The following is a 41,586-nucleotide window of genomic DNA, read 5'->3' as shown; positions in this document are numbered from 1 at the left end:
GATTCCAAAAATGACCGATCCCCGTTCGGGCCGTGCGCCGGCCACGCCACTCATCGTCCACGACCCCTTCATGAGCGTCTGGTCGCATACCGATGAGCTGACCCAATCCTGGCCGACGCACTGGACCGGCAAGAACCAATCGATGGCGGGCATGGCCCATATCGACGGCAAGAGCTATCGCTTCATGGGGCTGGTGACCCGCACCGGCATGGAGGGCCTGTCGCAAATTTTCTTGGTTAACGGCCTGTTGACCACCAGCGGAGAAATTGCCGCTCCCAATGTAGCGGAGCGTAGCCATGATTCTGAATGCCATTGCCGACAAGCTGAAGCGCCAATCAAAGGACGACTTCAAAGGTCGGCATTTCGAGGCATGGCTCATCATGCAGGCGGTGGCCTGGTATCTGCGCTATCCGCTCAGCTATCGAGACCTTGAGGAGATGTTTCGGGAACGTGGTTTCGAGGTCGATCACAGCACTGTCAACCGCTGGGTTTTGGCTTATGCGCCGATGATCGAGAAGCGGCTTCGCCAGTTCCGACGCCCGCATTGTGGTTCGATCCGGATCGACGAAACGTACGTGAAGATCCGCGGCAAGTGGCGCTATCTGTACCGGGCGATCGATAAGCATGGAAACCCGATGGATTTCCTGCTGGCGGCCAGGCGCGACCTGGATGCTGCAAAGAGGTTCTTCCGCAAAATGCTCAAAGACGAGCCCCTGTTATCGCCTAAGAAGATCGGCACGGATGGAGCGAATACCTTCCCATCCGCGATTAAAGCATCGGTAGATGATGGTCTGCTTCAGCCCAACCCCGTGCACTACGTCACAAAGCATCTCCAACAACGCATCGAGAGTGACCATTTTCGGGTTAAGAAGAACATGCCCAAGATCGGCGGCTTCCAATCCTTCAAAACGGCGCGTCGGACAATCGCAGGCTTCGAAGCCATGCTCTGGCTGAAGAAGGGCTTCGGCTTTTCCGGCGTGTGGACCGTAAATGATCAGAACGATCTGCTCGCGCACCTCTTCGGACTACAAAAGGTTAACAAAGCATGAAAACGAGGACGCTCAGTGGATAATTGCGCGCTCCGAAAATGTTTGCGACAAGCCCGGTAATACCCTAACTTCTGAACGGACCGATCAGTGGGGCACGCGCGATCCTCGACTGCGTGCCCCCGATTTTTGGTCGATGAACCAGCTGCTAGGCGCGGAATGCTGCCGGACTGTTCCCTCTTCGATGGTGACGCGGTGGTCGACGCGCTCATTCGGTCCACCCGCTTCAGGGCGAAGCAAGTTAAAAGAATCATTTTGGTTCGAAAGGCAAATGCAGTGAGTGGTAACCTTCTCGTTCTGTCGGGGCTGGTAATATTTATTGCTGCATTCGTCCAAGGCGCAACAGGGCTCGGGTTTGCATTGATTGCGGCTCCAGTTATCGGGTTGATTAACCCGCAATTACTCCCTGTTCTGATTCTCGTTTTGATGATTCCATTGAACCTATTTGTGGCATGGCGGGAGCGCCGCGCCGTCGATGTTAAGGGCGCGGCGTGGATCATGGCAGGACGTGTGGCAGGCACAGCAGGCGGGTTGTGGCTGCTTCTTGCCATCCCTCTTAACAGCCTCAACCTCCTTGTCGGGGTATCTACGATCCTCGCTGCATCAGCCTCTCTGATTGTCTCACCGTTCAAACCGGGCAGCCGAGCGTTGATCGCGGTTGGTGCCATCACGGGAGTGACCGAGACGGCCACAGGAATTGGCGGACCGCCACTGGCCCTGGCCTACCAACATCGACCTGCACCGGTACTACGCTCAACGATTGCGACATGTTTTCTGCTGGGGGAGATTCTCTCTCTCGTCGTGCTTGCGGCTTCAGGTCAAATCGATGGCGAGCAAATCCGAATCGCTTTGCTCCTTCTTCCTGTCCTGGGCCTTGGTGTGCTGCTGAGCAGCCTTGTTCACCACAGGATCGATGGTCCCCTCGTTCGAACTCTCGTTCTCGCCTTCGCATTGCTTTCGGGTATCGTCGTCACAATCCGAGGCTGGTAATGACACCGATTTCCTCCGGAATGTGACTAGATGGTCTGAACAGTCGCTGGAATGGTTCCATGGAGCGCCGACAACTGGAATACTTCGTTGCAGTCGCAGAGCACGGCGGATTTGGGCGTGCGTCGGCAGCACTGAACGTGACCCAGTCGGCAATTTCGCAAGCCATCGGGCAGTTAGAGAGAGAACTCCGTACCAAGCTGTTTCTGCGCACCGGCCGTCATGCGAATCTTACCGCAGCGGGCCACGCCGCCCTAACACCGGCGCGGCAAGCGCTAAGGGATCTCGGCACAATTCGTGCGGTTGTTGCAGATGTGATGGGCCTGGCAGGCGGGCGACTGGACATAGCGACTTTTCCCCCGCTCGCCGAATGGCCGGTCGGCGCGGTTGTTGGTGCATTCCGGAAGAAACATCCCGCCGTAACGATACACATCAAAGGTCCCACTTGGGCGCGCATACCGGAAGTCGCTGAAATGGTCCGGGATGGTCGGTGCGAGCTAGGGTTCACTGACGATAGCGAACTTGCGCATGGCCTGATCGCACATCCTCTTGCGCACCAAGATTATGTCGGGGTTCTGCCACCCGAAACGCCTATCGCAGACAATGGCGTGATTTCACTTGAGGACGTCGTGGCACATGGCCTGATCGTGGGGCCGTGGTGGGAAACATCGCCTCCATACTTGGAGCTTCGGGCGAACTATCCGGATCTGATGCAGAATGCAATCGCTGTTCGAATTGAATACCGGGAAGCATACGTTCCACTCGTCGTCTCCGGCGCGGGGGCTGCAATTCTACCGAGATTTGTCGGGGAGCTCGCTTCTGCAGCGGGCGCTACGGTAGCGGAATTGGCCCGCCCGATTTGGCTCAAAACTCTTCTGGTTCAGCGGCCCGGAGACATGGCGCCCGCAGCGCGAGAGTTCCGCGATGTTACCTTGCAGCTCTATGGCGGAGTAGAAGCGCCGGCCGATACTCCTGCAAGCCAATCACTTCCAACATGACGGGATAGCAAGATGACGTGTATCGACGAGATTACGACGAAGCCTGCACAGGTATTAGCCGGGTTGATTCGCGAGCGCGAGCTCTCATGCCTGGAAGTTACATCCGCTTTCTTGAAAAGGATCGATGATATCAATCCAAAGATAAATGCATTTTGCACCGTCCTACACGAAGCGGCGCTCGCTGCGGCGGCGCAAGCCGATCAAGCCTTCAGAAGCGGGTCTCCGATCGGACCGCTCCACGGCCTGCCGGTAGCGCTCAAGGATTTGACACCGACTAAGGGAGTTCGAACCACCCGCGGCTCACGTCTTTTCGAAAACGCCGTGCCAACTGAGGACGTTGAACTCGTCAGGAGGCTCAAGAAAGCCGGAGCCATTCTCATTGGCAAAACAAATACTCCGGAGTTTGGGCATAAAGGCGAGACCGATAATCTCATTTTCGGCCCGACTCGCAACCCGTGGCGTCTTGATCGGACTCCTGGCGGATCGAGTGGCGGCTCAGCAGCTGCTGTAGCTGCGGGATTGGTCCCGTTTGCAGAGGGTAGCGATGGCGCGGGATCGATCCGAATCCCGGCGAGTATGTGCGGAATCTTCGGCTTCAAACCAAGCTACGGGCGAGTGCCCGATGTCGCCGGTCCGTTCTCCAGCCACACTCCATTTTTCCACAATGGTCCCCTGGCGCGAAGCGTGGGCGATGCCGCGTTACTGTATCAGGCGATGGTCGGAGCCGACAGCTCCGATCCGTTTTCCGTCCCAGCCGACCAGGATGCGCTGATATCTCTTGACCACGGTGTTGCCGGCCTGCGAGTGGCATTCAGCATGAATTTGGGATATTTTGAGGTGTCCGATGAGGTGAAGCTAGCCTGTACGCGGGCCACAGAGGCGTTTTCGGCGCTAGGTTGCGTCGTTGACGAGGTGGAGGTGGGCTTCGACGGTGACTTAGAGGCGGCTTTCTTCACCCTGTGGTGCGCAAAGTTGGCGACGGTCTATTCCGGCATTACGGACCGCGAATTCTCGATGCTGGAGCCGGTGGTTCAGGGCCTGATCGAACGAGGCAGAGAATTGAGCGCCGTCGAGTTTGGCCGGGCAAATCTCGTCCGCGAAGTCGTTTGGGGCAGGCTGTGCTCTATTTTTGAGAAGTATGATGTGTTGATCTGCCCAACAACAGCGGTTCCCGCCTTTTCTATAGAGAATGGGCCACCCGGTACGATCAACGGCGCGTCGATTAATCGCCTTCTGGGCTGGTTCCTGACTTATCCCTTCAACTTCACAGGAAATCCCGCCGCATCCGTTCCGTGTGGATTTTCTCATGACGGCCTCCCGATCGGGATGCAGATTATCGGAAGGCGTCTCGATGACGGCTTGGTTTTGCGCGCTTCCCGCACGTTCGAGCGTCTATCTCCTTGGCCCAAACTAGCAAATCCAAGCTCTTAACGATCGTGCCCGTTAGGTGAGGTATAGCTCAGGCCAATGGCTGGCCGGCCATGCTTCTACTAAAATGATAGAGCGCGGCCGGCGTTCGCAGCGGCCCGGAATCCAAGCCTCGAAGTGTCGCAAAAGTCTGTCGCACAAATTTGACTTTTGCCCCTGACTTTTGCGACGGAATTTCCCCTGAGAAATCAGCGCCCGTGATTTTGTCGCGAATGCTAGGATTTTTGCGACGTTACGGCGCCGGCACTGAAACCTCACATGTCTGCGCCGTTCCTGTCTGCCGCGCCGCATCCCGGCAAGCCCGGATCGCCTCGGCGTTCTCCTGTAGTAGGGTGGATGTGTAAACCAGGTTGCGGGCGCCCTCGGGGTCGGCGGCATACATGAGGTCGCTGCCGGCCGTCCAGCGATCGGCGTTACCGGTGGCGAGCGCGGCGAGATAGCCGCCGCCTGGCGCGAGGGCGGCGACCAGCGGGAACAGCACCAGGCCGGCGACGAGCGACGCGACGGCTGTCCAGGCGAGCGCCCGGCGCTGCTGACGCCGATCGCGCACCGTGCCGATCATCCGGGCGAGTTGGTGACGCTCGCGCTCCGTCTCGCGCGCTTCACGGTCGAAGGCCTGAACGGCATTGCGCAGAAGTTCGGCCCCGGCCGACGCGACGGCGCGGCCGTGCTGTTCGGGCGTGAGTTTCAGGGCGGGGTGCTCTTCATAGGATGCAAGGCGTTCCTCGACCTCACCGATCCGCTCGGAGATGACGCCGAGGGTCGGCGCGTAATCGGGCGGGCGGGCGGATTCGAGCTGGTCGAACAGGGCTTCGATCGCCCGCCGCTGCACGTTGATTTCGGCGCGAAGATCATCGAAAGCGCGTGCCGCCTCGTCCTGCTCCTCGTCGCCGTGCCGGTCCTGCCCGTGCTGCGTTTCTTCCGCCATGCCTTCTCCTGACCGCCCTGCCCTATCGTTCCATTTCGATGCCGCGGCTGAGGCGAAGCCCCTGCGACAGCTTCTGCTCAAGCATCTGGGCCGCCTGCCGCTCCTGCAACGCCTGGCCAAGCGTGCTGTCCCGGCCGATGCCGAGTTTTTCGGCCTGCGATTTCATGGCGGCCTCGGCTTGCGGGTCGCGGCCGATCGTATGCGCCACCTTTTTCATCTGGCCTTCCACCTGCTTACGCTCGGCGTCGTGCTGCCAACCTGAAAGCGCCTTGTGCTGTGTTTCGAGCTCGGTCCAGCGCTGAACCAGGCGCTCGGCCCGCACGTTCGGATCGGCTCGCAAACCTTCCTCGCGCTCAATACCGGCGACGAGCTGCGCTGTGCGCTCCCGGCCCGAAAATTCCGCCATCGCGCGGCCCATCTCCGGATCGTGCCGGAAGGCCGAACGCATGGTGCTGACCGCGCCAAGCCGTTCCTGGTCGAGCGCGGCGCCGGCCTTCTGTAAATCGAGCTTCTGGTGTTCGAGGATGGGAAGGTCTTTCGCTGCCATGCGTTCGGCCGCGTGAAGCGCCTGGGCGTAGCGGTCGACCGCAACCGCAAACCCGTCCTGCATCCTCGATCGCAACGGTTCTGCCGTCTCCCTCCCCTTCCCGGCTGGCAATGACACGCCGGCAAAGCGGTCCGGCCCCTGGCGCTGCTGGTTCCCCTGCTCCGGGCCGCGCGAAAGCCGAAGGCCGGCGAACTTGGCCACCCGTTTCGGCGACTCCTGGCGGTCGCCGGGGAGATCCTCGGCCTTGTTTTCGACACCGGCCCATCCCACCTTCCCGCCGCTCGCGGTTTCGTGAGTTTGGTCCCGGCTCTGCTTCCCAAGCCCCCCGCCCAAGCGGGTCGGGACCGTTTCAATCACATGCGACGAAACCTCCCGTTGCCGTGCCTGCTGTCTGGCCTGCGGAATCTCGATCTCGCTGCGAATGCCAAGCTCTTCGGCGAGGCCGCGCCGTTCGGCGTAGGCTTTAGCGTAATCGAGCGTGGTTTCCTTGAGACCGGCCCGGCTGAACGTGGCCGACAACGCCTTTTCGTCCTTGAACTCGTCACGGCCGGCATGGAGCTGAACGCTGTCGCGGTGCCGCGTCATCGCCACATAAGTCAGATGCCGGTCCATCGTGCCGGACGCCAGCACAAACGCCCGATCGACGGTCGACCCTTGAGTTTTGTGGATCGTCGTCGCATAGCCATGATCGAAGGCGGCATAATCCCGCGTCGATATGGAAACGCTCCGGATTTCTCCTCCCCCTGGCCCTCCCCTCGATCCGTCCAGCTCGGCCGTGAGCCGACCCGTTTCCACATGACTGACGGTGCCGAGCATGCCGTTCTTAACGCCAAGCTCGCGATCGTTCTGCAAAAACACGATGCGGTCGCCGGCGGCGAATTCTCTCTTCCCGGCATTGGTCTGGAAACTGATCTCGCCGGCGGCTTCACCCTTGGCCAACTGCCCGCGTTCCTGGCGCGCGGATCGAATGTCGGCGTTGAGAGCCCGGACATCGACACGCCGGTGCGCCATCGCCACCCGGCTCGCTTGAGGCCGCTGCTCGAGATCGGCCATGTAATCGCGCACGATGTCGGCTCGAGCGTTTTCCCGGGTGTCGGCAAACCGGATAGCTCCCCGCTCCGCATAGGCGGCAAGCCCCTCGGCCGTGCGGTGCCTGGCGAACGAAACCGACGCCTCTCGGCTCCAGTCCTCGCGCTGCCGGCGCACATCTTGCAATTCGGCAAAGCCTATTTGCTCGGCGATCGCCCGGAACGGCGCGCCGGCGCCGATCGCCTGAAGCTGCTCATGATCGCCGACCAGGACCAGTTTCGCACCGGATCGCTCGGCCTCGCCGACGAAGCGGGCGAGCTGACGCGATCCGACCATGCCGGCCTCGTCGATGACGAACACGTCGCCGCGGCCGATCTCACCCTTGCCTGCCTGCCAGCCATATTCCCATGACGCCAGCGTTCGGGACGCAATGCCGCTCGATTCCTCCAACCCCTCGGCCGCCTTGCCGGCGAGCGCCGCACCATGGACGCGATACCCCTGGCGCTCCCATGCTTCCCGCGCGGCTGCGAGCATCGTGCTCTTGCCGGCCCCTGCAAGCCCGACAACGGCAGCGATGCGCTCCGGGCCGGTGATGTGCCCGATCGCCTCCCGCTGCTCGCTGCTGAGCCCCGCAGCGCCGATCTCACCGCGCTCGACCTGGCCGGCGGTGCTGGCGAACACACCCGCCCGGATCGCCGAATCCTGACGGTCGAGCGCCTGGCCGACATGCGCGCGGTCCACACCATAGCCGTAAGACTGCGACAGCCGCTCCGCCGCTCCCGCCATGCGGCCCTCGATCTCGACCATCTCGCGGGTCGAATAGCGCGCCAGTTCCGCTCCTTCCGGCCCGTCCATCTTTTCCGGCTGCAACTCGACCAGCGCCGGCGACGCCATGACGGATGCAAAGGCATTTCTGAAAGCGTCCGGATCGTCGATATAGCGATGCAGCGCCCGCGCCACGTCGTGCCGGTCGAACACGCTCTTCTCGTTCGTGATGAGCGAAAGAACCTGCTCCGGCTTTTTCCGGATCAGCTCGGCGTTGCGTGTCGCCGCCTCAGCATCCAACCTCGTTCTGGATACGGCCAGGCCCCGCCTGTCCATCTGCGAGGCATGAACGCCCATATGCTCGGTTGGCTCGATCTCAAGGCCCCGCTCGGCGTGAGAACGATGGTCGATACGCGCCTCGATGCCGGCCCGCGCCAGATGCTCGTTCGCATGATGCTCCCAGGACTGCCGGATTTCCCGAAGCTGCATCATTGAAGTCGGCTGACCGTCCGAAAGCAACCGCGCGTTCTTCAATTCGATCGCCGTCTTGTCGCCAAGCCCGTCGGCCTCGACCCGCCGCGTCGTCATCATCACATGCGCATGATGATTGCGAATGTCCCCTGCCCCGTGCGGCTCATGGATGGCGAAATCCACCGCCGTCCCGTAGCGATCGGCCAGGCCCTGGGCAAAGTCCCGCGTTAGCGCAACCCGCTGCTCGGCCGACAGTTCATGCGGCAAGGCAACCTCGAACTCGCGGGCGACACGGGCGTCTTTTCGAACCTCCGCCTTCTCCGCCGCGTTCCACAAAGCCGCCCGATCGCGCGCCCATTCGGCATCTGAGCCCGTAGGCAAAACAATCTCGGAATGCTCGACGCCCTCCTTGCGGGTGAAGTCATGCACCAGGCCGTCGCGCTCGTTCAATATCTTCGTCGCGGTTCTGTAAGCAGCCGCCGCGACCGCGCTTCTTCCCGAAGCCCGTGCGATCGGCTTCATGCTGCAATGATAGATCGCCAAATTGCGCGTTCCCGAAAACGAATCGCAGGCTATCAAGCACTGACTTGCGCAGCAAGTCGTAAGTGCGCCCTTAAAACTTCCTTCGCTTCGCTCTTTTCGTTATGGTGTAGCGCGCTGTAACAGCGCTGGCGGATCACATGTAGACTGTCGAATTCGACATTTGATATTGCGGAAATGGTGGATTGATGACCTGGAACGGTTGGCCTGCTGGACAGGTCTCGCTAGAACGTCGGCGACAAAAGCAGGAGACGAATGCCTATGGCCCGGAAATCAATCGAGGAACGGCTGGCGCAACTGGATGCGCAGCGAAAGACGCTACAGGCCAGGCTCTCCAAACAGGAACGCGTCAGGGACACGCGCCGCAAGATCCTGCTCGGCGCGCTCGTGCTGCACCGCCTCGAATCCGATCGTGACGAGGAATTCTCAAAGCGCCTCGGCGACTGGTTGCGCCGCGAGCTGCCAGGCTTTCTCACCCGCGATGCCGACAAGGAGTTGTTCGACGATCTGCTTGCCGCGCCTACCGGCACTCCGAGGACCGACGGAGCTGCATCGTGAACCAGGCAACCTTTGCATGGGCAGCATTCAAGAACATGATGCGCCAAACCGCCCGTGATCCCGTGTGGGCGATTGCCGCGCTGATCGCCGCTCCCTTTCGGGCCGGCCCCTACGTCCTGAAACTCGGCTTCTTCTTTCTGATCGTCGCCATCGCCCTGTTCTTAGGCGCGAGATACCTTCTGGACGCGATCGGCCTGCAGCCGGGCGACCTGCTTTGGATCGCCGCCGATGTGGTGATAACCGCCTTTCTCGTTGTCCTCGCCTTCCGGTTTCTGACCAATCCCATGATCGAGCATTTCGGCGGCATGGACGGCGACACGCATGGCACCGCCCGCTTCGCCACCAAGGCGGAAATCGCTCCCCTCACCCGCCAGGAATCCGGCCTGCTCGTCGGCCGCGACGGAAAGACCGGAAAGCTGCTGCGCTATGATGGTCCCGCGCACCTGATGACGATGGCGCCGACGCGCACCGGAAAAGGCGTCGGCACGATCATCCCGAATCTGCTCACCGCCGATCGCTCCATCATCTGCATCGATCCCAAGGGCGAGAACGCCAGGATCGCTGGCCGCGCGCGAGGAAACTTCGGGCCGGTCTATGTCCTCGATCCCTTTGGCGTAACCGGCAAACCATCGGCCGCCTACAATCCCCTCGATGCGCTCGATCCCGCCGGCCTCGATTTTGCAGAGGATGTAAATACCCTTGCCGACGCCCTGGTCCATGATGAGCCAGGCGCTGTCGGCGAGGCGCACTGGAATGAGGAAGCCAAGGCGCTGATCGCCGGGATGATCCTCCATATCGTCGCCCACGAGCCCAAGGACAGGCGAACGCTCGCCACCCTGCGCGAATGCCTCACCCTTGCCCCCGAAACCTTCACTGCGCTCCTGAAGGAAATGCAGCGGTCAGCCGCGGCCGGTGGCCTGATCGCCCGCGCCGCGAACCGTCATCTCGGCAAATCTGACCGGGAAGCCGCCGGCGTGCTGTCGGCCGCGCAGCGCCACACCCATTTCCTCGACAGTCCGCGCATGACCGCGGTTCTCGGCCGGTCGGATTTCGCCTTCGGATATCTCAAGCGCCATACCGCGACCGTCTTCCTGGTTCTGCCGCCCGATCGCCTCGGGAGCTATTCGAGATGGCTGCGCCTGCTCGTCACGCAAAGCCTCACCGACATGGCCAGGACCGCCGCAACCTCCCCCGCCCGGCCGGCCGACGCGTCGACCAGGCCGGTCCTCTATCTGCTCGATGAGTTCGCAGCCCTCGGTCATCTTGCGCCGGTCGAGCGCGCCATGGGCCTCATGGCCGGCTACGGCGTCCAGCTCTGGCCGATCCTGCAGGACGTCCACCAGCTTCGCGCCACCTACGGGCAGCGCGCCGGCACCTTCCTCTCCAACGCCGGCGTCCTCCAGGTCTTCGGCGTCAACGATCATGAAAGCGCCCGCCTCGTCTCCGATCTGCTCGGCCAGGAGACCGTCGTGTTCAAGCCCATGAGCCGCGCGCTCGATTCCGAAAAGTCCGGCCTCACCTTCGGCGAACAGCATGTCGGCCGGCCGCTGCTCACGCCCGATGAGGTCCGCAACCTCCCCCAGCATACCGAACTGCTCTTCATCGCCGGGCAACGCCCGATCGTCGCCGGCAAGCTGCAATATTACGCCGATCCTGAATTCCGCGGCATATTTGACCAGGGATGAGGGCAAACGGACCCGGCGCTAATAGCGCCGGGTCCTTCCTGAGAACGGCCCTCCGGCAACCTACGGCGCGATTCGAAAGCGCGGTCGCCTCCGGGCCGATCGCGGCTTCCGCCGGCGGCTGACCAACATGCAGAACCTTAAGCGATGGCTTGAAGTCCCTTTTTCTGCACCACCGTAAGCAACCGCAACGCCGGGCCTCCCGGCTTCTTCACGCCGCGCTCCCAATCCGACACCAGACCCTTACTCACATTGAGGTAGCGGGCAAAAACAGGTTGAGACAGACGCTCACGCTCCCGAATGGCGCGGATTTCCTCCGGCGCGAGCGTTTCAACAGCCGTAAGGCACGCCTCGTCAAACTCTCGCATTGTCTGTTTGTCGATAGCGCCGCTCTGATGGAAGCCTTCCATCATCTCGTGGATAGCCGCCATCGCCTCGCTTTTATAACCCTTGGCCATTGCAATTCACCTCTATCAGTCGGCCGGCTATTACTTCGGCGTGCATCTGCGCATCGGTAAAACTTAGCACCAGCTTCGCCGCCTTCTTGAAGGCCGCTTCTTCGTCATCTTCGAGATTCGCTATGTCACTCTTGGCAAACCCGAAGGCAAAAACGGCCCTTGTCTGCGTTCGGAAGAAAATCAACGTCCGAAAGCCGCCAGACTTTCCAGCGCCAGGCCGTGCGACCCGCTGCTTAATGAGACCGGCTCCTAAATCGGCATCTATAAGGCCACGTTCAGCGCGTTCTACTGCTTCACACAGCATGGCGTCGGAGATATTCTCCTTACGGGCAAACTTTTGAAACCTGCTGCCTTTGAAAACCCTCACGCGATTTCCTCATCCGCCTATATATGGCACTTAGCGTTACACTTCAAGGTATTCACCCCTCATCGTCTCTAAGAGCCGCCATTGCCCGCTCGATCGTCTCGGCAAGCGTGATCTCATGGCGGTCGGCATAGGCGTAGATCGCTTCGAGGGTATCGGCGCGCAGCCGTGTCGCAAACTGCTCTGTGCGGCCTGTCTTGCGCCGCGTGCGGCGCGCCGGCCGGCCGGGAGATGATGGAAACAGATCCGAGGCTTTCGGGGTTTCGCGAAATCCCGCCGCGCGTGTGGCGGCCTTGACCGCATTCGGATCGACGGGCGGGACCAGCGGCGTTTCCAGCTCATCGCCAAAGTCGAGCGTGGCGCGCTTCTTTTCGTCGCCGGTCATGCGTCCCCTCCCCTGGTGGCATTGATGACGGCTTGCGCGTATTCGCGCGCGTTTTCCTTGGCGGTTACCAGTCCAGACACATCGGACGTTTCTAGCTCGTGCAGCGTGCCTCCCAGGGAAAAAAGAGTTCGATAGGCCGCGCGGTCGATCAAAGTGGCCGGCAACACCGGAACCGCAGCGCCGGAAAACTGCCGTTCTATGTCGCGTGCCGTGCGCTCGCGGATCGCCGGCGGCACGCGCGTAAAGAACACGCGATAAGAGATTACCCGGTTCGCCACCTTCCACATTTGGCGGACCAACTTGACCGACTTCGCGGCCTCGGCCGCGTCCAGAACCGAGCTTTGCAGCGGAATCAGGACCAAATCCGAGCGCGCGACGGCAAAACCGATGCGATCCGTTGCCGTGCCTTCAAGATCGACAATCACAAAATCCGCGTCTGCGCGGGCGTCCTCGATCGTGTCGATGATGGTTTCGGCCGAGTCATCGACTATGATGCGTAGGGTTTCGGGCAGCGGCCGAAGCCTTGACCAGGCTTCAAGCGGCCTGTTGGGGTCCGCGTCGATCAACGCAACCTTGCGCCCGGCTGCCGCGAACTCACCGGCAAGCACAACGGCGGAAGTCGTTTTTCCGACCCCGCCTTTGCTCGAAACAAACGATATGACGGCCATTTGCCCTCCAGTCATCTGATAGCTAGCAGCATGTTAGCAGCAGTTGATTTATAAGCTGTTAATTCGCGACTAGCAATCAGCTTATAAAATGCTAACAGCTAGTAATCCGCTATCACATTTATGCACTACCCTTGCCGCAGCTTCTTCGAAAGCCCATTCGACATTGCCGCGAGTCCTGTCGCTGGCGGTTATTTTTGATGGTTCCGCATCCCGGCCCGCCCTATAAGCGGGCCGGAACCGCCGCAGGGCTGCGTAAGCAGCCCGGACAGCGGCGTCCGTTTCTATTTTTCCCTTATAGGAATAGAACCAAGTTGGGATTCAGTCCGCTTGGCGGACTCACGTTCTTTCACCATCTTTCCTAGCCTCGCGAGGCTTTGAGCAAGGGGGCTATCGCCCAGCACGAAGAGCGGCAGCTCATCGGGCGGCAGGCTGTCCTGGTGCGCCTTCAGCGCGTCCTGACGGGCTTCCAGGGCGTCGCTGTGGTCATCGGGAAGGGGAGGGGCCTCGGCGCGGCGACCGAGAAGCCGCAAAGCCCGCGCCGGCAATGACAGGCGGTAGGCGTTGCTGGTCTGCTGCACCTGGGGGCCGCGGCCCTCGTTGCCGGTCGGCACATAGCGGCGCAGCCAGTCGAGGAAGCCGTGGGCGCGAAGGTTCTTCAAGGCATTGACGATCGCGTCACGCGAGCGCCTGAGATAGCGTTTGAGGGTTTCAATCGACGGATCGAGCCGGCCGGTGCGAAAATTCACCAGATTGCCCATGAGCTCGAGTATCTCGATCGCCACCGAGCCGAGCGGACCATTGCGCGATCCGGGTTGACGTAGCGCCAGCTCGTAGCGCCGCGCCGCCAAAAGGATCTTGCGGACCTCCTGACGATCGGTGCGGCGCCAGAATACGCCCTCGCAGCGTCCCGCTGCACGGCTATGCCTTCGGACGGGCGTGCGCTCCCGTCCGGCCGGCGCTCCCGTGAGCACCGTCCCTATCTGTTCAAACATGGTCCTTCGTCCTCTCCGTCCTGGGAGGGCATGACACTGTGGACGGCGGACAAAGCTTCGCCGGTCCCTGCAAGAATCACTCTTGCGGGGCGGGGTCTGCTCGGCTAAATTGGGGGAGAGTTAGGGAGCCCTCCAATCTAGCCGGTTCCGAAATCCAAAAGCGCCAGACCGCTGCTAACGGTCGGGCGCTTTTCTTTTATGCCCTCTGCTTCTGCTCGAAATAAAACCTCAATGCTTCCTCGATGATCGCCGCGCGTGCTGACGCGCCGCGTTCTTCCTTGGTCTGATCGACAAGAGCAACCAGGTCCCCCGGAAGGTCGGTCGTCACCAGCACCCGGCCAGCCGCGCGCCGTCGCTCTCTATGAGCGATAAGTCTCTCGCGGGCTGTGGCAGGGTCCAAGCGACTCATGTGTTGCATGCAACGCTAAAATCGCTGATTCTGCAATGCCTTGGTTCAAGTCGTTGAAAACATGAAGTATCGCTTCCGCCGCCGACACTGGCCGGGTGCAAATCAGGCACGAATCGCGCCCGACTCAATCTCGGCCAGGGGTGGGAGGGGAGCACGAGGGGCGGGGCTATGGGGCACCCCTCGTCTGACCCGGTCGGGTCGATCCCGGCCCGGGTCAGCCCCCGCGCCAATAGAAAACGCCCGAAGCGGTGCGCTCCGGGCGTTTTCTGTTGTGCAAGGAAGTCTTGCTGCTTACTCGGCCGCGATCTGCATGGTGTCGGTCGTGCTGTCATTATCGGCATCATTATTCCGGTCCTCGGCCGGAGCGGCATCATCATCATCGGGCAACGTGAGCGGGGAGGGGAGCCAACCCTTGCCGTCCAGTTCCCTTGTCGCCTGCGCTACCGCCTCGGCCTTTGGGGCGCGCTCGATCGCCCTGGCTGCATCCTCGGAGCAACCGGCCTCGCGCATGATGCTGGCGATCGTCGATTTGGAAAGGTGGGCGAGGAATTCCGCATCCGGCGTCCACCACGCGCGCATGTCGAGAGCAACGGTTCTTGCGATCTGATCGGCCTGTTCGATGCGGCTGCGGCTGGCGTCATATCGGGCGGACACCGCATTGAGGTTCGCCGCCGTGACCACCGCCAGAAGCTCGGTCAAGACATCGGTCGGCTGTTCGATGAGCCATTCCCAAAGGTCGGCTGGGTCGCCGGGAAGACGATGGCCCCATCCGCCCACGATCTCTTTCCAGCCGGCAAGCGCTCGGCAGGCTTCCGGCTCCTTGATGCAGGGGTCCAGCGCCTTGCGCTCGCCCCTGATCTCGACGGCCGAATCCATGCGCAGATACTGGTAGCCGTCATGGAAACAGCGCAGCACCAGCGGATGCAGCATGGCGGCAAGCGCGATCTCCGGACGGTTCGCCAGTTCGACGCGAAGTGCTGCCGTGCGGACTGCCGTCAGTTCCTCGATGAGCGTGGCGGAGTATCCGGACGGCTCGGCGGGCTCGGCCGCATCGGGCAGGGCAGGGGCCTCGCCAGCATCGTCCCCATTCCGAGCACCATCACGCAGCCGGTCCAGCGCCTTGCGGTCCTCCGGCTTCACAAGCCCGCGCGTCACCTGAAGGGAACCGTCATAGGCGACTGCGACAAGGCAACCGGCAAGGGCCTGTTCTTCCGGCCGAAAACTTTCCGTCGCGTCCCTGATCGCCTCGATGCGCTGTTCGATTTCGGCAAGCCGCGCCTCGTCGGCCGCGATTTCAGGATCGCCCTCGGCATAGGCCTCGATCCGAGCGGCCAGCTCGTCAAAAGCCTCGGCAAGAGCGGACGATTCGGCCTGCTCCTCGTCGGTATGGTCGCGGCGCTCCGGGTAAATCCGGCCATATCCGGCGCTGTGGATGCTGCCGCCGTCGATGCTGATCTCCGCCCATTTCCAGCCCTGCGGCGAAAATTCTTCCGCGACCGTTTCCAGTTTTTCGCCCACCAGCCTCAACAACAATGGCCGATCGGTGAAGAATGTCGCGTCGTCCTCCGCGAACAGATCGCGCAGCACGTTGCCGCCTGCGGCCTCATAGGCGTCCACGCCGACAAAGCGGGCCAGACGGTCATTGCTGCGGACATGCTCGCTGGTCAGCGCCGCGCGCAAATTACTAGGTGTAGCGGCTTGCCAACATAAGCGCCTCTGCTCGCAAACATCGGCATTTTCTGCTCGAATTATCTGACAATGGAGCGGGCGTCGTGCTCACGCTCTTTGCCAATGTGCTCGCAAACATCCGGGTCTGCTTGCAAACATCCGCCACGTGCTCAGATTAATTGCCAGCGACGGCATGGTCAAACCGGGACGCCTGCCTGTCGTAGTTGCTCGGTCAGCTGACGGGAATATTCGGGATCAAGGGTGCCCGCCAGGAAGGCGCGGATATACGGACATGCGCTGTGGCTTTCCCTCCTTGGCGCTTCGGGTGCAGGAGGTTCTGCAGCATGATCCGTTGTCAGGGCATCTCTTCGTCTTCAGGGGCCGCAGATCGGATATTTTGAAGATCATCTGGCATGATGGTCTGGGCGCCTGCCTTTTTACCCGGCGGCTGGAGAAGGGCCGGTTTATCTGGCCGAATATGGGATAGCATCCGTCAAGGTGGTGTAGAATTGGGACCGGGCCGTCATGATCAGGCGGCTCTGGGTGAAATTTCTCCATCGCAGCTACGCGAGGAGGTAGAGCTGAGTTTAAGTGCTGTCATTGAAGTTTCACGAGCCTGATAAACGGACGTCATATGTCGCCCATAGTGATGCAAATATTCAATCGATGCACCACTAACGATCAGGATTATTGTGATGCTGGCTCTGAACGGAGTTGCCGTGACCTATGCCAACGGCACCCAAGCTTTGAAGACAACGACATTGACGTTCAACCAGGGTCAGTTCGTCGTGCTCCTCGGTAGATCCGGCGCAGGCAAATCTACCCTCATCCGGACACTCAACGGCTTGGTTGCGCCGACGTCTGGTTCGATCACTTCTAACGATATTGGTGCTCTGGATGCGGAAACTAAGCTTCGCATTCACCGAAGGCGAACTGGGATGATATTCCAGCAGCACCAACTCATAGGGCGCTTGAGCGCGCTCGACAACGTCATGACGGGCCGCCTGGGCTACCACTCTGGCTGGCGTACGTTGTTCCCTATGCCGCGTTCGGATCGAAGGCTGGGGTTGGAATGCCTTGAACGCGTAGGCCTTCTTGATAAGGCTCTCGTCAGGGCGGATCAACTATCCGGCGGTCAGCAGCAACGGGTGGGCATTGCGCGCGCGCTGGTCCAGAAGCCCCAACTGGTCCTTGCAGATGAGCCCGTTGCAAGTCTGGACCCTGAAACGGCTGTCGAGGTCCTGTCGCAGCTTCGCGAAATATGCACAGCCGACGGCATCACTGCTGTGATCAGCCTTCATCAGATCGATCTAGCTCGCCGGTTCGGCGACCGGGTCATTGCTATGCGCGACGGGGAAGTGGTTGCGGACGCCGCTGTCGACGAACTGACCGATCAAATGTGTGCGTCGATCTACCGCAGCGCCCCAAGAAATCCGACCACAACACAAGATTTGTCCAACTACGAGTATGATCAACCTTTAGCTGCCATGGAGGCCGCATTATGAAGAAGCTTCTGTCCCTCGCATTCCTCGCCGTTCTTGGCTGGAGTTCGTTGGCGCATGCTGGCTCAAATCCAGAGACATTGCGCGTCGCGTTGCTACCGGACGAGAACGCCGCCACTGTCATCAAAAACAATCGTCCTCTCGAGGAGTATCTTGAGAAGACACTCGGTCGGGAGATTGAACTGATCGTAACGACCGACTACTCGTCAATGATCGAAGCGATGCGTTTCGGCCGGCTTGAGTTGGCTTATTTCGGGCCGCTCTCTTACACGCTCGCGAAAACCAAGGCTGATATCGAGCCTTTCGCAGCAGTTATGAAGGATGGCGAAACTACCTATCGCGCTGTAGTTGTCGCCAATGCAGAGGCTGGCATCGAAAGCCTTGAAGATGCAAAAGGGAAAAAGGTCGCGTTTGGGGACGTGGCTTCCACCTCAAGCCACCTTATCCCGAAATCTATGCTGCTTAAGGCCGGAGTTGAGGCTGGAAAAGACTATAGCGAGAACTTCGTAGGGTCGCATGATGCCGTGGCTATTGCAGTGCAGAATGGCAATGCTCAGATTGGCGGACTTTCGTTGCCCATCTACAATTCAATGGTCGCTCGTGGCACCATTGATCCTAAGAAAGTTATCGCCCTCGCCGAGTCCGATCCGTTCCCGCAGTACCCCTGGACCATGCGGTCGGATCTTGACACTTCGTTGAAAGAGGCGATCACCAAAGCCTTCATCGACCTTAAAGACGAAAAGGTATTGGCATCCTTCAAAGCCGATGGGTTCGCTCCGATCGATGACAAAGCCTACGACGTCGTCCGTGAGCTCGGTAAAGTGCTGAACTTGGACCTGAGTCAGTAAGGCGCGTTCGAGACAGTTTCTCACCTTTCGACGCAGGCGCTGGCCTGCGTCCTTTCTTCCAGGATATGTGATGACACAGCCGTCGGCCGACTACGACTCTATCCTTCAACATCAAAACAAAGCTTGGACCAGAGCTGGCGTGATCGCGTTGGCAATTGCGTGTGTGATCATTGTTAGCAGTTATCACTCCGGTCTTCTTGATCTGGAGCGTCTGGGATCTGGGTTTCCTGCGCTCTGGCAGCTCGGTACGGAAATGTTTCCCCCGGATTTCAACCGAGGCTTGGAGTGGATCAGCCCTCTCATCGACACTCTGGCGATGAGTATAGCTGGGACTGCGATCGCGGTACTGATATCACTTCCAGTTGGCTTTTTCGCCTCAGGGAAAACAGCACCCAACGCTGTCATCTATATGATCTCGCGTGGATTGTTGAATGGTCTACGGTCGATCCCGGAGCTGATTATGGGCATCGTCTTCGTGGCGGCAGTGGGATTTGGAGCGCTCCCAGGCGTGCTGGCTCTTGGTCTTCACTCGGTTGGCATGGTGGGCAAGTTCTTTGCGGAGGCGATCGAGCATTGCGATAATGCGCCTATAGAAGCCGCACGCGCAGCTGGTGCGTCGCCGTTCCAGATCGTGACGCGGGCGATCTTGCCACAAGTTCTACCGCAATTGGCCGATGTGACCATCTATCGGTGGGAGTACAACTTCCGCGCCTCGACAATCCTGGGCACTGTGGGAGCTGGTGGTATCGGTTTCGAGTTGATGACATCCCTCCGGATCATGAATTATCAGGAGGTTCTTGCGATCATGCTCGTTGTCCTTCTGATGGTCACCATCGTTGACCAGGTCGGCGCTCTCCTCCGCCGCCAGCTGCAATAGAAGGATAAATTAAATGCTCCCAAAGGTAGTAATCACCCATCGCGTCCACGAGGAGATTATCTCAAAGCTATCTCCCCACGCTCGTTTAGTTTGCAACGATACTGATGATACATGGCCCCGCGAGAAACTGCTCGCAGAATTGAGCGACGCCAAGGCGATGATGGCGTTCATGCCGGACATGATCGACGCGTCTGTACTCGCGCACGCTCCCGATCTTCAACTTGTGGCATGTGCGCTGAAAGGCTTCGATAACTTCGACATCGAAGCCTGCACGCAGCGTGGAGTCCACGTCACGATAGTGTCCGATCTTCTCACTGACCCGACAGCCGAACTTACAATCGGTCTGATGATTGCTCTTGGGCGGCACATTCTGCCAGGCGACAAGAGCGTCAGGAGGGATTACAAAGGTTGGCGCCCTCGGTTTTACGGCCTTGGGCTGCAGGGCACAGCAATCGGCATTTTAGGGATGGGAGCGATCGGAAAAGCTATAGCACAGCGCCTAAGTACCTTCGGCGCCATTGTGTCGTACTGGGATCGTCAATCCCTGGACAAAGCCGATGAGATCAGACTGAACGTAAAGCCTCTTGAATTTGACCAGTTGATCTCGTCGTCTACCTTTCTTGTGTGTGCACTCCCGCTTTCGGCCGAAACGAAGCATCTCCTCGGCGCTGAACAACTCGCCAAAATGCCCAAAGGAGCACTTCTTATTAATCCTGCACGCGGAAGCGTGGTTGATGAAGAGGCTGTTGTCGCTGCATTGCAGGCGGGGCGCTTGGGAGGCTACGCCGCTGATGTTTATGAGATGGAGGACTGGGCCAGACCCGACCGGCCTGACAAGGTCCACGGGGGTCTCCTCAATCGCGAACATGATTCGATCTTGACACCCCACATAGGCTCAGCAGTGGCGAAGTCGCGTTTGGCTATCGAGCACGAGGCTGCTGACAACATTATAGATTTTGTCCAAGGCCGAAGACCTCGTGCGGCAATTAACGAGGTTCAACTAATTCCTTGATTAGAGAAAGTAATGTTTAGCCTTTCGCATGTCGCAGCATTCATAGAGGTAATCGAAACTGGCAGCTTTCACGAGGCGTCGCGACGGCTTCAGATATCCCAACCGACTGTCTCACATAATGTGAAACGATTGGAGGATATACTAGGGGTGCGGCTGGTCGAGAGGAGGAAGGACAAGTGTGTGCCGACTCGGCAAGGGCTCGTATTCTTGCCATTCGCACGCAGCCTTTTGACCGTCACGAAGAGATCTCTGGACCGCCTGCACAGCGGCCGGATTACGTTGGGTGCCAGTACTAACATCGGTACCTATATTTTGCCAGTCCACTTGAAGCGTTTACAGGATGCTCAAGGCCGGCCACCTGAGGTGGCCGTTGCCTCAAATCCTGAAATCATCGAAAAGCTCTTGAGGAAGGAGATTGATCTAGCCTTTACCGAATGGTGGGACGATCGAAAAGGATATCAAGCCCGCCTTTGGCGGAAGGAAAAGCTGGTAATAATCGTATCCCCACAGCATAATTGGAGGACGCGAAAAACAATTGAAGCGGCAGAGTTATTTCAAGAGTCCCTCATTGGCGGAGAACGTGGAACCGGTACCGGATCCGTGCTCCGCGAGGCCTTCGGCCAAGCGGCAGAGCAATTCCCAATCTCATTCAATGTCGGGAGCACTGAGGCTGTGAAGCATGCAGTTCGAGCTGGTCTCGGCATTTCGATCGTGATGAGGAGCACTGTCCTCGATGAGCTCGCGTCGGGTAGGCTTTATGAGGTTTCTGTTGAGAATGTGGTTCTCGAAAAGTCTGTGTGGGCTGTACATCCCGTACATATGGAGGATGGTTCACCGGAAGCAATCGCGCTTAAGGTTATACTCGATGCGAGCGCCCCTCTGGGTGACCTAGAGCACGTCCACATTACTCGGGGTCATATCCGCAAGATTTGAAGTAGTTGGCGCATTCCTGCGGCTCGAACATGGTAACGGCCTGGCCGACCGCATCCTTTGGTATCGCCGCCTCAATTCCCGGAGTATCCCATACAAGGGGGACAAGATCGGGGACCGCCCGATTTTCGATGCGTAAGGTTCCCTGCTCCATGTCGCGAATATTCGGCCGTCAGACACATAGTTGGTTTCCATGGATCGTTTGTCATAAACGAGGGTTTTTGAGCATGCCATAGCGCATGCCGTCACGCCCCTTGAATGGCGCGATGGAATCTTCTCAAAACTGTTATAGAAACGGTTGTCGCAAAATGCTATGTGTCCAACGACTTTCAAGAACATTTGGATGGCTATGCGGGTCGGGTACGCCAGGGTCAGCACGATCGATCAAAATCCGGAGCTTCAGCTTGAGGCGCTGAGACGCGCCGGTTGCGAGAAGGTGTTTACCGAGCGCGGGTCAGGCGCTCGCGATGACCGCCCGGAATTGGGCCGAATTCTCTCCGACGTGCTTCGCACTGGTGACACGCTCGTTGTCTGGAAACTCGATCGGTTGGCGCGATCGCTAAAGAAGCTCATCGCGACGGCGGAAGAGTTGGAGCGCGCGAAGATCGGGCTCGTGTCCTTGACCGAGAGCATTGATACGACGACGCCGGGCGGCATGCTGACCTTCCATGTCTTCGGTGCGATCGCCCAGTTCGAACGTGCTCTGATCCGCGAACGCACGACGGCTGGACTGGTCGAGGCGCGGCAACGTGGCCGCAAGGGTGGCCGCCCGCCCGCGATGCGCCCGGGCGATATTGCCGCGGCGCGCGCCCTGATGAAGGAAGGCAGCATACCGGTACGCAATATTGCGCAGCGCATGGGGGTTTCTGTTGCAACCCTCTATCGTCATATCGGCAAGAAGGGTGGCTCTCCCAAAACAGTGGAATCCGAGGACGTCCATGGCTGAGCGGAGAAAGCGGCCGCCCGGAGAGGCTCTTGTCGATCTTCGACGCCGATTGTCGCTGCTTTCTCCCCGTGATCCAGGCCGTACCGAGATTGTTGCTCGTGCCGCCGATGCCTACGGCATCTCGATCTGGACCCTGTATCGGGCGCTGCGGGAGTTGAACCGCCCGAAATCCGTACGGCGCGCCGATCACGGAACCTCCCGGATCGCCCCGCAGCCGGAGATGGAAACCTATGCCGAAATCATCGCGGCCCTGAAGATCAGAACGGCGAACCGGAAGGGGCGGCATATCTCCACGGCGCGCGCCATCAAGCTGCTTGAGGAAGACGGCGTGGTGACGCCCGATGGCCTGGTCCGTGCACCGCCCGGCATCTTGAAACGCGCAACGGTCGATCGGCTGCTGCGTGTTTCCGGCCTGGATTATGCGCGCGTCACCCGCCCGGTGGCTGCCGTCCGATTCCAGGCGCGGCGTTCCAACGAACTCTGGCACTTCGACATGAGCCCGTCCGACCTGAAGCAGGTGGAAGCGCCGCTTTGGGTCGAGGAAGGGCGCGGCCGGCCGACGCTGATGCTGTTCTCCGTGGTCGATGATCGCTCCGGCGCGAGCTATCAGGAATACCGCTCCGTCTACGGCGAGGACGCGGAGTCCGCCTTGCGCTTTCTCTACAATGCCTTCGCCGCCAAGCCTGAACCGGAACTGCCGCTTCAGGGGATTCCAACGACCATCCATATGGATAACGGGCCGGTGAGCCGCTCGCGCGTTTTCCAGTCCGTCATGGGTAGCCTTGGTGTCCGGGTTCTCACGCATATGCCCCCGTCGGACAGCGAGCGGCGCACGCCGGCGCGAGCGAAAGGCAAGGTCGAGCGGCCGTTTCGCACGATCAAGGAAGTGCACGAGACCCTCTATCATTTCCACAAGCCGAAGGACGAAGAGGAAGCCAACCTTTGGCTCAGGCGCGCCTTGGTCACCTACAATAACGGCGACCATCGCACAGAGTCTCATGCACGCATCGAGGATTGGCTGCGGCATCTTCCTCCTGACGGGGTGCGGGCGATGTGCTCCTGGGAGCGGTTCTGCGCCTTTGCGCGCGAACCGGAACGACGGACGGTTGCTGGAGACGCGACCGTATCGGTCGAAGGCGCATCCTATGAGGTCGAGCCCGAACTTGCCGGCGAAACGGTGACCTTGCTCTGGGGCCTGTTCGATCAGGAACTGTTCGTCGAGCATGAGGGCAAGCGCTTCGGTCCATTCCAACCTTCGCGCGGGGCGGTTCCCCTCTTTCGCTATCGCAAATACCAGAAGAGCAAGCTCGAAGAGCGGCTCGACAAGGTGGTGCGCCTGGCAGACCAACTTGGGCTCCCCCGCGCCGCGGTCACCGGCGGGGATCGTCCATTGCCTTCGCTGCCCCCGACCACGGCTGGGCTGAGTGTACGGCGGACACCGTTTCCGGAACCCGCAATAGAGACCGCTTATCCAAATGGCCTCGCAGCCCGTGGGGCCATCGCCGACCAGCTCGGCCGGCCGATCGGCGCGATGAATGCCGGTGACCGCGCCTTCATCAATGAACTGCTTGGAGAAACACTCGACAAAAAGATGATCGCGGCCCGTATCCGCGAACGCTTCCAGGCGCGAAGAAAGGAAGAATGATGCTCGCTGACGTTCAATCCAGTTACGGCCTCGACCGGCCTTTCCAAGGGGCCGGCAACTTTGAGACCGAGCATCAGCGCACGATCATCCGCGAGGTGTGTGCGGCCGTCCAGACCGGTCGGCTTGTCGTGGTCTCCGGCCTGGTCGGTTCGGGGAAAACCCACCTTTTGCGCCGCATCGAGGCCGAACTCACCAAAGCCGGCAAGGTCGCACTCGCCAAATCGCTGGCGGTCGACAAGCGGCGCACTTCGCTGCCATCGCTCATTGAAGCCCTGTTCTACGACTTGTCTCCCGGCGATCGTGCGCAGGTCAAGATCCCCAAGCAGGCCGAGCGCCGGGAGCGCGACCTGCGCGACATCATGAAAAAAGGCAAACGGCCGATCGTCCTCGTGGTCGACGAGGCCCATGACCTGCACCACAAGACCTTAACCGGCCTGAAGCGACTGATGGAGGTGGTCGCCGACGCCGGCGTGCTCCTTTCCGTACTTCTTGTCGGGCATCCCCGGTTGCGCAATGATCTGCGCCGGCCGCAAATGGAGGAGATTGGCTACCGCACGACCATTTTTGACTACGAGGGGATCGGCTCCGCGCGCCGCGACTATGTTGCCTGGCTGCTTGGCGCCTGTGCGGCCGAAGGCGTAAAGGTTGGCGAACTCCTCGAGGAAGAAGCCATCGACCTCATCGCCGAACGTTTGCGCACGCCGCTTCAGATCGAGATGCATCTCACCCTCGCATTCGAGCAGGGCTTTCGCCTCGGCGCCAAGCCGGTTACCGCCGAAATCGTCGAGCAGGTCCTGTCCCGCGCCATCGACGATCTCGAACCGACGTTGACCCGAAATGGTTACGATGCGACGGCTCTGGTCACGCACCTCAATGCTCGGCCGTCGGATATCCGCGCCTTCCTGGCGGGCACCCTTGATCCCGAATATTCCCGTCAGCTGACCGAGCAACTACGACAGGCAGGCGTCCCGGTTTGACCATGCCGTCGCTGGCAATTAATCTGAGCACGTGGGGGATGTTTGCAAGCAGACCCGGATGTTTGCGAGCACATTGGCAGGGAGCGTGAGCACGACGCCCGCTCCATTGTCAGATAATTCGAGCAGAAAATGCCGATGTTTGCGAGCAGAGGCGCTTATGTTGGCAAGCCGCTACACCTATGGCTTCGCCTGGGGCGGCTCACAGCTCTTCACCGGTCGACTTTCCGATCACGTTGGGCGTCATTGGCCCAATGTGCTCGGCATGTGGATTTCGGGCCTCGGGGTCGCCATGGTGGTGATAGGCAGCGGCGTTTGGTGGTGGGCCGCATCGGCCGCCATCGCCGGCTTCGGCATGGCCCTGCTTTATCCCAATCTGTCGGCAGCCGTGGCCGACATCGCCCCGCCCAGCTGGCGCGGCTCAGCCATTGGCATTTACCGGTTCTGGCGTGACCTTGGATATGGCATTGGTGCGCTCGGGCTCGGCCTGGTTGCCCATTTCAGCGGCGCTCTCGAGGCTACATTCTGGTTCGTGGCACTTTCGATGATGGTGTCGGGCTTGGTGTTGTGGGCATTCGGTGAGGAGACCCATCCGCGGATAAACCCGGAAGATTTGGCCTAGCTCATGCCTTGGCATCATGGTGGACGTTGACGTCGCTTGATGGCAGCTTTCAGGCATCCCAGCAGGGCAAGGGGCTATAGTCCCGCAGCCTTGGTAAGGTTTACGCGAAAGCGGTCCCGCCGGCGTTGATAGCGACGGGTCATCTCAGCCGAAACATGCCCTAGCTGCTTCTGGACGTAGCGTTCGTCGACCTCGGCCGATGAGGCGAGACCGGCCCGCAGAGAATGGCCGGCGAACAAGCCCCCCCGGGCATCTTCCGAAAGGTCGCCCCGTACCCCGGCCGCCAGTGCCGCTGTCTTGACCAGGCGGGCGACTTGTTTGTCGTTCAGTCGATCGGCGCCGACGCCCTTGCCCTGCCCAGTCACACGGCGAAACAGCGGGCCATGCGCGATCCGAGCGAGCTTAAGCCAGGTTTCCACTGCCACAACGGGGCAGGTGGCATCAGTGGATCCGCGACCGATTTCCACTTCACGCCATCCGGTCTTGCCCCGAATATTCAGGACCATCCCTTTGTCCAGGATCTCTATCCAACCACGGCCGTCCTCGCTCTGCCCTTCGCCGCCATCGAGGCCGACGATTTCCGAGCGCCGCAGGCCGCCGGCGAAACCCAGCAGCAGCATGGCGCGATCGCGGATGCCACGCAGGCTGCCGCGGTCGAAGGTTTCCAGCATCGCCAGGAGATCCTCGGGCAACAGGGCTTCCTTTTGCCGTGGTGGCTTGGCGTGGGTATTGCGGATGCCAGCCATCACTGTGGCGATGTGGCGATCCTTGCGATCTAGGACTTGCCCGAGCTGGGTGTAATTCCAGGAAAGCGACGAGAGCCGGCGTTCGATGGTGCTGACTGCATTTGGCGCAACCGTAGCCTGGCCTGTCGCACAGGCCGTAATGTAGAGGCCAACAATCTGTGGATCGGGCGGCTGCACTGCCAGTCCCTGCCGGCGACACCAACCAGAAAAATGCTTCCAGTCCGAGGCGTAGGCCAGCCTGGTGTTGGCCGAGCTGGCTGCCTCGACATAGTCCCGGGCGCGATCCGCCAGGCCGCGCAAATGGGCGCGATCGCCGCCCGGAATCGACACGGCGGAATTGCCGACGGGTGCCGCGGCTGCAGCACAGGGCAGGGGGGCGTTGCCGGCGTCGTTTTGCGTGGTTTCGTCGAGGTTTTGGGGCATTCTCTCTATAATGAGCAAAACGTCCGATAATGCAAGATTATCATTCGTTCTGAGATGCCGACAGGTAGGGCGGTTTACAACCAAATCGGTAGCAAAAAGCGCCGCTGCGTGTTACTCTGTTTGCATGAAAATCGCTGCTGATTTGCTCGAGATCGATCTGCCACCAGTGCCGAAGGTGCCGGCCTGGGCGCGCTCGCGCGGCGAGATTTCTTACGATGTCGACGGTGCTTACATGGCGGGTGCAGCGTTGAATTCGTTGGATAGTTTAGTGCGGCAGAGTTGTCCTTGGGCCGGTGCCTGGCGCCAGCGACTGGCCCTGCATAGTGCTAGCGCGGCGGTGAACTTGACCGGTCGGCGCGAGGACGAATCCGCGTTGCGCGATACCCATTTTCTGCGCGGCAAGGGCGATGATCCTGGGCCAGCCGGGCACCTGCTGATGGCCTGGCGCCGCTTGGCCAGCCGGACCACCAGTTGCGACGCAGAGTTGGTACGCCCGGTGGTCGAACAGCATTTTGCTCTGCAGTGGGATGACGTTCTTGCCGAGGTTGTCGCCAATGCCGAAGACCTGACGGCGTCGTCGCGGCCGGCTCCAGCCTTGGCGGCCGAGATTGCCGCTGCCGTCTACCGGGCCCGGCCCGATGCCGAATTGTTGGCCTTTTGGCTTGCTGACATGGTCCTCGCCCAGAAGTTCAGATGGCCTGTTCCGGTGCCCCTGCTGATGGGGCAGGTGGCTTCGCCGACCTTTAAATCGGGCGAACACCGCAAACGCATCCGGCCGGGAGGAGAAGGTTGGGGCAAGGCGGTGTTTTGGGCCTACGCCACGGCGGCGGCAGAAGCCTGCGATCTCGGGTCAGAGCTGGGGCAGCGGGCGGCAATACTGGCTTCGGCGGCGCCAAAGTTGCGCGCTAAAGGTGCTGGCGACGTCATCAAACTGCTACTGTCCGATGACGCGGTGCCGGGCTCCTGGTCCAGCCCAAGACTGTCGGCGCGCGGGGCTCGGCGGCTATTCGATCGCTTGGGAGAGTTGGGGGGAGTGCGCGAACTCAGTGGCCGGCCGACGTTCCGGCTCTACGGTTTGTGAGGCAGGGCAACGGGATGGCCAGGCGCAAAAGGACAGATGCCGAACCGCCGATCTTCGATTCCGAACTGGTCGATATGCCGGCTGACCTACGCTGGCGCGAATGGATGAACCGCATCGAAGCCGTACTGTTCGCGGCGCCCAAGCCGGTGGAGCGCGAGGTCCTGGCGCGGGTGATCGGTCGTGACGCCAGCATCGACCTGCTCATTGACGACATCCGTGAAAGCCTGCGGGGCAAACCCTACGACCTGGTCAGTGTCGCTGGGGGCTGGGCGTTCCGCACCCGAACGGCCTATGCCGATGCCATCGCCACGTCTGCTGCGGTGCCGGACCGGGCGATCGATCTGACTCAGAACGAGGCCATGGTGTTGGTGTCGATCGCCTATCACCAGCCAGTCACGCGAGCAGGGGTGTCGGAAATCCTGGGGCGGGAGGTGTCGCGCGACGTCATCGGGGCGTTGCGGGACAAGAACATGATCACCGCGGGACCCCGCAGCCCGACGGCCGGGGCGCCGTTCACTTATGTGACAACCAAGGGGTTTTTGGAGCATTTTGGGCTAGCTACGCTTCGTGATCTTCCCGAAATTGAGGCGCTCCAAGATGCTGGTCTTCTCTCCAGCGACCATGGCCAGCACGGCGACGTTCCGATTGGCAGTGACCGCTCCGCTGACGAGGCATAGGATTTTGGGAGTGTCAGTGCCACGGTTGTATGGATGCTCGGAAGCGCTCAACCACCCGCCATCTTCGCCGCACCGCAACTTAGACTTTATATTTCATCAATCGAAATATCGAGATAGCGCTCCGGATCGCAACGACAGCACTATGGCATGACGCGCATATCCCACGTCCCATAAGGAAAGTTGGAAACAGCCGAGTTGGCGCTCATCGCGGCGATCAGGCGGGGTCAACCTGGACCGTGACCTTCGTGATGTTAAACTTTGAGACTGCGCCGCCGATCGCCTTCGCGGGATCAAATAGCGCTAAGTTCATCCCGTCGCTGACCGAGCTGCGGTAAACGACGCCGTCATAGCCGTTCTTCTTGATGAACTCACAGAGATACTGGCTGGGAATGTAATCGATTGCGGCCCCACGAGGCAGCACAGGGCGTGTCAACTCATCCCCAAGCCGCTCCAGAAACGCAATGTCCGCCCGCAGCTGACCGATCGCGCTCGCATCGGCCAAAAGGAAGGGCGACACCAGCTTGCGCGGGTTACGCAAATCCACCGCGCGCAGCGGCATAGGAATTGTGAACTCGGCGACGCACGCCACCTCGCCGGTATGAGGCCGGACTTCCGCGGCCGCGGTCTCTGGAATTGAACCGAGATACAAATATGGAATGCCGGGCGGGTTCGCGCGCCCGTGTGATGCAAGCCGCTTTGGCGGAGCACCCATTTCTCCAATAAGATAAACTGTGTCGTCGGACAGGATACGCGCCCGGTACCACTTCGCAGGCATGTCATCCGTCGGCAAATGGCCAAGCAACTCCCGCAGCCGATCCGCGTCCAGGACCTCGTCCAGGAAGTACCGGTTCTTCCACATCAGTTCATCGCGCAGATTTTCCCATTGCGCGAGAGCTTTGCTGTCATAGGCGGACGACGGCGCGAACGGCTTGCGGACGATGTCGCCGTCATCGAGAATCTCAGCGAGTAGCTCCTTCGAATGCGCAACGTCCATTGCGGCATGGCTGAACAGCTGCCAGTCATCTTTCATCCATTCAACTAAGGTTTTGCCCGCGGAATCTGCTTCGTAGATCCCGATTAACAACTCGAAGATGTCAGCGAGGGCACGTGGTTCAACCAGGATAACGGCTGTCGACCCGCAGAAGTCACAGTCCCCCATTCCATGGCTGAGCGAGGGGATGATGTCGCGGCGAAGGCCACGGTCGTCGAAGCATTCGGGGCAACAGAACTTCGGCATGTGATTGCCCGCTACTCGGAAAAAAAGTCTGCGAGCGTCTCGATATGATGGCGCATCGAAAGCTTCTTGACCTGCCCGAGCCCCGGGAAGTGGCCTTTTTCATGCAACTCCCGAAATTCGGCGATGGCTGTGCTAGCAAACAGTCTGGAGGTTCCGGAATCCAGCTTAGCGATCAGTTTTGCCAGCGCTTGGGCAAACTTACCGCCCGGATCAGTCGGCGTGTCCTTTGTCGTTGATACGAAATGATAGATGTACATCACCTCGTCCTTGTCGGGGTCGAGGAACGTCAGGTGGATCGCGACAGCGTACGCGGGGCCGCCACCTTCAACATAGTCGTCGCCAACGATTAGGAAGTCGCCGAACCCGTCCATGTCTTCCTCCTCGAATGTGAGGTGGAGGTCTGAAAACAATTCGACTGCTGGATGATCGGCGTTGCGCCGCCGTTCGAACCCGTCACGAAGAAGGATACGGGTTTTGCTGCCTTTCAGGTGTTTCCGGTAGAGCTTGTGGCAGTGCTTTTCGAAGAAGACGTGTCGAGTCTCAGAGAGGTCATTCCCGAGCGCTTCTGCTAGCGCCTTCGCTTCGGTGAAACCGGCATGGATGAATACAGGACGATGTGCCTGGTGCTTGGTGTGACAGGCCATCGCGTCATCGATATTCATGTCGTTGGTGAGCAAGATGCCGGCGCTAATGCCGTCTTTATTTAGAAATCCATTTCCCAGAAGGGTCGAGATGCTCACGCCGTCCTCAGCATGATCGCCATAGGCTGGATTAATGATCACGATCGCCTCGCCGCCGGCGTCGCAGATCGCCGTCAGGGTTCTCTCTAATCCCTTGAGCGCCTCCCGCACCGGCTCAATGATGGGCACGAACCCCGATCCAGCCATCAGTGCTGCGGTTTCGCGAATGGCGATCAGCTCGAACTGCTTGCCACGAAAATAGGGGTGATACATGCGTTAGGCCCAGGCCATCGACTCGCCCAGCGGCGTAGAGATCGCTTCTACCACATGGGCATGGTCTGCACGGCGCACCGGAATTGAAAGAGCGGCAGCGTGGAGCGAGCGCGGGAGCCGGTCGACGAGGTAAGCTAGTGGCGCCAGATCGCGGGTGCGTTTTAAGGTCCGCACCACTTCGCGGTGAACCGCGACGGGGTCCAGATGCGCGAATAGCGCCCGCATGGCGGCGTGGCGCTGTGTATTGGGAACATCAGGAACGGCAATGCTAAGCGCTTTCAGGATACTCGCAGCTTCTGCTGAACGAAGCGATTCGAACACCGTAGCCGGGCAGATTCGCTCGGGACAATCTACTGCGTCACGCACGGTCGCGATGCGGTAGCGATGCGACAAGCACAGGATACCGACATCCTCCGGAAGGATCAGTCGGACGCCGTCCACATGGCGCTCGCTGACTACAACGTTCACAGATGCGAATACGCGTTTGTAGTTTTCCACTTGGTTGATCAGACGCGCGAGGGAGTCTCGCTCGGATTTGATCTCGTAGACCGTCGAGGTTCCGTTGAGAATGACAAGATCGGCTTTGCACGATCCGGCGCGAAATTCGTTTAGCATTGAGGCGGTGCGCAAGGAGTGTTTGCCCATCAGTATCTTGTGGGTCAGCGCTGACCGATAGATATATTCATCGCGTAGTCCGGCGACCCTGAGAATCGAGAAAGCGGCCTCAAAGGCATCCCCGACTGTGGCTTCTTTCGCGCACAGCTCGGCGAGGCGGGTCTCGCCGAGTAGACGTCCAAACAGCGCAGAGCGCCCCTTCCGGGCCAGTTGCTGGAACACGGCCGAAGAGAACAGGCGCGTCAGCGCTGAAAGTTCTGTTGTACTTACGGTCACGTTTTTCCCCGACGCGCAGACTTAGGCCGCGACTGAGCCAGTTTAGCTTAGCGGCCCTACAACGCAAATCGATAATGCTCAATGGGTTACCTCACCTATCAAGCCGCCATGCTCATATTTGCCGGCAATGCTGGATATCGCGGTCCGGACGTTGCGACTGCCATTGCTGAGAGCATCGGCTCCCGCGAGGCAATTCTCGCGGTCAGTCAATGCGACGTCATCTTCAGTTGCGTCGACACCCACGAGGCAAGGCAGATTGTTGACCTGATCGCGTCTGCCTTTCTTATCCCCTTGTTCGACGTGGGCGTTGTCATTCCGACGCGGAAGGTGGGGAACGACGGAGTAGCAATAGCCGACGTTTGTGGCCGGATCGACTACGTCCAGCCTGGGGGTTCTACTCTTGCTGACCGGCGCGTATTCACTCCCGAGAGCCTCCGCGCGGAATGGCTGCATAAGGCGAACCCAGGCGCATTCAAAGAAGAGCAAGAAGCCGGCTACATCAAGGGGCTGACCGAACAGGCCCCTTCCGTTATCTCGCTCAATATGCGGGCAAGTTCGGCCGTCGTGATGGAGCTCATCGCTCGTACCTTTCCCTTCAGGCACGATGCGAATGAGCTTTATGCCCGGACCACGTTCAGCCTGGCGGCAGCCGAGGAGGAATACACCCCGGAGAGCGAATTCGATCGAGACCCCGACACGGAGCTAGCCCGAGGCGCAGAAGAGCCGCTGCTGGGCATTCCCGCGCTCGGCAAGCCAAAGGGCAGAAAGTGATGAGCCTGCCCCGCTGGTTTCATCGTCTGTGGGATCGGTTCGGCCCCGCGCGTCGACTTCAAACTGTCGTGGGAGACGAGTTGCCCTCCGCGATGCCGTCCAGGGACTTGGTGCTTGCTATCGATGATGGCGAGCCATGGAGTGTGGGCATGATGTGCCCATGCCGCTGCGGCGCCATGATCGAAATGCTTGTGGTCGATGCCGGGAAGCCACGATGGGACATCGCCGTAGATGCCAAGGGTCGGCCGACTTTGCGTCCATCCGTCTGGCGGAATACCGGATGCAAGTCGCATTTCTGGCTGCGTTCGGGCCGGATAGTTTGGTGCGGCAATTCCGAAGCGGACTAGCGCTTTGACTAGCCAGGGTCGATACAGAGAGCCGGGTAGTTGGGTTATCGCATACACGAAAAAGCATGTGAAACACCGCGCGCCCTGGGCATTCTCCCTAGGTCTTAGGAGGCTGGCGGCTTTGGAACGGCAATCGCCGCGTCTATTTCAAGCAGCGCATTGACCACGCTCTCCAGCAACTGCAGACCTTGCACGGCTTGTGGGTTCCTGCCATCGACGCCAAGGCGCTCAAGGCCACTTTGCACCAGGGTCGAACCGAGGTGCGAACCGGCATTGCGAAGGTCAATCATACCAAACAGCGGCCCCATCATCTTCCTGGCCTGTTCCTCGGTTAGGACGGTACCCAACAAGCGCTCAATGGCCTTTAATGACCCTGGCTTCTTCTCGCCCTTGGCCAATGGGGGGCATTGCGCCAGCACCACATCAACATCAACCCGTTCGGTGAAGAGCTGGGTCAATTGCTTGGAAAGTTCCAGCAAACCTTCCGTCTCCGCACTTCGGAACCGATGGGCTCGCGTGAACAAGTCCGGCACCTGGGCATTCTCACGAAGCAGCTGCTGACCATACCGCTCGCGGAAGCTCGAAGCGACACTATCGACGGCCTTTTCAATAAGGGCTTCTGGCGCCTTGGTCGAGGCCGGCTGGACCATCATCTGCGCCTCAAAAAGCTCCTTGGACACACCGCCATCCGGGGTGACGTTGTGGGCGGCCCAAATTCGCTGTTCCCATGGCTTGAGCATGCCGATGTCCTTGGCGAAAACGGTGATCAGACCAAGGTCGTTGACACCGAAATGGACGGTGTCTGAGGTCGCACCCACACCACCAGTATCTCGCGACGCCCAATGAAGCCGACCACCACGATGCCGAAGCAAGGCATTGATGATCCCCGGGTCAAAGTAAAGCCAACCGATGTCTCCATGCAGCCGCGCAGCGGCCACCCGGGTACCATCCGGCTTGGTCACGAAAGAAACCTCATCGGCTGGCTTATCACCGCGGACACGAGGGCTGAATGTTCCCGGCTCCAGCCATTCAGTTCGCCATATGGCGCCTCTGGTGAAGAACGATCCGCGAGGATTGGGCCAACCTGCCGAGGTGGTAGTGTATTCGAGCAGATCTCGCCCCTCAGCCACGTTGATTGGCTTGCGAGACCAGCCGTAGCCGGGATCCTTCTCAGTCACTGCCGTCCGCTCGGCATAGCTCGAGCAAAAGAGACGCATCCCCCGTGCTGCTAGATAGTCGTTGAGGAATTCAGTTTTGATCTCGATGGAAACCGGCTCCCCATTATCGCCTCGGGCCAGCCGTACGACCTCCGGCCACCCTTCTTCGGGCCGGTACCAGCGATCGCCTTCCTGGATAAGCCGGAGCGCCACAACCAGATCAGGATGCAGATGCCAAATCTCCTTGCTCGGCTCCTCGAGGTGCTGGGCAATGACCAGGTTGATGCCAAGTTCGGTGTCTCCCCAGCCACGGAACACATCCGATGACTGGTAGCCCCATGATTCCATACCTGCCCGATGGGGGTTCAGCCCGACATCGTTCCATCCCATCGTGTCTACATCAGCGGACTTGGCGGAATGAACCGCGGCGGTCGCTGTCCCGTGGAATTCGGCTACAGAGATGACCCGAGGCGGGAGATCGTTAAGCGTCGACTCCGTCACCCTCCGCAAGGGGGTCCAGGTGCGCGCCGCGAGCTTCGGCAAGTCAGCCAGATTGAAGAAGGTCTGCTTGATCGTCATAGGCGCTCCTTTGCCTGGCGCAGACCAGGAATCGGTGCCGCGATCGAGATGTGGACCAAGATACGCTCTGCGGCAACGGTGGAGCCTGGGAAACCCCTGCTCCCTTGCTTGGGTGAGCCCTTGGGGTGGACTGAGCGAGGTTGAAGTGCCCACTATGGGATGCCCGCTCGCGCCCCCAGGCGTTTTGCGGCGATTGCCAACACATATTTGCGGCGGACGCTCGCCTCGCCGATCTTGGCTATCTCTTCGAACTAGCCATGGGCAATCCGAGTTGAGGCGTTGTCTGCATCGATCAAAGCAGCGAGACGAACGGTCAAGGGCCGGTCGCGGTCCTGGTTGGATAAAGTAGTTGGGCGCTATGGCACTTAATATAGTGAAAACGTTGTTTTTGCCCATTGTGCCGACAGGGCGCTGAGGAGATTGTTGTCCTACGATCCAAGAGGGGGCACCTATGTCTGTTCTAGATATTCCTCTCCGAAAGGCCCTTCAGTTATTCTATGCGCCCAATTCACTGCGTCGATCCATTTTGAAAGAGGACATTCGACTTGATCGTAAAAAGGAAGCCGGCGGCACTAGAAGTCGAGGCGGCGACTTCTACCTACCCTTTTGGTCAGACGTTAAGATGCACATCTCTGGCCGAGGCGACCTAGCGCAGCTGACCCAAGATCGCATCCGATCGAACAGGAATTTCAAACGACTTTATCCGCTACTGACCAATGGAATTCTCGAACTGCTTAGCGCAAAGCTGCGCTGGTCAAACGAGCCCGTGGAGATCGTTCCTATAAGCATGCACGGCAACCTGCGTATCGAAACTTTGGGAGCCACAGTTCGGATAAGGGATGCACTCCATGCGCGCGTCCGGGGGGAATATACACGTGTGGTATACCCATACTTCAGTGAAGAGCCGCCGCTCTCGGAAGAAGGAGGGAGGCTAGGGCTCTGGGCAATGCAACAAGTCCTAACTGAAGCAGACTCCGCTGACATGCGTGTTATCGATGCACTGCGTCGTACTTTCTTCTCTCCGCAAATGACGCCGTTGCAGGGCAACGAGGAGGCAGTTTTTCATGAAAAGTACAGGACGTTGATTGGCGAGTGGGAGCGACTGAAGCTGGAGTGAGCGAATGCGCGAATGTCGTCTAGGCTGTTTAGCCTTTCACATGCCATAGACAGCGCCCTTATGAGGAGAAGTCATGGTGACGGCCCGTGCCTAAGTCCGGTAGCCACAAATCGCAGCACTATATCCCAAGGAGCTACCTTTCCGCCTGGTGTGATCCGCATACGCCTGCTGGAATGCAGCCCTTTGTGTGGACCTTTGATCCCAGTGGCGGCGTCGGCCGCAAGCGAGCACCCCAAAACCTCTTCACCGAGACCGACATCTACACGATCCTCGGGCCGGACGGTTCCCGGGATCTGCGGATAGAGTTTGAACTGTCGAAACTTGAGCAGGGCCTGAAGACACTCGTCACAGACTTCGTAGCCAGCCACCGCCAGTTGCCTCGGCTTCGGCAATGGCAGTTGATCGCCTTCATCGCAGCGATGCACGGGCGTACGCTTGAAGCGAGAGAGATCCAACGGACGCTTTGGCAGCAGACCTTGGACGCGGCTGAGAAAAAGGCCGTTGCTCTAGGTATATCCGCAAATTCCGAGGCGCAGCTAAACAGCATTCGAAAAGCGGTGGCGTCGCCTATGCAGTTTTTGTTACCGGGAGCCATGATGGATGGTCTGACCATGCTAAGTGAAGTGACGATGACTATTATGTGCTCCGTTGAGCCCGACTTCATTACTTCAGACAGTCCGGTAACTTGGTTCGATCCAACTGTGCCTAGGGAGAGATTCTTAACTCACAAGAGTTCTCTAGCGAATCCGGGCATCGAGGTGGTGATGCCGCTTTCGCCGCAGCATACAATTATCTTGCATTACCCAAGAACACCCTTCGAAAAGCCGGTCCGTTACGTCAGTGCTGGTTCGGCGACCGTCGCTGCCCTAAACAAGCGCACGGCGCACTACGCCCACAGGGCCGTAGTGTCATGGAGAGACGGGTCTGACCCCGAATGGCGAATAGGGGCGCCGGACCGGTCGGATTGACGTCACTCAATGCCAGGATGTTGCTGGCGAATGTCTGCTTTGGGGATTGGTCGAGGGGCGTTGAACGGCAGGAATGGGGGCGCATTGCGGACGGAAGAGGGGCCAGCGACAGGCATTGGACGCTATATTTGCCTCAGCAGTGGGTTGACAGTCCACCTAGCTGGACCCATTTTGTAAACAAATGGAACGGGAATGCTCGTTCGGCGTCGGGCCTCGGGGAATACCTCGGGGCCCTTCGCTTTTCTCACGGGAATATTTTCAGCCCGTAGCCGCGTATTTTCCCAGCCGCACTCCGACGGAACTTGGGTTCTGCAAGATCGTAGGCCCGGTTTGGCTGGTCAGGAGCTATTATGTGCCGGGCGACCGGGTAGGCCAAAAGGTCGGCCATCTGCAGCCCCGCTGAATTATGCTTCTTGTCCATGAAGCGGATGTCGAGGTTTGGCATGGGTCCAACCTGGTTGCCGCCAGCGGCAATACGCCTGAACTCGAGCTCTAGGTCATCGTCCTCTTTCCGGCCTCGCTGTTCGACCAGTATCCAGGTCTTGCGGTGATCTTGCCCTCGTTCGGCCAAGAACCGCTGCAGGCGCTCCATGCAGAAAGTTAGCGCAATTTTGTATGGATTGTCGGGATCATGGTACTTCTGCACATGACGTTGCTTATCAATTGCAGCCGCTATGAGCGTGACCGGCGCCTGTTCGACGACATAATTCACAGTTGCCATGAAGCGGTCGCGCACGGTCTGATTGAGCAAGATGGAAAAGTCACCGGACGACTTCCGGATCTCGCGGCTATGTAGAACAACGCCGTCATGGCCCCAAAACTCGAACTTGAGTGCCTGCACAAGCGGTACCATTGCTGTCCGGTAGGCCTCTTTCTCGAAGATGCAGAAGGTGAGCACAAACACCGGATTCTGCGGATTTATGCTGACAAGCCCGTGGTCGCCGCTCTCATCGACGTAGACTATAAAATCACTGAATTCCATGCACCCAGCGTTGCACAGACGCGAGATTCTGCCAATGCAATGGAAGCGTGACGGCACTCATGCACGGGGAGTCGGGCCGGATTCGCATAATATTTGTTGGGGAACCCACAGTGCCTCAGCGGCGGCCACCAACATGTGCGGCCCTGCTAACGGCAATCGGTCGGCCGCATGAGAATGGAATGATCGGTCTCGTCCACCGCGGCGCCCGCCTCACGACGCGCCAGCACTTGGTCAATGGGCGACGCAGACTACGACGTCGTCCTAACTGGAATTAGCATGTGGTGCCGCATGACGAGGTCGGCGCGCTCGACTATGGCTAGGCCATTGCGCTTTTGCCGGCGCCACCGGTTAAGGCGGCAACGCGATGGGGGGGCCGCGCGCCGATACCGGTCTTTTGTACGCGAGCGACGGGATGGCTAGTTCAGACTAACTTCAAAATTCGGTGCGGGCGCGGAAGGCCGACGGACTTGCGCTCCACAAGCGGGCAATCAATCTGGAGTCTGCCTGCTATGATGCCTAGTTTTTGCGCTTCGCGCTTAGCGTAGATGTGCGTAATCGCACGTCTTCCCATATCTTCGTGCGGAACGCGGATTGTGGTGAGCGGAGGCTCCAGATGACGGGATGAGGATGCATCGTCGAAGCCGATGACCGAGAGGTCGCGCGGAATCGATAGCCCAGCTTCCTTTGTGGCCTCGTAGCAGCCGATGGCCATCTCGTCGCTGGCACAGAAGATCGCCGTGGGTGGCTCGGGCAGAGCGAGCAGTTCGCGGGTGCAATCGTGGCCGCCTGAAAGCGTCCAGTTGCCTGATCGGACGAGTTTGGCGTCGAACGCTATGTCGGCGGTCTTGAGGCCGCGCTTGTAGCCGCGCAGACGGTCCTTGCTAGCTTCCATCCAGCCTTCGCCGTTAATGAAGGCAATGCGCCGGTGGCCGGAGGCCGTCAGGTGGCGCACGGCCGTTTCGGCGCCCAGCGCATGCGCCGGCAGGATGGCCGGAGCAATGTCGCCTTTAGTGTGGCAGTTGATGAGCACGACGGGAACCGAGCTCATACCAACGGCTGTCATGATTGACCGATGTGGGCCCAGTCGCGCATTCCGATGGACATGATTGTTTCGGGCTGATCGATGAGGTTGTTCCAGGCTTGGCATGACGCGTCGATGATGGCGTCGTAGGTATCGAAGACGCGGTTGGAGAGCCAGTTCTGCCTGAGGTATTGCCAGATGTTCTCGACCGGGTTCAGTTCGGGAGAGCGCGAGGGCAGGAAGATCAGCGTCATGTTCTTCGGGACGACGAGTTTGCCCGTGGTGTGCCAGCCGGCGCGGTCGAGCAGCAGAACGGCATGAGCGCCGCGCTGAACATGCCGGCTGATCTCGTCGATGTGGAGTTGCATGGCGAAGGTGTCGGCAAAGGGCAGCGCCAGCCCGGCGCCCTTTCCCTTTGCCGGGCAGATAGCGCCGAACAGATAGGCGTTCTGGTAGCGCTGATCTGCCGGTTGCCGTGGGCGGGTTCCACGCCTTGCCCAAAGCCGGGCGATCCCATTTTTCTGCCCGATCCGGGCCTCGTCCTGGAACCAGATTTCGATCGGCTTGCCCTTGGGGAGATGGCAGATATGGGCGGTCAGCGCCCGCGGCCAGTTTTTTTAAACGCCGCCACCGTCGCGGCGTCCTGACCAGGATGCAGCGGGCGTGCGCTCATGTGGGAGAAGCCGAGTTTCTTGAGAAGCGTGCCGACATGGCGCTCGTGATACTCGATACCGAACCGCTCCCTAATGACGCGCTGAAGATCTACTCGGCGCCAGCGAACAACGCCGTCTACATCCGGGTCGGGACCGGTCTCGACGATCTCGGCGAGTTCGACCTTCTGCTCTTCCGACAGCCGCGATGACGGACCGGGTGACCAGTGGTCGAAAAGGCCATCGGGGCCGGCTTCGTTGAACCGATGAACCCAGTCCCGAAGCGTCTGGCGGTCCATGCCGCCGATCCGGGCGGCGTCGGCGCGGCTCATGCCGTCAAGCACGGCTGCTAGTGACAGAAGTCGTCGGCTCTGGTTGGCGTCCTTGCTCCGTGACGCCAGCCGCCGGAGTTGAGAAGGGGTATAGTCCTGTCGCAGTCGAACCGATCCGGGCATGGGCGAATTTCCTTCGCCGACATCGAATCAGCAACTCAACAGTTTGGGAATCCCCCGCGAGTCAGACGTCAGAGCCGTTGGTATCAGTTTCTGCGGCAGGGTATACTGGCGCGTGAAGAAGGCCGCGAACACCACGCCCACCACCCGATGTGCGAACAGCAGTTCGAGCGCCGCGGCGCGCAGGCGCTCGTCGTTCTGGGTCGGCAGGACGACAAGCACGGCGCCATTTTCCCAAGCCAGCTGCCGTGCCGATTCGATCGCCTTGTTGGTGATGGGGTTGGACGTGCTGTCGTCGATGATAAAGCCGATGGCCTGGATGCCGCCCTGACCGACCGGCGCGCGCATCCAGACGCGATAACCCAGCGTTTCGGCCGCCTCGCGGACGAGACCGCGCGTCTTTTCGGTGACCCGCGTGCCGCCGGTTTCGTTGAGCACCATCGAGACGGTGGCCTGGCTGACTCCGGCAAGCTTGGCCACGTCGACCATGGTTGGTCTCGTGCTGGCTTTTTCCGTCTTGCGTCTGTTCATCACCCTCTCCGCCAGAAGGACATATCGCAGGATTTTGTGGAAGGAAACTGCCCCGAAGCGCCGGTTATAGAAAACTGACCTGTGCTTGACAGTGGTTATAAATAACTAATAGCATTACCACGTGCTGGAGGAGCGCAGGGACGATCCTGGCGACGGGATATGTCCGATGTCGGTGCCATTCGAGGAATGGCGTGGGAGGAGAACAAGATGACGATTTCGAGAAATTGCGCGACTGGGGTTATCATGACCAAACCCAACATCTTGTGGATATGCACTGACCAGCAGCGCTGGGACACGCTTGGCATTACCGGCAATCGCCATGTGCGAACTCCGGTGCTCGACAAGCTCTTCGGCGAGGCAGCCTGGTTCTCCGGGGCCTATTGCCAGTCGCCGGTCTGCACGCCCAGTCGCGCGAGCTTTCTCACCGGCCGCTATCCGCGTACGACCCGGACGCGCCAGAACGGGCAGGACATGCCGGCCGACGAAATGCTGGTGACGCGGCTGCTCGCCGAGAATGGCTATACCTGCGGTCTATCGGGCAAGCTCCATATCTCGGCGGCCAATCCGAGCGTGGCGCCGGTCATCGAACCGCGCATCAATGATGGCTATGCCGCCTTTCACTGGTCGCATCATCCGGGTTGTCGGATGGTACTTAATGACTACGGCAGCGCGCAGAACTGGCCACTCAACGAATACAATCTATGGCTGCTCGAGCGCGGCGCCGAATACCGGGCTGACCCCTATCGGGGCTCCAGATATGTGAAGGCGGGGCCCGAGACAAAGAACCACCAGACCACCTGGTGCGCCGACAAGGCCATCAATTTCGTCAAGGCGCATGAGGCGAACGACCGGCCCTGGCTGTTCTCGGTCAACTTCTTCGACCCTCATCACCCCTTCGATCCGCCCGCCGAGTATCTCGATCGCTACCTCGACCGGCTCGACGAGATCGAGTTGCCGAACTACCGGCCGGGAGAGCTGGAAGAAAAACCTGCCTTCCAGAAGATCGACCACCAGGGAGCCTATGGCGGCAATGCCGGCATGCCCTACGACGAGATGACCGATCATGACCACAGGCTGGTGCGCGCGGCTTATTTCGCCATGTGCGACTTGATCGATGACCAGGTCGGCCGCATGCTCGACGCCCTGCGCGATACCGGTCAGCTCGACAATACCATCGTCATCTTCATGTCCGACCACGGCGAGCTGCTGGGCGATCATGGCGTCTATCTCAAGGGGCCGTTCTTCTACGAGCCCAGCGTCCATGTTCCCCTGGCGATCTCGTGGCCGGGCCATATTCCGGCCCGCCGAATCGACGGGCTGGTCGAACTGACCGATATCGCGCCGACCCTGCTCGAGGCGGCGGGGCTCGATATCTGGCCGGGCATGCAGGGCCGCTCGCTCTGGCCGCTGCTGTCGGGCACCGAGACGCAAACCGGCGTCGCGGATGTCTACTGCGAATATTACAACGCCATGCCCTGGCATAAAGAGCCGCATCTGCCATTCGCGACCATGCTGCGCACCGGGACGATGAAGCTGGTGGTTAGCCACGGCGACCGGCGCGGTGAGCTTTACGATCTGAATGCAGACCCCGACGAGACCACAAACCTGTGGGACGATCCAAACCGCCTGGCGGAGAAATGCGACCTGTTGCAGCGTCTTTGCGACCGGATGGCCTTCACCGTCGACCCGCTGCCGCTGCGCCGCGCCCCCTGGTAACCCAGCGA

At 60.0% G+C, this 41,586-nt stretch carries 41 protein-coding genes and 1 pseudogene; 24 read left to right on the top strand and 18 right to left on the bottom strand.

The window, feature by feature from the left end:
- Positions 1–10 precede the first annotated feature (10 nt).
- The 5 genes from AABF56_RS37720 to AABF56_RS37700 all read left to right on the top strand — a co-directional run bounded on the left by AABF56_RS37720 (position 11) and on the right by AABF56_RS37700 (position 4,462).
- Positions 11–433 carry a DUF4964 domain-containing protein gene (locus AABF56_RS37720; RefSeq protein WP_272792137.1) on the top strand — a complete coding sequence of 141 codons (423 nt, stop codon included), beginning with the start codon at positions 11–13 and terminating at the stop codon, positions 431–433.
- The gene (locus tag AABF56_RS37715) at positions 324–1,049 is read left to right on the top strand and encodes an IS6 family transposase (RefSeq protein WP_272792201.1); all 726 of its coding nucleotides are present in this window, start codon (positions 324–326) and stop codon (positions 1,047–1,049) included. The genes AABF56_RS37720 and AABF56_RS37715 overlap by 110 nt, the downstream gene beginning before the upstream one ends.
- Positions 1,050–1,205: 156 nt before the next feature.
- Complete coding sequence (locus tag AABF56_RS37710) at positions 1,206–2,036, top strand: sulfite exporter TauE/SafE family protein (RefSeq protein WP_272792259.1); 831 nt, start codon at positions 1,206–1,208, stop codon at positions 2,034–2,036.
- Positions 2,037–2,095: 59 nt separating this feature from the next.
- Positions 2,096–3,031 (top strand): LysR family transcriptional regulator, encoded by a 936-nt coding sequence (locus AABF56_RS37705; RefSeq protein WP_272792260.1) that lies wholly within the window; start codon positions 2,096–2,098, stop codon positions 3,029–3,031.
- A 12-nt stretch (positions 3,032–3,043) separates the two neighbouring features.
- On the top strand, positions 3,044–4,462 hold the full coding sequence (locus AABF56_RS37700) for an amidase (protein WP_272792261.1): 1,419 nt from the start codon (positions 3,044–3,046) through the stop codon (positions 4,460–4,462).
- A gap of 229 nt (positions 4,463–4,691) precedes the next feature.
- Here AABF56_RS37700 and AABF56_RS37695 read toward each other — a convergent pair whose 3' ends face one another.
- Together AABF56_RS37695 and traA are read right to left on the bottom strand one after the other, a co-directional pair.
- Positions 4,692–5,387 carry a DUF6118 family protein gene (locus tag AABF56_RS37695; RefSeq protein ID WP_272792262.1) on the bottom strand — a complete coding sequence of 232 codons (696 nt, stop codon included), beginning with the start codon at positions 5,385–5,387 and terminating at the stop codon, positions 4,692–4,694.
- Between the two features lie 22 nt (positions 5,388–5,409).
- A complete protein-coding gene (traA, locus tag AABF56_RS37690; protein ID WP_272792263.1) occupies positions 5,410–8,742 on the bottom strand; it encodes a Ti-type conjugative transfer relaxase TraA in 3,333 nt (1,110 codons plus the stop codon).
- Positions 8,743–9,000: 258 nt separating this feature from the next.
- Between traA and AABF56_RS37685 the strand changes: the two genes are divergently transcribed.
- Positions 9,001–9,297 carry a mobilization protein gene (locus AABF56_RS37685; protein WP_272792264.1) on the top strand — a complete coding sequence of 99 codons (297 nt, stop codon included), beginning with the start codon at positions 9,001–9,003 and terminating at the stop codon, positions 9,295–9,297.
- Positions 9,298–9,332: 35 nt separating this feature from the next.
- A complete protein-coding gene (locus AABF56_RS37680) occupies positions 9,333–10,982 on the top strand; it encodes a type IV secretory system conjugative DNA transfer family protein (RefSeq protein ID WP_272792265.1) in 1,650 nt (549 codons plus the stop codon).
- Positions 10,983–11,119: 137 nt separating this feature from the next.
- On the opposite strand, the gene AABF56_RS37675 is transcribed toward AABF56_RS37680, so the two are convergent.
- From AABF56_RS37675 to AABF56_RS37645, 7 genes are all read right to left on the bottom strand, one after another.
- On the bottom strand, positions 11,120–11,437 hold the full coding sequence (locus tag AABF56_RS37675; protein ID WP_272792266.1) for a helix-turn-helix domain-containing protein: 318 nt from the start codon (positions 11,435–11,437) through the stop codon (positions 11,120–11,122).
- A complete protein-coding gene (locus AABF56_RS37670; protein WP_272792267.1) occupies positions 11,421–11,804 on the bottom strand; it encodes a type II toxin-antitoxin system RelE/ParE family toxin in 384 nt (127 codons plus the stop codon). The genes AABF56_RS37675 and AABF56_RS37670 overlap by 17 nt, the downstream gene beginning before the upstream one ends.
- A 52-nt stretch (positions 11,805–11,856) precedes the next feature.
- Positions 11,857–12,186: a stability/partitioning determinant gene (locus AABF56_RS37665; RefSeq protein WP_272792268.1), complete on the bottom strand. Its 330-nt coding sequence runs from the start codon at positions 12,184–12,186 to the stop codon at positions 11,857–11,859.
- Complete coding sequence (locus AABF56_RS37660; protein ID WP_272792269.1) at positions 12,183–12,854, bottom strand: ParA family protein; 672 nt, start codon at positions 12,852–12,854, stop codon at positions 12,183–12,185. The genes AABF56_RS37665 and AABF56_RS37660 overlap by 4 nt, the downstream gene beginning before the upstream one ends.
- Before the next feature lie 281 nt (positions 12,855–13,135).
- Positions 13,136–13,846, bottom strand: a complete 711-nt coding sequence (locus AABF56_RS37655; RefSeq protein WP_272792270.1) for a helix-turn-helix domain-containing protein — start codon at positions 13,844–13,846, stop codon at positions 13,136–13,138.
- Between the two features lie 196 nt (positions 13,847–14,042).
- Complete coding sequence (locus AABF56_RS37650; protein ID WP_272809707.1) at positions 14,043–14,180, bottom strand: ribbon-helix-helix protein, CopG family; 138 nt, start codon at positions 14,178–14,180, stop codon at positions 14,043–14,045.
- A gap of 366 nt (positions 14,181–14,546) precedes the next feature.
- Positions 14,547–15,935: a hypothetical protein gene (locus AABF56_RS37645; RefSeq protein ID WP_272792272.1), complete on the bottom strand. Its 1,389-nt coding sequence runs from the start codon at positions 15,933–15,935 to the stop codon at positions 14,547–14,549.
- A 280-nt stretch (positions 15,936–16,215) separates the two neighbouring features.
- Between AABF56_RS37645 and tnpB the strand changes: the two are divergent.
- The 10 genes and pseudogenes from tnpB to AABF56_RS37595 all read left to right on the top strand — a co-directional run.
- Positions 16,216–16,398, top strand: a pseudogene (tnpB, locus tag AABF56_RS37640) (IS66 family insertion sequence element accessory protein TnpB); the annotation flags it as partial.
- 220 nt (positions 16,399–16,618) lie between these two features.
- On the top strand, positions 16,619–17,428 hold the full coding sequence (gene phnC / locus AABF56_RS37635) for a phosphonate ABC transporter ATP-binding protein (protein ID WP_006473175.1): 810 nt from the start codon (positions 16,619–16,621) through the stop codon (positions 17,426–17,428).
- Positions 17,425–18,273, top strand: a complete 849-nt coding sequence (gene phnD / locus AABF56_RS37630; RefSeq protein WP_046802286.1) for a phosphate/phosphite/phosphonate ABC transporter substrate-binding protein — start codon at positions 17,425–17,427, stop codon at positions 18,271–18,273. Before phnC ends, phnD begins: the two co-directional genes overlap by 4 nt.
- Positions 18,274–18,343: 70 nt before the next feature.
- The gene (gene phnE, locus AABF56_RS37625; protein ID WP_006473411.1) at positions 18,344–19,150 is read left to right on the top strand and encodes a phosphonate ABC transporter, permease protein PhnE; all 807 of its coding nucleotides are present in this window, start codon (positions 18,344–18,346) and stop codon (positions 19,148–19,150) included.
- 13 nt (positions 19,151–19,163) lie between these two features.
- On the top strand, positions 19,164–20,162 hold the full coding sequence (locus AABF56_RS37620; RefSeq protein ID WP_003501101.1) for a phosphonate dehydrogenase: 999 nt from the start codon (positions 19,164–19,166) through the stop codon (positions 20,160–20,162).
- 12 nt (positions 20,163–20,174) lie between these two features.
- The gene (locus AABF56_RS37615; RefSeq protein WP_003501100.1) at positions 20,175–21,095 is read left to right on the top strand and encodes a LysR family transcriptional regulator; all 921 of its coding nucleotides are present in this window, start codon (positions 20,175–20,177) and stop codon (positions 21,093–21,095) included.
- Positions 21,096–21,441: 346 nt separating this feature from the next.
- Entirely contained in the window at positions 21,442–22,038 is a 597-nt protein-coding gene (locus tag AABF56_RS37610) for a recombinase family protein (protein ID WP_024710158.1), read from the top strand.
- Entirely contained in the window at positions 22,031–23,683 is a 1,653-nt protein-coding gene (locus AABF56_RS37605) for an IS481 family transposase (RefSeq protein WP_003501095.1), read from the top strand. Before AABF56_RS37610 ends, AABF56_RS37605 begins: the two co-directional genes overlap by 8 nt.
- Entirely contained in the window at positions 23,683–24,660 is a 978-nt protein-coding gene (locus AABF56_RS37600) for an ExeA family protein (protein WP_024710159.1), read from the top strand. The genes AABF56_RS37605 and AABF56_RS37600 overlap by 1 nt, the downstream gene beginning before the upstream one ends.
- A 58-nt stretch (positions 24,661–24,718) precedes the next feature.
- Complete coding sequence (locus AABF56_RS37595; RefSeq protein WP_338341970.1) at positions 24,719–25,279, top strand: MFS transporter; 561 nt, start codon at positions 24,719–24,721, stop codon at positions 25,277–25,279.
- A gap of 74 nt (positions 25,280–25,353) precedes the next feature.
- Here the strand turns inward: AABF56_RS37595 and AABF56_RS37590 are convergent, their stop codons facing one another.
- Positions 25,354–26,448 (bottom strand): tyrosine-type recombinase/integrase, encoded by a 1,095-nt coding sequence (locus AABF56_RS37590; RefSeq protein ID WP_051961367.1) that lies wholly within the window; start codon positions 26,446–26,448, stop codon positions 25,354–25,356.
- A 124-nt stretch (positions 26,449–26,572) separates the two neighbouring features.
- Between AABF56_RS37590 and AABF56_RS37585 the strand changes: the two genes are divergently transcribed.
- Positions 26,573–27,529, top strand: coding sequence for a DUF1403 family protein (locus tag AABF56_RS37585; RefSeq protein WP_272792123.1), 957 nt, complete (start codon positions 26,573–26,575; stop codon positions 27,527–27,529).
- Between the two features lie 14 nt (positions 27,530–27,543).
- Positions 27,544–28,206: an SMC-Scp complex subunit ScpB gene (scpB, locus tag AABF56_RS37580; RefSeq protein ID WP_272792124.1), complete on the top strand. Its 663-nt coding sequence runs from the start codon at positions 27,544–27,546 to the stop codon at positions 28,204–28,206.
- A 214-nt stretch (positions 28,207–28,420) separates the two neighbouring features.
- Here the strand turns inward: scpB and AABF56_RS37575 are convergent, their stop codons facing one another.
- The 3 genes from AABF56_RS37575 to AABF56_RS37565 are packed head-to-tail and all read right to left on the bottom strand — an operon-like array spanning position 28,421 to position 31,287.
- The gene (locus AABF56_RS37575; RefSeq protein WP_272792125.1) at positions 28,421–29,443 is read right to left on the bottom strand and encodes an RES family NAD+ phosphorylase; all 1,023 of its coding nucleotides are present in this window, start codon (positions 29,441–29,443) and stop codon (positions 28,421–28,423) included.
- A gap of 11 nt (positions 29,444–29,454) precedes the next feature.
- On the bottom strand, positions 29,455–30,396 hold the full coding sequence (locus AABF56_RS37570; protein WP_272792126.1) for a sce7725 family protein: 942 nt from the start codon (positions 30,394–30,396) through the stop codon (positions 29,455–29,457).
- A 3-nt stretch (positions 30,397–30,399) separates the two neighbouring features.
- Complete coding sequence (locus tag AABF56_RS37565) at positions 30,400–31,287, bottom strand: sce7726 family protein (RefSeq protein ID WP_272792127.1); 888 nt, start codon at positions 31,285–31,287, stop codon at positions 30,400–30,402.
- Between the two features lie 81 nt (positions 31,288–31,368).
- Between AABF56_RS37565 and AABF56_RS37560 the strand changes: the two genes are divergently transcribed.
- Both AABF56_RS37560 and AABF56_RS37555 read left to right on the top strand, forming a co-directional pair.
- On the top strand, positions 31,369–32,058 hold the full coding sequence (locus AABF56_RS37560) for a hypothetical protein (protein ID WP_272792128.1): 690 nt from the start codon (positions 31,369–31,371) through the stop codon (positions 32,056–32,058).
- On the top strand, positions 32,058–32,405 hold the full coding sequence (locus AABF56_RS37555) for a DUF6527 family protein (protein WP_336314314.1): 348 nt from the start codon (positions 32,058–32,060) through the stop codon (positions 32,403–32,405). Before AABF56_RS37560 ends, AABF56_RS37555 begins: the two co-directional genes overlap by 1 nt.
- A gap of 104 nt (positions 32,406–32,509) precedes the next feature.
- Here AABF56_RS37555 and AABF56_RS37550 read toward each other — a convergent pair whose 3' ends face one another.
- The gene (locus tag AABF56_RS37550) at positions 32,510–34,141 is read right to left on the bottom strand and encodes a hypothetical protein (protein ID WP_272792129.1); all 1,632 of its coding nucleotides are present in this window, start codon (positions 34,139–34,141) and stop codon (positions 32,510–32,512) included.
- A 451-nt stretch (positions 34,142–34,592) separates the two neighbouring features.
- Between AABF56_RS37550 and AABF56_RS37545 the strand changes: the two genes are divergently transcribed.
- Together AABF56_RS37545 and AABF56_RS37540 are read left to right on the top strand one after the other, a co-directional pair.
- Entirely contained in the window at positions 34,593–35,258 is a 666-nt protein-coding gene (locus AABF56_RS37545; protein WP_272792130.1) for a hypothetical protein, read from the top strand.
- Positions 35,259–35,344: 86 nt separating this feature from the next.
- The gene (locus AABF56_RS37540) at positions 35,345–36,226 is read left to right on the top strand and encodes a DUF4238 domain-containing protein (protein ID WP_272792131.1); all 882 of its coding nucleotides are present in this window, start codon (positions 35,345–35,347) and stop codon (positions 36,224–36,226) included.
- Between the two features lie 244 nt (positions 36,227–36,470).
- On the opposite strand, the gene AABF56_RS37535 is transcribed toward AABF56_RS37540, so the two are convergent.
- The 4 genes from AABF56_RS37535 to AABF56_RS37520 form a co-directional block, all read right to left on the bottom strand.
- Positions 36,471–37,208 (bottom strand): DUF3800 domain-containing protein, encoded by a 738-nt coding sequence (locus AABF56_RS37535; RefSeq protein WP_272792132.1) that lies wholly within the window; start codon positions 37,206–37,208, stop codon positions 36,471–36,473.
- A 421-nt stretch (positions 37,209–37,629) separates the two neighbouring features.
- Positions 37,630–38,256 (bottom strand): substrate-binding domain-containing protein, encoded by a 627-nt coding sequence (locus tag AABF56_RS37530; RefSeq protein ID WP_272792133.1) that lies wholly within the window; start codon positions 38,254–38,256, stop codon positions 37,630–37,632.
- A gap of 11 nt (positions 38,257–38,267) precedes the next feature.
- A protein-coding gene (locus AABF56_RS37525; protein ID WP_272792134.1) for an IS630 family transposase occupies positions 38,268–39,334 on the bottom strand; the annotation gives its coding sequence in 2 pieces (ribosomal slippage) (positions 38,268–38,848 and positions 38,848–39,334; 1,068 coding nt in all).
- A gap of 27 nt (positions 39,335–39,361) precedes the next feature.
- Entirely contained in the window at positions 39,362–39,862 is a 501-nt protein-coding gene (locus tag AABF56_RS37520) for a LacI family DNA-binding transcriptional regulator (RefSeq protein WP_272792135.1), read from the bottom strand.
- Positions 39,863–40,069: 207 nt separating this feature from the next.
- Here AABF56_RS37520 and AABF56_RS37515 point away from each other — a divergent pair, with 207 nt between their 5' ends.
- A complete protein-coding gene (locus AABF56_RS37515) occupies positions 40,070–41,578 on the top strand; it encodes a sulfatase family protein (protein ID WP_272809248.1) in 1,509 nt (502 codons plus the stop codon).
- Positions 41,579–41,586: the final 8 nt, after the last annotated feature.

The sequence above is a fragment of the Shinella sp. WSC3-e genome (assembly GCF_945994535.1).
GTDB lineage: Bacteria > Pseudomonadota > Alphaproteobacteria > Rhizobiales > Rhizobiaceae > Shinella > Shinella yambaruensis.
The sequence above is the reverse complement of the archived record's forward strand: the minus strand, read 5'-3'. Positions and strand labels throughout refer to the sequence as shown.

What these genes read in the sequence shown, in the direction of transcription:
- AABF56_RS37720 (WP_272792137.1), top strand. Translation starts at nt 11, where the DNA reads ATGACCGATCCCCGTTCGGGCCGTGCGCCGGCCACGCCACTCATCGTC.
- AABF56_RS37710 (WP_272792259.1), top strand. Translation starts at nt 1,206, where the DNA reads ATGCTGCCGGACTGTTCCCTCTTCGATGGTGACGCGGTGGTCGACGCG.
- AABF56_RS37705 (WP_272792260.1), top strand. Translation starts at nt 2,096, where the DNA reads ATGGAGCGCCGACAACTGGAATACTTCGTTGCAGTCGCAGAGCACGGC.
- AABF56_RS37700 (WP_272792261.1), top strand. Translation starts at nt 3,044, where the DNA reads ATGACGTGTATCGACGAGATTACGACGAAGCCTGCACAGGTATTAGCC.
- AABF56_RS37695 (WP_272792262.1), bottom strand. Translation starts at nt 5,387, where the DNA reads ATGGCGGAAGAAACGCAGCACGGGCAGGACCGGCACGGCGACGAGGAG.
- AABF56_RS37685 (WP_272792264.1), top strand. Translation starts at nt 9,001, where the DNA reads ATGGCCCGGAAATCAATCGAGGAACGGCTGGCGCAACTGGATGCGCAG.
- AABF56_RS37680 (WP_272792265.1), top strand. Translation starts at nt 9,333, where the DNA reads ATGATGCGCCAAACCGCCCGTGATCCCGTGTGGGCGATTGCCGCGCTG.
- AABF56_RS37675 (WP_272792266.1), bottom strand. Translation starts at nt 11,437, where the DNA reads ATGGCCAAGGGTTATAAAAGCGAGGCGATGGCGGCTATCCACGAGATG.
- AABF56_RS37665 (WP_272792268.1), bottom strand. Translation starts at nt 12,186, where the DNA reads ATGACCGGCGACGAAAAGAAGCGCGCCACGCTCGACTTTGGCGATGAG.
- AABF56_RS37660 (WP_272792269.1), bottom strand. Translation starts at nt 12,854, where the DNA reads ATGGCCGTCATATCGTTTGTTTCGAGCAAAGGCGGGGTCGGAAAAACG.
- AABF56_RS37655 (WP_272792270.1), bottom strand. Translation starts at nt 13,846, where the DNA reads ATGTTTGAACAGATAGGGACGGTGCTCACGGGAGCGCCGGCCGGACGG.
- phnC (WP_006473175.1), top strand. Translation starts at nt 16,619, where the DNA reads ATGCTGGCTCTGAACGGAGTTGCCGTGACCTATGCCAACGGCACCCAA.
- phnD (WP_046802286.1), top strand. Translation starts at nt 17,425, where the DNA reads ATGAAGAAGCTTCTGTCCCTCGCATTCCTCGCCGTTCTTGGCTGGAGT.
- phnE (WP_006473411.1), top strand. Translation starts at nt 18,344, where the DNA reads ATGACACAGCCGTCGGCCGACTACGACTCTATCCTTCAACATCAAAAC.
- AABF56_RS37620 (WP_003501101.1), top strand. Translation starts at nt 19,164, where the DNA reads ATGCTCCCAAAGGTAGTAATCACCCATCGCGTCCACGAGGAGATTATC.
- AABF56_RS37615 (WP_003501100.1), top strand. Translation starts at nt 20,175, where the DNA reads ATGTTTAGCCTTTCGCATGTCGCAGCATTCATAGAGGTAATCGAAACT.
- AABF56_RS37610 (WP_024710158.1), top strand. Translation starts at nt 21,442, where the DNA reads ATGCGGGTCGGGTACGCCAGGGTCAGCACGATCGATCAAAATCCGGAG.
- AABF56_RS37605 (WP_003501095.1), top strand. Translation starts at nt 22,031, where the DNA reads ATGGCTGAGCGGAGAAAGCGGCCGCCCGGAGAGGCTCTTGTCGATCTT.
- AABF56_RS37600 (WP_024710159.1), top strand. Translation starts at nt 23,683, where the DNA reads ATGCTCGCTGACGTTCAATCCAGTTACGGCCTCGACCGGCCTTTCCAA.
- AABF56_RS37595 (WP_338341970.1), top strand. Translation starts at nt 24,719, where the DNA reads ATGTTTGCGAGCACATTGGCAGGGAGCGTGAGCACGACGCCCGCTCCA.
- AABF56_RS37590 (WP_051961367.1), bottom strand. Translation starts at nt 26,448, where the DNA reads ATGCCCCAAAACCTCGACGAAACCACGCAAAACGACGCCGGCAACGCC.
- AABF56_RS37585 (WP_272792123.1), top strand. Translation starts at nt 26,573, where the DNA reads ATGAAAATCGCTGCTGATTTGCTCGAGATCGATCTGCCACCAGTGCCG.
- scpB (WP_272792124.1), top strand. Translation starts at nt 27,544, where the DNA reads ATGGCCAGGCGCAAAAGGACAGATGCCGAACCGCCGATCTTCGATTCC.
- AABF56_RS37575 (WP_272792125.1), bottom strand. Translation starts at nt 29,443, where the DNA reads ATGCCGAAGTTCTGTTGCCCCGAATGCTTCGACGACCGTGGCCTTCGC.
- AABF56_RS37570 (WP_272792126.1), bottom strand. Translation starts at nt 30,396, where the DNA reads ATGTATCACCCCTATTTTCGTGGCAAGCAGTTCGAGCTGATCGCCATT.
- AABF56_RS37560 (WP_272792128.1), top strand. Translation starts at nt 31,369, where the DNA reads ATGGGTTACCTCACCTATCAAGCCGCCATGCTCATATTTGCCGGCAAT.
- AABF56_RS37555 (WP_336314314.1), top strand. Translation starts at nt 32,058, where the DNA reads ATGAGCCTGCCCCGCTGGTTTCATCGTCTGTGGGATCGGTTCGGCCCC.
- AABF56_RS37550 (WP_272792129.1), bottom strand. Translation starts at nt 34,141, where the DNA reads ATGACGATCAAGCAGACCTTCTTCAATCTGGCTGACTTGCCGAAGCTC.
- AABF56_RS37545 (WP_272792130.1), top strand. Translation starts at nt 34,593, where the DNA reads ATGTCTGTTCTAGATATTCCTCTCCGAAAGGCCCTTCAGTTATTCTAT.
- AABF56_RS37535 (WP_272792132.1), bottom strand. Translation starts at nt 37,208, where the DNA reads ATGGAATTCAGTGATTTTATAGTCTACGTCGATGAGAGCGGCGACCAC.
- AABF56_RS37530 (WP_272792133.1), bottom strand. Translation starts at nt 38,256, where the DNA reads ATGAGCTCGGTTCCCGTCGTGCTCATCAACTGCCACACTAAAGGCGAC.
- AABF56_RS37520 (WP_272792135.1), bottom strand. Translation starts at nt 39,862, where the DNA reads ATGAACAGACGCAAGACGGAAAAAGCCAGCACGAGACCAACCATGGTC.
- AABF56_RS37515 (WP_272809248.1), top strand. Translation starts at nt 40,070, where the DNA reads ATGACGATTTCGAGAAATTGCGCGACTGGGGTTATCATGACCAAACCC.